Source organism: Streptomyces sp. NPDC101234 (genome assembly GCF_044767525.1).
GTDB lineage: Bacteria > Actinomycetota > Actinomycetes > Streptomycetales > Streptomycetaceae > Streptomyces > Streptomyces sasae.
Genome location: NZ_JBIWOA010000049.1, coordinates 1 through 55761, shown reverse-complemented (window position 1 = coordinate 55761; position 55761 = coordinate 1). Strand labels below are relative to the sequence as shown.

At 71.0% G+C, this 55761-nt stretch carries 48 protein-coding genes, 1 tRNA gene, 6 pseudogenes and 1 riboswitch (1 of these 56 only partly in view); of the genes and pseudogenes, 23 read left to right on the top strand and 32 right to left on the bottom strand.

What is annotated here, in order from left to right; genetic code table 11:
- Positions 1-459, top strand: the 3' portion of a protein-coding gene (locus ACIRR9_RS49585; RefSeq protein WP_403766661.1) for a CHAT domain-containing protein. 2106 nt of this gene lie to the left of the window's left edge; 459 of the gene's 2565 nt are visible here — the last part of the coding sequence; its start codon lies off the left edge, out of view; its stop codon occupies positions 457-459.
- A gap of 10 nt (positions 460-469) precedes the next feature.
- Here ACIRR9_RS49585 and ACIRR9_RS49580 read toward each other — a convergent pair whose 3' ends face one another.
- A complete protein-coding gene (locus ACIRR9_RS49580) occupies positions 470-2197 on the bottom strand; it encodes a LuxR C-terminal-related transcriptional regulator (protein WP_403766639.1) in 1728 nt (575 codons plus the stop codon).
- Positions 2198-2291: 94 nt separating this feature from the next.
- On the opposite strand from ACIRR9_RS49580, the gene ACIRR9_RS49575 reads away from it, so the two are divergent.
- Positions 2292-3371: a M12 family metallopeptidase gene (locus ACIRR9_RS49575; RefSeq protein ID WP_403766636.1), complete on the top strand. Its 1080-nt coding sequence runs from the start codon at positions 2292-2294 to the stop codon at positions 3369-3371.
- 230 nt (positions 3372-3601) lie between these two features.
- Here the strand turns inward: ACIRR9_RS49575 and ACIRR9_RS49570 are convergent, their stop codons facing one another.
- On the bottom strand, positions 3602-4474 hold the full coding sequence (locus tag ACIRR9_RS49570; RefSeq protein WP_403766633.1) for a sulfurtransferase: 873 nt from the start codon (positions 4472-4474) through the stop codon (positions 3602-3604).
- Positions 4475-4896: 422 nt separating this feature from the next.
- Here ACIRR9_RS49570 and ACIRR9_RS49565 point away from each other — a divergent pair, with 422 nt between their 5' ends.
- From ACIRR9_RS49565 to ACIRR9_RS49545, 5 genes are all read left to right on the top strand, one after another.
- Positions 4897-5799 carry an ABC transporter substrate-binding protein gene (locus tag ACIRR9_RS49565; RefSeq protein ID WP_403766631.1) on the top strand — a complete coding sequence of 301 codons (903 nt, stop codon included), beginning with the start codon at positions 4897-4899 and terminating at the stop codon, positions 5797-5799.
- Positions 5800-5908: 109 nt separating this feature from the next.
- Positions 5909-6946, top strand: a complete 1038-nt coding sequence (locus ACIRR9_RS49560) for an ABC transporter substrate-binding protein (RefSeq protein ID WP_403766628.1) — start codon at positions 5909-5911, stop codon at positions 6944-6946.
- Complete coding sequence (locus ACIRR9_RS49555; RefSeq protein WP_403766626.1) at positions 6943-7707, top strand: ABC transporter permease; 765 nt, start codon at positions 6943-6945, stop codon at positions 7705-7707. Before ACIRR9_RS49560 ends, ACIRR9_RS49555 begins: the two co-directional genes overlap by 4 nt.
- Complete coding sequence (locus ACIRR9_RS49550; protein WP_403766623.1) at positions 7704-8459, top strand: ABC transporter ATP-binding protein; 756 nt, start codon at positions 7704-7706, stop codon at positions 8457-8459. The genes ACIRR9_RS49555 and ACIRR9_RS49550 overlap by 4 nt, the downstream gene beginning before the upstream one ends.
- A complete protein-coding gene (locus tag ACIRR9_RS49545; RefSeq protein ID WP_403766620.1) occupies positions 8456-9526 on the top strand; it encodes a phosphotransferase enzyme family protein in 1071 nt (356 codons plus the stop codon). The genes ACIRR9_RS49550 and ACIRR9_RS49545 overlap by 4 nt, the downstream gene beginning before the upstream one ends.
- A gap of 7 nt (positions 9527-9533) precedes the next feature.
- Here the strand turns inward: ACIRR9_RS49545 and ACIRR9_RS49540 are convergent, their stop codons facing one another.
- From ACIRR9_RS49540 to ACIRR9_RS49490, 11 genes and pseudogenes are all read right to left on the bottom strand, one after another.
- Positions 9534-10661, bottom strand: coding sequence for an LLM class flavin-dependent oxidoreductase (locus ACIRR9_RS49540; protein WP_403766617.1), 1128 nt, complete (start codon positions 10659-10661; stop codon positions 9534-9536).
- Positions 10654-11736 (bottom strand): LLM class flavin-dependent oxidoreductase, encoded by a 1083-nt coding sequence (locus ACIRR9_RS49535; RefSeq protein ID WP_403766614.1) that lies wholly within the window; start codon positions 11734-11736, stop codon positions 10654-10656. Before ACIRR9_RS49535 ends, ACIRR9_RS49540 begins: the two co-directional genes overlap by 8 nt.
- Complete coding sequence (locus ACIRR9_RS49530) at positions 11733-13106, bottom strand: NtaA/DmoA family FMN-dependent monooxygenase (RefSeq protein ID WP_403766611.1); 1374 nt, start codon at positions 13104-13106, stop codon at positions 11733-11735. The genes ACIRR9_RS49535 and ACIRR9_RS49530 overlap by 4 nt, the downstream gene beginning before the upstream one ends.
- A gap of 22 nt (positions 13107-13128) precedes the next feature.
- Entirely contained in the window at positions 13129-14343 is a 1215-nt protein-coding gene (locus ACIRR9_RS49525) for an LLM class flavin-dependent oxidoreductase (RefSeq protein WP_403766608.1), read from the bottom strand.
- A gap of 68 nt (positions 14344-14411) precedes the next feature.
- Positions 14412-14498, bottom strand: coding sequence for a putative leader peptide (locus ACIRR9_RS49520; RefSeq protein WP_311737268.1), 87 nt, complete (start codon positions 14496-14498; stop codon positions 14412-14414).
- A 215-nt stretch (positions 14499-14713) separates the two neighbouring features.
- Positions 14714-15442, bottom strand: a pseudogene (locus ACIRR9_RS49515) (GNAT family N-acetyltransferase); the annotation flags it as partial.
- Between the two features lie 91 nt (positions 15443-15533).
- Positions 15534-16559, bottom strand: a complete 1026-nt coding sequence (locus ACIRR9_RS49510; RefSeq protein ID WP_403766605.1) for a transporter substrate-binding domain-containing protein — start codon at positions 16557-16559, stop codon at positions 15534-15536.
- A 114-nt stretch (positions 16560-16673) separates the two neighbouring features.
- Positions 16674-17462, bottom strand: a complete 789-nt coding sequence (locus ACIRR9_RS49505; RefSeq protein ID WP_403766602.1) for an amino acid ABC transporter ATP-binding protein — start codon at positions 17460-17462, stop codon at positions 16674-16676.
- Positions 17459-18439 carry an amino acid ABC transporter permease gene (locus ACIRR9_RS49500; RefSeq protein ID WP_403766599.1) on the bottom strand — a complete coding sequence of 327 codons (981 nt, stop codon included), beginning with the start codon at positions 18437-18439 and terminating at the stop codon, positions 17459-17461. The genes ACIRR9_RS49505 and ACIRR9_RS49500 overlap by 4 nt, the downstream gene beginning before the upstream one ends.
- Before the next feature lie 389 nt (positions 18440-18828).
- A riboswitch (SAM riboswitch) is annotated at positions 18829-18940 on the bottom strand.
- Between the two features lie 76 nt (positions 18941-19016).
- Positions 19017-19880, bottom strand: coding sequence for a glutathione S-transferase C-terminal domain-containing protein (locus tag ACIRR9_RS49495; protein WP_403766596.1), 864 nt, complete (start codon positions 19878-19880; stop codon positions 19017-19019).
- A 92-nt stretch (positions 19881-19972) separates the two neighbouring features.
- On the bottom strand, positions 19973-20104 hold the full coding sequence (locus ACIRR9_RS49490; RefSeq protein WP_365344909.1) for a putative leader peptide: 132 nt from the start codon (positions 20102-20104) through the stop codon (positions 19973-19975).
- A 160-nt stretch (positions 20105-20264) separates the two neighbouring features.
- On the opposite strand from ACIRR9_RS49490, the gene ACIRR9_RS49485 reads away from it, so the two are divergent.
- On the top strand, positions 20265-20522 hold the full coding sequence (locus tag ACIRR9_RS49485) for a hypothetical protein (RefSeq protein ID WP_403766593.1): 258 nt from the start codon (positions 20265-20267) through the stop codon (positions 20520-20522).
- 186 nt (positions 20523-20708) lie between these two features.
- Entirely contained in the window at positions 20709-21518 is an 810-nt protein-coding gene (locus ACIRR9_RS49480; protein ID WP_403766590.1) for a hypothetical protein, read from the top strand.
- A 1-nt stretch (position 21519) separates the two neighbouring features.
- Here the strand turns inward: ACIRR9_RS49480 and ACIRR9_RS49475 are convergent, their stop codons facing one another.
- Positions 21520-21861 (bottom strand): DUF2218 domain-containing protein, encoded by a 342-nt coding sequence (locus tag ACIRR9_RS49475; RefSeq protein WP_403766587.1) that lies wholly within the window; start codon positions 21859-21861, stop codon positions 21520-21522.
- Between the two features lie 150 nt (positions 21862-22011).
- Between ACIRR9_RS49475 and ACIRR9_RS49470 the strand changes: the two are divergent.
- The 5 pseudogenes from ACIRR9_RS49470 to ACIRR9_RS49450 form a co-directional block, all read left to right on the top strand.
- Positions 22012-22098 (top strand): annotated as a pseudogene (locus tag ACIRR9_RS49470) (twin-arginine translocation signal domain-containing protein); the annotation flags it as partial.
- A 62-nt stretch (positions 22099-22160) separates the two neighbouring features.
- Positions 22161-22541: pseudogene (locus ACIRR9_RS49465) on the top strand (aldehyde dehydrogenase family protein); the annotation flags it as partial.
- A gap of 169 nt (positions 22542-22710) precedes the next feature.
- Positions 22711-23171: pseudogene (locus tag ACIRR9_RS49460) on the top strand (iron-containing alcohol dehydrogenase).
- Positions 23114-23431, top strand: a pseudogene (locus tag ACIRR9_RS49455) (iron-containing alcohol dehydrogenase); the annotation flags it as partial. The pseudogenes ACIRR9_RS49460 and ACIRR9_RS49455, both read left to right, overlap by 58 nt.
- A 128-nt stretch (positions 23432-23559) precedes the next feature.
- A pseudogene (locus ACIRR9_RS49450) lies at positions 23560-23868 on the top strand (iron-containing alcohol dehydrogenase); the annotation flags it as partial.
- Here ACIRR9_RS49450 and ACIRR9_RS49445 read toward each other — a convergent pair.
- The 7 genes from ACIRR9_RS49445 to ACIRR9_RS49415 all read right to left on the bottom strand — a co-directional run bounded on the left by ACIRR9_RS49445 (position 23784) and on the right by ACIRR9_RS49415 (position 34036).
- Complete coding sequence (locus ACIRR9_RS49445) at positions 23784-25253, bottom strand: multicopper oxidase family protein (protein WP_403766584.1); 1470 nt, start codon at positions 25251-25253, stop codon at positions 23784-23786. The pseudogene ACIRR9_RS49450 and the gene ACIRR9_RS49445 overlap by 85 nt on opposite strands.
- Before the next feature lie 694 nt (positions 25254-25947).
- Positions 25948-27801: an RICIN domain-containing protein gene (locus tag ACIRR9_RS49440; protein WP_403766581.1), complete on the bottom strand. Its 1854-nt coding sequence runs from the start codon at positions 27799-27801 to the stop codon at positions 25948-25950.
- Between the two features lie 66 nt (positions 27802-27867).
- Positions 27868-29607: an amylo-alpha-1,6-glucosidase gene (locus ACIRR9_RS49435; protein WP_403766578.1), complete on the bottom strand. Its 1740-nt coding sequence runs from the start codon at positions 29605-29607 to the stop codon at positions 27868-27870.
- Positions 29608-29699: 92 nt separating this feature from the next.
- Positions 29700-30524: a carbohydrate ABC transporter permease gene (locus ACIRR9_RS49430; RefSeq protein ID WP_403766575.1), complete on the bottom strand. Its 825-nt coding sequence runs from the start codon at positions 30522-30524 to the stop codon at positions 29700-29702.
- Entirely contained in the window at positions 30521-31483 is a 963-nt protein-coding gene (locus tag ACIRR9_RS49425) for a carbohydrate ABC transporter permease (protein ID WP_403766572.1), read from the bottom strand. Before ACIRR9_RS49425 ends, ACIRR9_RS49430 begins: the two co-directional genes overlap by 4 nt.
- Positions 31484-31503: 20 nt before the next feature.
- Entirely contained in the window at positions 31504-32748 is a 1245-nt protein-coding gene (locus tag ACIRR9_RS49420; protein WP_403766569.1) for an extracellular solute-binding protein, read from the bottom strand.
- 274 nt (positions 32749-33022) lie between these two features.
- Positions 33023-34036, bottom strand: a complete 1014-nt coding sequence (locus ACIRR9_RS49415) for a LacI family DNA-binding transcriptional regulator (protein ID WP_403766566.1) — start codon at positions 34034-34036, stop codon at positions 33023-33025.
- 454 nt (positions 34037-34490) lie between these two features.
- Between ACIRR9_RS49415 and ACIRR9_RS49410 the strand changes: the two genes are divergently transcribed.
- Positions 34491-37187: a cellulosome protein gene (locus tag ACIRR9_RS49410; protein WP_403766563.1), complete on the top strand. Its 2697-nt coding sequence runs from the start codon at positions 34491-34493 to the stop codon at positions 37185-37187.
- 223 nt (positions 37188-37410) lie between these two features.
- Here the strand turns inward: ACIRR9_RS49410 and ACIRR9_RS49405 are convergent.
- Positions 37411-37484 (bottom strand) — tRNA-Pro (locus tag ACIRR9_RS49405).
- A 45-nt stretch (positions 37485-37529) separates the two neighbouring features.
- Positions 37530-38957, bottom strand: coding sequence for an MFS transporter (locus tag ACIRR9_RS49400; protein ID WP_403766561.1), 1428 nt, complete (start codon positions 38955-38957; stop codon positions 37530-37532).
- A 204-nt stretch (positions 38958-39161) separates the two neighbouring features.
- On the opposite strand from ACIRR9_RS49400, the gene ACIRR9_RS49395 reads away from it, so the two are divergent.
- Positions 39162-39740, top strand: a complete 579-nt coding sequence (locus ACIRR9_RS49395; protein ID WP_403766559.1) for a TetR/AcrR family transcriptional regulator — start codon at positions 39162-39164, stop codon at positions 39738-39740.
- Between the two features lie 94 nt (positions 39741-39834).
- Here ACIRR9_RS49395 and ACIRR9_RS49390 read toward each other — a convergent pair whose 3' ends face one another.
- The 3 genes from ACIRR9_RS49390 to ACIRR9_RS49380 all read right to left on the bottom strand — a co-directional run bounded on the left by ACIRR9_RS49390 (position 39835) and on the right by ACIRR9_RS49380 (position 42408).
- Entirely contained in the window at positions 39835-40899 is a 1065-nt protein-coding gene (locus ACIRR9_RS49390; protein WP_403766556.1) for a maleylacetate reductase, read from the bottom strand.
- Positions 40896-41753: a dioxygenase gene (locus ACIRR9_RS49385; RefSeq protein WP_403766553.1), complete on the bottom strand. Its 858-nt coding sequence runs from the start codon at positions 41751-41753 to the stop codon at positions 40896-40898. The genes ACIRR9_RS49390 and ACIRR9_RS49385 overlap by 4 nt, the downstream gene beginning before the upstream one ends.
- A gap of 142 nt (positions 41754-41895) precedes the next feature.
- Complete coding sequence (locus ACIRR9_RS49380) at positions 41896-42408, bottom strand: hypothetical protein (protein WP_403766550.1); 513 nt, start codon at positions 42406-42408, stop codon at positions 41896-41898.
- 130 nt (positions 42409-42538) lie between these two features.
- Here ACIRR9_RS49380 and ACIRR9_RS49375 point away from each other — a divergent pair, with 130 nt between their 5' ends.
- Entirely contained in the window at positions 42539-42886 is a 348-nt protein-coding gene (locus ACIRR9_RS49375) for a cupin domain-containing protein (protein ID WP_123971944.1), read from the top strand.
- Positions 42887-42939: 53 nt separating this feature from the next.
- On the opposite strand, the gene ACIRR9_RS49370 is transcribed toward ACIRR9_RS49375, so the two are convergent.
- Positions 42940-43971, bottom strand: a complete 1032-nt coding sequence (locus tag ACIRR9_RS49370) for a LacI family DNA-binding transcriptional regulator (RefSeq protein ID WP_365344875.1) — start codon at positions 43969-43971, stop codon at positions 42940-42942.
- 158 nt (positions 43972-44129) lie between these two features.
- Between ACIRR9_RS49370 and ACIRR9_RS49365 the strand changes: the two genes are divergently transcribed.
- Positions 44130-45296, top strand: a complete 1167-nt coding sequence (locus ACIRR9_RS49365) for a phytanoyl-CoA dioxygenase family protein (RefSeq protein WP_403766545.1) — start codon at positions 44130-44132, stop codon at positions 45294-45296.
- 137 nt (positions 45297-45433) lie between these two features.
- Entirely contained in the window at positions 45434-46438 is a 1005-nt protein-coding gene (locus tag ACIRR9_RS49360) for a Gfo/Idh/MocA family oxidoreductase (protein ID WP_365344871.1), read from the top strand.
- A gap of 175 nt (positions 46439-46613) precedes the next feature.
- On the opposite strand, the gene ACIRR9_RS49355 is transcribed toward ACIRR9_RS49360, so the two are convergent.
- From ACIRR9_RS49355 to ACIRR9_RS49335, 5 genes are all read right to left on the bottom strand, one after another.
- Complete coding sequence (locus ACIRR9_RS49355) at positions 46614-46787, bottom strand: hypothetical protein (protein ID WP_365344869.1); 174 nt, start codon at positions 46785-46787, stop codon at positions 46614-46616.
- Between the two features lie 132 nt (positions 46788-46919).
- Positions 46920-47822 carry a sugar phosphate isomerase/epimerase gene (locus ACIRR9_RS49350; RefSeq protein WP_365344867.1) on the bottom strand — a complete coding sequence of 301 codons (903 nt, stop codon included), beginning with the start codon at positions 47820-47822 and terminating at the stop codon, positions 46920-46922.
- Positions 47823-47825: 3 nt separating this feature from the next.
- Positions 47826-48737, bottom strand: coding sequence for an ATP-binding cassette domain-containing protein (locus tag ACIRR9_RS49345; protein WP_403766541.1), 912 nt, complete (start codon positions 48735-48737; stop codon positions 47826-47828).
- Positions 48738-48741: 4 nt separating this feature from the next.
- Positions 48742-49812: an ABC transporter permease gene (locus ACIRR9_RS49340; RefSeq protein WP_403766538.1), complete on the bottom strand. Its 1071-nt coding sequence runs from the start codon at positions 49810-49812 to the stop codon at positions 48742-48744.
- Positions 49813-49817: 5 nt separating this feature from the next.
- The gene (locus ACIRR9_RS49335; protein ID WP_403766535.1) at positions 49818-50837 is read right to left on the bottom strand and encodes a sugar ABC transporter substrate-binding protein; all 1020 of its coding nucleotides are present in this window, start codon (positions 50835-50837) and stop codon (positions 49818-49820) included.
- Between the two features lie 250 nt (positions 50838-51087).
- On the opposite strand from ACIRR9_RS49335, the gene iolB reads away from it, so the two are divergent.
- From iolB to ACIRR9_RS49315, 4 genes are all read left to right on the top strand, one after another.
- Positions 51088-52083 carry a 5-deoxy-glucuronate isomerase gene (iolB, locus tag ACIRR9_RS49330; RefSeq protein ID WP_403766532.1) on the top strand — a complete coding sequence of 332 codons (996 nt, stop codon included), beginning with the start codon at positions 51088-51090 and terminating at the stop codon, positions 52081-52083.
- An 8-nt stretch (positions 52084-52091) separates the two neighbouring features.
- On the top strand, positions 52092-53963 hold the full coding sequence (gene iolD / locus ACIRR9_RS49325) for a 3D-(3,5/4)-trihydroxycyclohexane-1,2-dione acylhydrolase (decyclizing) (protein WP_403766529.1): 1872 nt from the start codon (positions 52092-52094) through the stop codon (positions 53961-53963).
- A 38-nt stretch (positions 53964-54001) separates the two neighbouring features.
- Positions 54002-54787 carry a GntR family transcriptional regulator gene (locus ACIRR9_RS49320; protein ID WP_123971953.1) on the top strand — a complete coding sequence of 262 codons (786 nt, stop codon included), beginning with the start codon at positions 54002-54004 and terminating at the stop codon, positions 54785-54787.
- 321 nt (positions 54788-55108) lie between these two features.
- On the top strand, positions 55109-55761 hold a 653-nt coding region (locus ACIRR9_RS49315), incomplete at its 3' end, for an ABC transporter substrate-binding protein (protein WP_403766525.1).

Genomic DNA, 55761 nt, shown 5'->3' with positions numbered 1-55761 from the left:
GAGCACGATGACGCCCAAGTCCCTCGTGTTCTGCGCGAGTTGGACGGGGCAGCGCTCGCCCACATCGCGGCGCACGGCAGCTTCCGCGCGGACAGTCCGCTCTTCTCCTCGCTGCACATGGCCGACGGTCCGCTGATCGTGCACGACTTCGAGCGCCTGGACCGCAGCCCGTACCGGATCATCCTCTCCAGCTGCGACACGGCCCGGCTCGCGTCGGTCGGTGCCGACGAACTCCTCGGCCTGGTCACGGCGTTGCTGCCGCTGGGCACGGCCGGGGTGGTGGCGAGCAGCGCGCCCGTCAACGACGCGGCGGTGGTGCCGTTGATGCTGGCGTTGCACAAGGGGCTGGGCGCCGGGCTGTCGTTGGCGGAGGCGTTGCGGGACGCCCGGGCCGCCCTGCCGGGCGACGCGGTCCACCAGGCGACCGGGTGGGCGTTCGCGGCGTTCGGGGCGGCCTGAGCGTCTCCGCCTATGCCGACTGCGCGTCCGGCTGCTCCACCAGCCATGGCAGCGCGGCCCGGTCGCCTGCTCCGAGGCGGGTGTACGCGCTGTAGAGGTGGTTGCCCACCGTCCGTACGGACAGGGTCAGTTGCTCGGCGATCTGGCGGTTGCTCAGGCCCGCGGCGGCGAGGGTGACGATCTGGCGCTGGCGGGCGGTGAGTTCACCGAGGACCAGGCCGGACAGGGCCGGGGTGCGGGCACCCTGGCAGCGGCGGGCGAGGGCGACCGCGCGGGTGCGGGACATCCGGGCGGCCCGCGGGTCACGGTGGGCGCGGACCGCCTGGGCGTGGGCCTCGGCGGCGAACAGCAGCAGCCCGCGCTCCGCGAGTGCCTCGGCGGCCCGGTCGAGGCCGGGTCCGTCACCGCGGGCGAGGGCCTCCGCGTGCAGTGCGAGCACGCCGGGCGGCCGCCCCGCGGCCCGGGCGGGCTCACCGAGCCGTACGGTGCCGTAGTGCGCAAGACCCCCGTCCTCGCGCACTACGGCACCTTCCCCCGACTCGGCGGCGGCGAGGGCGAGTTCGGTACTGCAGGAGGCGTCGCCCGGCGCCGTCCGCAGTCCCTCCCTCGCCCATGCCGCCGCCTCTCGCAGCTCCCCCCGAAGCCGCGAGTACCGGGCACGCACGGCCGCGTACCCGGCCGGTACGGGCAGGCCTTCCGCAGCCAGCCACTCCCCCACCGGGGCCGGCGCCTCCCGTACGTCCAACTGCTCGATCCGTACTTCCAGTTGCTCCTGTTCGTCCTTCAGGGCCGGCTCGCACTGGTCGGGGGTGCGGGCCAGCCGCCGGGCCCGGAGCCGCCCCGCGCGGGCGCGCAGCGCGGGCCCGTGCAGGGGGTGGGCGAGGCGGACGGCGCCCTGGTCGTCGACGTGGATCAGGCCGTCCGTCTCCAGCCGTTCGAGGATCCCCAGGTCGAGGCCGTCGTCGAGGTGCTGCGGCAGGGGCTCGGCGAAGGCGAGGTGTTCCAGGGTGTCGTACTCACCGGGGGCCGGCCGGTCCAGCAGGGGCGCGATCCGGTCCCGTACGGTCGCGGTGAGCGGCAGCGGGCCGCGCCACGCCCACTCGCCCGTGTCCGGGACCCGGGTCAGCCGACCGGACTCGCGCAGCGTGCCGAGCAGTTCGCGCAGCAGCCGCAGATCGCCCCGGGACACCCGGTGCAGCCGGCGCACGGTGAGCGGGTCCAGGCCGCCGTCGGCGAGGAGCCGGTCCGTCCCGTCGTACGACAGCGGCTCCAGGGCGAGGTGGGTGAGGAGTTCCCCGGTCCACAGCCGGGACACGGCGCCGGGGACGGGAGCCGTGTCGGCGGCGGCCACCACGAGCCGGGTGCGGCCGTGCACGGCGAGCTGGTGGACGAGGGCGGCGGAGGCCTCGTCGAGGAGGTGGGCGTCGTCGACGACGAGGAGCCGTACGCCGGACAGGTGGCGGACCGCGCCGGGCAGCGAGACCCGGTCGGTGAGCAGGTGCGCGAACGCCGCGAACGGGAGGGAGCTGGTCTCGGGGGTGCCGGTCACCCGGGCGCAGTCGGCGCCCCGCACGGCCTCGGTGATCAGCCGGGTCTTGCCGCTGCCCACCGGTCCGGTCACCACGACGCCCTGCCGTCCGGCGACCGACGCCCGCCGCACCAGCTCCAGTTCCTCCTCCCGGCCGGTGAACGGCCAGGGCAGTTCGAGGGTTCTCGCGTCCTGTTCGTAAGTCGTCACGTGAGTATGAGTCGGGTTGCTCAGCTCTGATACAGGGGGACTTGAGTAGCTTCCGACTCAGGCGCCCGGCCGGGTGGAACGGCAGTCTGAACGCATGACCCGACGCTACTGCTCGCTTCCGCGGCAGCCGTCCCCGGCCTTCGCGCCGGGACTGGCCGCCGAGCGGCTGAGTGCGCTGGTCGGCGGGCGGCGGATGTGGGTCAACGGCACGGCACTGCACTACTACTTCTTCGACGCCGACACCGACGCCTCGGTGATCCCGGTCCCAGGGACCGCGGAGACGCGCCTGGTGCCGTGGGCCGGCGCCAAGGAACAGCTGGACGTGGTGCGGGAAAGCTTCCGGGAGTGGCAGGACCTCGGCATCGGGGTGACGTTCACCGAGGTCCTCGACCGCTGCGAGGCCGAGCTGCGGATCGGCTTCCAGCTGGGCGACGGATCCTGGTCGGCGGTGGGCCGGGACGCGCTCTCGGTCGGGCTGGGCGAGCGCACGATGAACCTGGGCTGGGACCTGACGGAGCCCGGCGGCCGCTGGACGGCGCTGCACGAGATCGGGCACGCGCTCGGCATGCGGCACGAGCACCAGAGCCCGTTCGCCGGCCTCCACTGGGACGACGAGGCGGTCTACACCGACCTCTTCGGCCCGCCGAACCACTGGAGCCGGGACAAGACGCACTTCAACATCCTGCGCACGCTCGACCCGTCCGAGGCCAACGGCTCGGTGTGGGACCCGCAGTCCGTGATGCAGTACCCCTTCGGACCGGGGCTGATCCTGGAACCGGAGCAGTACCACAACGGGCTGTACCCGCCGGGCTCGCTGTCCCCGGCGGACAAGGAGTTCGTGCTCCGCTGGTATCCGCCCGCCGGCAGCCCGGCCGCACTGGTGCCGTTCCGCTCGGTGCCGCTGGGCCTCGGCACGGGCGAACAGGCCGACTTCGCCCTGGAGCCGCCGGAGACCCGCGTCTACAGCGTGGGCACCTTCGGGGCGAGCGACTCCGTCGTCGTGGTCTTCGAGGAGCGCGACGGGGAACCGCGGTACCTCGCCGGCCACGACGACGGGGGTACCCCGCACAACGCCAGGCTCAGGGTCAGGCTCGTCAAGGGCCGCCGCTATTTCGTCCGCGTCCGTCTCCATTCGACATGGGGGTCGGGGGAGACTGCGGTCATGTGCTGGTGACACCGGCACGACCGCGGACGCGGGTGGTCGGACCACAGTCCGGCGCCGGGGGAAGCGGTCGAGGCACGTAGCCTTCGGGGGAGGGATACGTGCCTCGACCATGCCGGTGACCAGCCCACGAACGGCAGGGCAGTCGACTCAGGGGCGCGGGGCTGTGCCGATATGCGGCTCCGCCACGTGGGCGCGACCAGCCCCCACGCACCCGCACCCGACGACTCACCGCCTCACCCTCACCCGCCCAACTCCATTGGCCGCGCAGGGTCCTTGGACCACTCCTCCAGTGAACCGTCGTACACCGACACGTCCTCACGGCCCAGCACGGTCAGCGCCAGCGCCGCCCCCGCCGCCGAAATCCCTCCGCCGCAGTAGAGAACGACCGGCGAGGCATCGCTCAACGCCCCTGCCTTCTCGCCGAGTCGGGTACGCGGCAGCACCCGCCCGGTGTCATCCAGCAGCCCCCGCCCGGGAAGGCTGACGCTCCCCGGAATGTGCCCCCGTCTGCTGTAGCGCGTCGGCGCCGAACCGTCGTACCCGCCCGTCGGCAGCGCACACACCAGTACGCCCGGCCGCTCGCCCCGCCCGATCGCCGCCACCTCCTCGATCCCGGACCAGAGTTCGGGTCGCGGCACCGGTGTCACCGGCACGGCGGCGGGCTCCGGCTCGGCATCACCCGCGGCCAGGGGGCGCCCCGCCGTCTCCCAGGCGGCGAGGCCCCCGTCCAGCACCGCGGCCGGTACCGAGATCGCGCGCAGCATCCACCACAGCCGGGCCGCCCAGATACCGCCTCCGGTGTCGTAGACGACGACCTCGCTGTCCTCCCCCACGCCCAGCCGGGCCAGCGCGGCGGTGAGCGCCTCCGGTGCCGGTACGGCGAAGTGATAGGGCGCCTCGGGGTCGGAGAGGTCTCCTGTCAGGTCGGCATGGTGCGCGCCGGGGACATGGCGTTCGGCCCAGCCCGCGCGGCCGCTCGCGGAGCGGTGGTCGCCGTCGTGGCGGGGCGAGGGCAGCAGCGCGGTGGCGTCGAGGACGACCAGCCGCGGGTCGTCCAGGTGGGCCGCGAGCCAGGAGTCGTCGACCAGGGGGCCGGGCAGCAGGGAGGTCATGGCGGCCGATCGTACGCCCGCGACCTGGGCATCTCGGTGGCCGGTCAGCGCCGTCCCACATTCCGGACTCGGCTTGCACAGCATCCGGGAGCTGCGGTTATGGTTTCGGCCATCTACGCGGGAGCCCCTCCCCGACCGGGCTGAGAGGGCGTCTGGGATCCGTTCGCCGCAGCGCGGGCGCGGTCCCCATGGGGACGCCGACCGCACCAGCAGCGCTTTGCGCCCCGCGTAGGAGTTCACGTGTCCACAGCAGTCGAGCCGCAGCCCACGGTGTTCCACCGCGCTGCCCGCTCCTGTTGTTGTCACCTGTGCTGTCGCCGGTCCCGCTGACCGTCACTCCCCTCCCTCTTCGCTCCCCCTTCGCTCGTTCCTCCGCGCCTGTGCGCGCCGCCTTCGGAGTACCCATGTCGCATATACGGGTCATGCTCGACTATTTTCATCCCTGGCCGAACTCCGCCGGGCTCTACGTCGCCCGCGCCCGCCGCTGGTACGCCGAGGCGGGCCTGGACGTCGAGCTGGTGGTGCAGGACCCGGGACGCGGGGACACGCTGGAGTACCTGGCCCGGGGCGAGGTGGAGTTCGGGATCTTCCCGCCGAACCGGCTGCTCGCCCGGCGGGCACTGCACGGCCAGCGGCTGATCGCCGTGGCCGCGGTCAACCACCGGGGGCTGGAGGCGGTGCAGACCACGAGGTCCACCGGCATCACCCGGCCGCGTGATCTGGCCGGCCGCCGGCTCGCCTACAACCCGACCCCGCGCGGGCGGGCCATGGTCCGTCACCTGGTCGCGGCGGACGGCGGCGATCCGGACGCGGTGATCACCGTCGACGCCGGCGCCCGGGAGCTGACCGTGGACGACATCGAGGCGGGCGAGGCGGACGCGACGTTCGGCAACTACTGGTCCTGGGACGCCTTGCGCGGCGAACTGCCGGAGGACCGGCGGGTGACCTGGCCGGTGGACGAGATCGGCGCGCCCCGCTACCACAGCTATCTGCTCGGCACGAGTGAGCGACTGCTCGACGAACACCCCGCCGTGGTGCGGGACTTCCTGACGGCCACCGCCCGCGGCTATGCGTCCGCCGCCCAGGAGCCCGCCGCCGCACTGGAGTTGCTGGAGCGGGTCATCCCCTACTTCCCGAGGCCTCTCATCGCCCGCTCGCTCGCGCTGGTGGCCCCCACCTGGACGGACGCCGAGGGCCGCTGGGGCGTGATCGACGCGGACCGCATGGGCCCCTACGCGCACTGGCTCGCCGAGCACGGCGCCATCGCACACGACACGGGCTGGGACCGCTCCTTCACCAACGGCCTGCTGGACGTGACCGCGTGACCCTGCTGACGCGGCGCCTCGCCGTCGACTTCAAGCGGGTGGACAGCGCGCTGTGTCGGGCCTGACCGCTCCCGCAGCCCGACTCCCCTCCGCACGAAGGACTTTCCGCATGCTCCGCCGCACCGCACTGCCGGCCCTGACCGCCACCGCGCTCCTCGCCGTCACCACCGCCTGCTCGGCCGACACCGACTCCACGGCCGCCGCCAAGGACGGCACCACGACCGTCACCCTGGCCCTGGACTGGACCCCGAACACCAACCACACCGGCATCTACGTCGCCCAGGCCAAGGGCTGGTTCAAGGACGCCGGCATCGACCTGAAGATCGTCCCCTACGGATCGACCGCGCCCGAGACCCTGATCGCCGCCCACAAGGCCGACTTCGGCATCTCCTACCAGGAGGGCGTCACCACCGCCCGCGCGGCCGGCCAGGACATCACCTCGGTCTACGCCGTCACCCAGAAGACGGACGTCACCGTGTCCGTGCGCGCCGACCGCACCGACATCACCTCGCCGAAGGACCTGGACGGCAGGACGTACGCCGGTTTCGGCGCCCCCTACGAGAAGCCGCTGCTCCAGAAGGTCATCGAGAACGCCGGCGGCAAGGGCGACTTCAAGCAGGTCACCCTCAACACCTCCGCCTACGCGGCGCTCTACGCGGGCAAGGCGGACTTCGCGATGCCGATGCCGACCTGGGAGGGCCTGGAGGCGAAGCTCAGCGGCAAGCCGCTCAAGGACTTCCAGCTCTCCGACTACGGCTTCCCGGCGATCTACTCGACGCTGATCGCGTCCTCCGACCAGTTCCTGAAGAAGAACCCGGCGGTGGCGAGGAAGTTCCTCGCGGCCGTCGACAAGGGGTACCGCTACGCGGCCGGCCACCCGGATCAGTCCGCCGATCTCCTCATCGCCGCCAACAAGAGCGTGCTCACCAACACACGCCTGGTGAAGGAGAGTTCACGGCTGCTGGCCAAGGAGTACTACAAGGGCGCCGACGGCACGACCGGCACCCAGAGCGCGGCGCGCTGGAAGGCCTTCGCCGACTTCGAGTACGGCGCCGGGCTGCTCGTCGACGCGAACGGCAAGAAGCTGACGAAGGCGCCGGACACCTCCGCGTTCTTCACCGACGCCTATCTCCCGGACACCAAGTGAGCGCCGTACTGCGGTCGTTGTGGCCGCCCTTGCTGGTGCTTGCCGTGCTGGTCGGCGGCTGGCAGCTGTACGTCACGACGGCCGGCGTCGATCCGACCACGCTCCCCTCCCCCGCCCGGGTACTGGAACAGGGCTGGGCGAACCGCGCCGACCTGTGGGCCCAGACGCTGCCCACACTGCAGGAGACGCTGCTGGGCTTCGCGCTGTCGTTCGCGGCGGCCTGGCTGGTGGCGGTGGTGCTGGACTTCTCGTCCGCCGCCCGCCGGGGCCTGTATCCCCTGCTGGTCGCCTCGCAGACGATCCCGGTCGTCGCCGTGGCGCCGCTGCTGATCATCTGGTTCGGCTTCGGGCTGCTGCCGAAGATGCTGGTGGTGACGCTGACGACGTTCTTCCCGCTGACCGCCAACCTGGCCGCCGGGTTCGCGGCGACCGACCGGGAGGCGATGCGGCTGCTGCGGTCGCTGGGGGCGGGACGGTGGCGGACGTTCCGGCTGGTGCGGGTGCCGGGCGCGATGCCGTACTTCTTCACCGGACTGCGGGTGAGCATCACCTACGCGGTGGTCGGCGCGGTGTTCGCGGAGTACGCGGGCGCCGAGTCGGGGCTCGGGATCTATATGCAGGCGCAGAAGAGCGCGTTCCGGACGGATCTGGTGTTCGCGGCGGTGGCGGTGACGGCCGCGCTGAGCGTCGCGCTGTTCGGTGCGACGTATCTGGTGCAGCGGCTGGTGCTGCCCTGGGAGCGGAAGGAGCGGCGGTCGTGAGCGGGCTGCGGGTGCGGGGCGTGGGCAAGTCCTTCGGGACGCTCGACGTCCTGCGGGATCTGGAACTCGCCGTGGAACCCGGTGAGTTCGCGGCCGTCATCGGGCCGAGCGGCAGCGGCAAGAGCACGCTGTTCAACCTGGTGTCGGGGCTGGACGCGCCCACCTCCGGGCAGGTGCTGGTGGAGGGCGAACCGGCCGGGGTGGCCTCCGGCAAGGTCGCCTACATGCCGCAGAAGGACCTGCTGTTCGCGTGGCGGACCGTGCTGGACAACACGGCGCTGGGCCTGGAGGCACAGGGAGTGCGGAAGAAGGAGGCACGGGCGCGGGCCGGGGCGCTCTTCGCCGACTTCGGGCTCGACGGCTTCCAGCGGGCGTATCCGTCCGAGCTCAGCGGAGGTATGCGGCAACGGGCCGCGCTGCTGCGCACGGTGGTCCTGGAGCGGCCGGTGCTGCTGCTCGACGAGCCGTTCGGCGCGCTGGACTCGCTGACCCGCACGGAGCTGCAACTGTGGCTGGCCGGGATGTGGCAGCGCCACCGCTGGACGGTCGTCCTGGTCACCCATGACATCCGGGAGGCGGTGCTGCTCGCCGACACCGTCCACGTGCTGTCGCCGCGCCCGGCCACGGTGGTCGACCGGGTGGAGGTCCCGTTGCCGCACGGTGAACGGGACTTCACCGCACCGGAGTTCGCGGCCGTGGAACGCCGGGTCCTGGACGCCCTGCGCGGCACGACGGCGGTGACGGCACCGTGAGTACGCATCTCGCCCACGGAATGGGCACCGACCTGGTCGAGCCGGACTGGCCGGCGCTGACCGAGGTCGAGGTCACGGACGTGGTGGGTCCGGCGCGGGTGCTGTGGCGCAGCCCGCGCCCGCTGTCGGCGGCGGCCGTCGTGGAGCGGGACGGGCGGCGCCTGTTCGTGAAGCGGCACCATGTCTCCGTACGCACCCTGGCAGGCTTGGCCGAGGAGCACGCCTTCCTGCGCCATCTGCGGGAGCACGGGGTGCCGGTGGTGGAGGTGCTGGACGCGGTGGGACGCGGCGAGTGGACGTACGAGGTGCACTCGGCCGGTACCGGCACCGACCTGTACGGGGACGCCCTGTCCTGGTCGCCCTTCGCCGGACCGGCCCACGCCCGGGCGGCGGGCGAGGCGCTGGCCCGGCTGCACCTGGCGGCGGAGGGCTTCACCGCGCCGCGCCGCGCGCCGCGCCCGCTGGTGGCCTCCTTCACGGTGTTCGCCGCCCCGGACCCCTGGTCGGCGCTGGACGGGTACGTCTCCGAACGGCCGCACCTGGAAGGGGCCTTGGCGGACCTTCCCTGGCGCGAGGACACCGCACGCGTCCTCCTTCCGCTGCACGAGCGGCTGGCTCCCCACCTGTCCGGTCTAACGCCCCTGTGGACCCACAACGACTGGCACGCGTCCAATCTCCTGTGGGGCGAGGACGGTGCGGTGTCCACGGTCCTGGACTTCGGCATGAGCGACCGCACGACCGCCGTGCACGACCTGGCCACCGCGCTGGAACGCAACACGGTGCAGTGGCTGGCCCCCGACCGCCCGGTGCGGGAGCGGGACGCGGTGGCGCTGCTGCACGGCTACCAGTCGGTCCGCCCCCTCTCACCGGCCGAGTCGGCGGCACTGCCCGCCCTGCTCCCGCTGGTCCACGCCGAGTTCGCGCTCTCCGAACTGGACTACTTCCACGGGGTGACCCGCTCGGCCGAGAACACCCGGCTGGCGTACGAGTACTACGTCGGGCATGCCGAGTGGTTCTCGGGGCGGGCGGGGCGCGGGCTGCTGGAGCTGGTCGCGGCGGAGGTCTGACCGGAGGTCAGCGCCGCGCCCACTCCTCGGCGAGGAGTTCGTACGAACGGACGCGGTCGCGTCGGCCGTGGGTGATCGTCGTGATGAGCAGCTCGTCGGCGCCGGTGGCCTCCTGGAGCTGTTCCAGCCGGTCGGCGACCTGCTGCGGGCTGCCGACGAACTGGGTGTCCAGGCGGTCCTGGACGAGTTCGCGGTCCTCGTCCGTCCAGACGTGGGCCCGGGCCTCCTCGGGGGTGGGGAAGGGGATGGCGCCCTCGGCCGTACGGATACTGCGGACCCAGGGGCCGTAGCCGGTGGCGAGTTCGCGGGCGGTGGCCTCGTCCTCGGCGACCACGACATCGGCGGAGACGCTGACGTACGGCTTGTCGAGGTGGTCGGAGGGCTGGAAGAAGGACCGGTAGCCGTCCACCGCCTCCAGGACGGTGGCCGGGCTGACGTGGTAGTTGGCGGCGAAGCGCAGGCCCCGGGCGCCCGCGGCCTCGGCGCTCTCGCCGCCGCTGCTGCCCAGGATCCACAGCTCGACGTCGGCCCCCTCCCCGGGCACGACATGGGCCTCGACGCCGTCCTCGGTGCGGTAGGTGCCGGCGAGCAGCGCGAGGATGTCGTCGATCTGCTCGGCGTACTCCTGGGACTCTGCGTTCGGGAGCAGGAGCAGGCTGCGCTGGAGCGCGATGCGCGGTGAGCCGAGGAGGCGGGCGAAGGAGAAGCGGGGCGGGATCAGCAGGCCGTTCGGTGCCCGGCCGTCGACCACGGGGGTCGCGGTCGCCGCCGGGGCCGCCTTCGCCGCCGGCGGACGGCCGCCGGAGCGGCCCAGGCCCAGATCGAGGCGGCCCGGATGCAGGGCGTCGACCAGGCCGAACTCCTCGACCGTGGACAGCGCGGTGCGATGGCCGAGTTGTACGGCGCCGGAGCCCAGCCGGATGGTGGAGGTCGCGGCCGCGGTCAGCGCGAGGACGACCGCGGGGGACGTGCCGGCGACGCCCGGGTTGAGGTGGTGCTCGGCGAACCAGTACCGGGCGTAGCCGAACTCCTCGGCCCGCTGGGCGAGTTCGATGGAGTTGCGCAGGGCGTCGGCGGCGGAGGCGCCGCTCGGTATCGGCACCAGGTCGAGGACGCCGAGGGGGATGTCAGACATGCGCGGGCTCCTCGGCGGCCGGCAGCACGGGGGCCCAGGCGAACGGCGGGTCCGGGATCTCCGCACGGAGCACGGGCGCGACCGCGGACTGGAACAGCTCAAGGGAGTCACGGTGCTGGGCGTCCGTCAGCCCGCCCGCGTCCGCGTGCAGATGCAGCACGGTGTGCCCGAACTGCCCGTGGTAGCGGCGGACCTTGTCGATGATCTGCTGCGGGCTGCCGATCAGGGCCGAGCTGCGCTCGACGAAGTCCTCGGCCGTCTCGAAGACCACCGGCAGACCGGCCTTCTTCTGGAACGCGAGGTTGCTCTCGAAGACCGGCCGGTACACCTCCAGCGCCTCCTGCGAGGTCGGCGCCACGTAGAGGCCCGCCGTGCCCGCGCCGACGGCGATGTCCGCCGGGTCGTGGCCGTAGTGCTCCCAGCGTTCGCGGTAGTACCGGATCAGCTCGGCGTACGGCTCTATGGGGTTGGTGACGTTGGCGGAGAACAGCGGGTCGCCGTAGCGGGCGGCGAGGTCCACGGACTCCTTGCTGGTCGCGCTGCCGTGCCAGACCCGGACCGGCCGCTGGTAGGGGCGCGGCCAGACCTCGGCGTCCGTCAGTTCCGGCCGGAACCGGGTCCGTGCCGTCACCCTGTCCTCGCGCCAGAGCCGCCGGAACACCTCGTAGCTCTCGGCGTTGCGGTCCCACTGGTCCTCGGGGGTGACGTGGAACAGCTCGCGCTGGGCGGTGCCGTTGCCCTTGCCGATGATCAGGTCCAGCCGGCCCTCGGAGAGGTGGTCGAGGGTCGCGTAGTCCTCGTAGGCACGGACCGGGTCGAGCAGACTGAGCGTGGTGACGGCGGTGATGAGGCGGATGCGCCGGGTGAGGGCGGCGACATGGCTGAGGACGACGGTCGGGGAGGAGGAGATGAACGGCCGCTCGTGCCGCTCCCCCACCCCGAAGCCGTCGAAGCCCAGCTCCTCGGCGAGCACGGCGTTGTCGAGCACTTCGCGGAACCGGTCGTGGGTCGGCTTCCGGACGCCGGTGAGCGGATCCGGGCGGTGCACGATCAGGGTGATCGCCAGGAACTTCATGACGCGGCCCGCTCGCTGCGCTTCTCGTCGGGGTGCGCGAGGCCCAGGTGGTCGCGGAGGGTGGTGCCCTCGTACTCGGTGCGGAACACACCCTGCTCCTGGAGCAGCGGTACGACCGTGTCGGCGAAGCCGTCGAGGCCGCCGGGGGTGATGTGCGGGACCAGGATGAAGCCGTCGGCGACGTCCGCCTGAACGAAGTCGTTGATCGTCCTGGCCACCGTGGCCGGGGAGCCGACGAAGGTCTGCCGGTTGCCGGTGTTGATCACCAGGTCGCGGATGGACCACTTGTTGGCCTCGGCCAGCTCCCGCCACTCACGGGCGATGGCGATCGGGTCGCGGTACATCCTGACCTGGGCCCGGCCCCGGGAGATGTGCTCCTCGGCCACCAGCGGATCGACGTCCGGCAGCGGGCCTTCCGGGTCGTAGGCCGACAGGTCCCGGTTCCAGACGAACTCCAGGTGCTTGAGGGCGGTGGCGCCACTCACCTGCTGCCTGCGCACCTGGTGGGCGATCTCCTCCGCCTCCTCGTCGGTGTCGCCGAGGACGAAGCTGGCGGCGGGCAGGATGAGCAGGTCGCCGGGGGCCCGGCCGTACTTGGCGAGGCGGGACTTCACGTCCGTGTAGAAGGCCTGGCCGGCGTCGAGGGTGGCGTACCGGCTGAAGATCGCGTCGGCACTGGAGGCGGCGAACTCGCGGCCCTCGTCGGACTCGCCGGCCTGGAAGATCACCGGGCGGCCCTGCGGGGAGCGCGGGACGTTGAACTGGCCGTGGATGTCGAACTGGGCGCCCTTGTGCACGAAGGAGCCGGCCCCGGCGTCCCGCAGGAAGGTGCCGGTGGCCTGGTCGGCGAGGATCTCGTCGCCGTGCCAGGAGTCGAAGAGCTCGTTCGCGGTGGTGAGGAACTCCTTGGCGCGGGAGTAGCGCTCATCCTGCGGCAGGAAGCCGCCGCGCCGGAAGTTCTCACCGGTGAAGGCGTCCCAGGAGGTGACCACGTTCCAGGCGGCCCGGCCGGCGGAGAGGTGGTCGAGGCTGGCGAACTGGCGGGCCACCTCGTAGGGCTCGTTGAAGGTGGAGTTGATGGTGCCGGTCAGGCCGAGACGGTCGGTGACGGCGGCCAGTGCGGCGAGGATCGTGAAGGTGTCGGGGCGACCGACCACATCCAAGTCGTATATTTTCCCACCCTGTTCGCGCAGCCGCAGGCCCTCGGCGAGGAACAGGAAGTCGAACTTGGCGCGTTCGGCGGTCCTCGCGAAGTGCGCGAAGGAGCTGAACTCGATGTGGCTGCCGGCGGCCGGATCGCTCCACACGGTGGTGTTGTTGACACCCGGGAAGTGCGCGGCCAGGTGGATCTGCTTCAGCGGCTTGCTCATGACGGTGTGCGGTCCTTCCGGCTCAGGCGAGGGCGGCGGCATAGCGGTTGGCGGGGCGGGAGAGCCCGAGGAGTCCGCGCAGGGTGTCGGCCTCGTAGGCGGTCCGGAAGCGGCCGCGGCGCTGGAGTTCGGGGACCAGGTCCTGTGTGATGCGCGGCAGGTCGTGGCCGAGGACGGCGGGCCGCAGCCGGAAGCCGGACAGCCCCTCCGCCGCGAACTCCTCCAGGAGGTCGGCGAGTTGGGCAGCCGTGCCGGTGAAGATCCGGGCGTCGCTGGTCAGCGCGCCGCCGTCCAGGGTGTCGAGGCGCTCCTTGCGGGCGGTGGCCGTGGCCGGGTCGTCGTCCAGGAAGACCACCAGGTCGCCGAAGACGTGCACGGTGTCGCCGGCCCGTCCGGCGGCCTCCTGTTCGGCGCGGATCTCGGCGACGATCGCGCGGGCGTCGGCGGTGTCGTGCGGGGTGACGTAGCCGACGTCGGCCTGACGGGCGATCAGGCGGTAGGGGACGGTCTGGTGGCCGAGGGCGGTGACGAGGGGCTGCCCCTGCGGCGGGCGCGGGGTGATGGAGGGGCCCTTGACGCTGAACTTGCCGCCCTCGAAGTCGATGTAGTGCAGCTTGTCGCGGTCGATGAAGCGCCCGGTCGCCGCGTCCCGGATCTCGGCGTCGTCCTCCCAGCTGTCCCAGAGACGGCGCACGGCCTCGATGTGGTCGGCGGCCTCGTCGAAGTGCTCGGCGAGCCGCTCCTGCCCGGCCGGGGTGCGCAGTTCCGTCAGGGAGATCGGCGGGAACGTGCGCCGGCCGAAGTGGTCCGCCTCGTGCGGGCGGGCGGAGACCTGCACCCGGACCCCGGCGCGGCCGGTGCTGACGTAGTCGAGCGTGGCGATCGCCTTGGAGATGTGGAACGGCTCCGTGTGGGTGGCGATCACCGTCGGCACCAGGCCGATGTGGCTGGACAGGGGTGCGATACGGGAGGCGATCAGGACGGCGTCCAGGCGGCCGCGGACCTGGTCGGTACGGCCGTCCAGCTCGCCGTAGTGCGAGGACTGCAGGCCGAGGCCGTCCTCGATGGTGACGAAGTCGAGTAGCCCCCGCTCGGCCTCGGCGACCAGGTCGGCCCAGTATCCGGCGGTGAACAGCTCACGGGGGCGGGCGACCGGCTCGCGCCAGGAGGCGGGGTGCCAGCCGGTGCCGTCGAGGGCGACGGCGAGATGCAGGGGAGAAAGGGGTGCTGAGGACACAAAGGTGCCTTCCTGAAGATCCGTACGAGGGCACGCCGACCGGGGAGGGCGCAGCTGGGGGTACCGGGTCAGGCACTACAGAGCGCGCCGGCCACGCGCTGGAGGTCGATATGGGGCCGGGAGTGGAGGCGGGCGGAGCGGAGTACACGTGTCATGTGCCGTGCCTCCGCCCGGTCGTCTTCCGCCGTCGACGGGTTCAACGGCACGGCTGTTCCGTTTCTTCCTGGCCGACGGCCGGTGTGGGCTGTTGCCGGCCGGCGGCCGGTGTGGGCTTTCGCCGGCCGGCGGCCGCGGTGGGCTCTTGCCGGTGCCGGACGGCGGTTGCGGCGGGTTCTTGCCGGACGGCGGTTGCGCCGGGCTCTCGCCGGACGGTGGTTCCGGTGTGCCGTACGAGCGCGAAGACCGTGCGGCGGCGCAGGGTGAAGCCGATCGACTCGTACAGCCGGATCGCGTCGGCGTTGTCGGCCCGGGCGTGCAGGAAGGGCTGCTCGCCGCGCTCCCTGATGCCGGCCGCGACCGCGCGGACGAGGCGGGTGGCCAGCCCCCGGCCGCGGTGACCTGGGTCGGTGCACACGGCGCTGATCTCGGTCCAGCCGGGCGGGTGCAGCCGTTCCCCGGCGAGGGCGATCAACCTGCCGCGGTGCCGGATGCCCAGGTAGGTACCCATGTCGATGGTGCGCGGCAGATAGGGGCCGGGCTCGGTGCGGGCGACCAGGTCCAGGATCTCGGGCACGTCCTCCGGGCCGAGTCGTACGGCTTCGGGGGCGGGCTCGGCGCGCAGGCCGGTGTCGACGAGCTGGACGCCGTTGCCGATGCGGAGGATCTCCCAGCCGTCGGGTGCCTCGGTCACACCCCGCACCGCGGCGGTGCCGCCGGGGCCGACGAGGGATGCCAGGTCGGCCCAGGCCCGGGGGTCGCCGGCGTCGGCGACGGCGTGGAAGCCGGCCACGTCGGCGGGGTAGCGGGCGGCCCTGCCGACCCGTTCGGCCAAGTGGGCGTGCGGGCCGGTGAGGGCGGCCCAGGCGGGGTTGTCGAGGACGTGGGAGGGAGGGAGGGCTTCGGGGTGCGAGGAGGGGGCTTCGATGCGAGTGGCGGACATCGGTGACGGTCTCCGGGGTGCGACGCTGCGGTGTACCGCGCTCGGGGACCCTGCCGCGGGGCGGCGGCCGGGTCCCCCTGCGTGCGGTGGGTCAGGAGTTGTCCAGCGGCAGCCCGGGCGGGTTGACCTCGGACTTGGCGACAGCCTCGTTGGAGAGGTTGTACGCCTTGAGCCACTCGGCGTACTGACCGTTCTTGATCAGATAGTTGATGGCGTCCGCAAGGGGCTTGGCGAGGCCGCTGTCCTTCTTCGCGGTGGCCGCGATCAGGCCCTGGAGGCTGGCGCCCGCGCCGGAGTAGGTGCCCGCGGTGCGGGTGGCGTTGGGCGTGTTCGCGGTCTGTCGGTTGTGGTAGGCGAAGCCGGGGTTGGGGCCGAAGGAGGCGTCGACCTTGCCGCTGGACACGGCAAGGTAGGTGCTGTTGCTGTCCTGGAAGTACTTGACGTTGAGCTTCTTGCCCTCCTTGGCGAGCTTCGCCTTCCACTCCAGGAGGATCTTCTCCTGGTTGGTGCCGGAGCCGACGGCGATCGTCTTGCCGGCGAGGTTCTCGTAGTTGCCGTCGAAGTTCCAGGTGCTCTTCTTCGGTACGAGGAAGGCGAGGTTGTCCTGCCGGTAGGACGCGAACTCGTACTTCTTCTTGCGCTCCTCGGTGTCGGTGACGTTGGAGAAGGCCACGTCGACCTTGCCGCTGTCGATGCCGACGAACAGGTTCTCCCAGGTGGAGTTCTGGACTTCGGGCTCGAGTCCGAGGACCGCGGCGACCAGGCGGCCGAGGTCGGGCTCGGAGCCGGTCAGGGTCTTCTGGTCGCTGCCGGTGAAGGCCAGCGGCGGGAAGCCGGCGGGCAGGGCGCCGATGCCGATCTCCAGCTTGCCGCTCTTCTTGACGGCGGCGGGCAGTTCGGCGCTGATGGACTTGACCTCGGAGACCTTGATGGTGGTCTGGGTGGCGGCGCCGTTGGACACCTGGCCGACGACGACCTCGCCGGACTTGGCGGTGCCGGTGGTGGTGGCCGCGTCGCTGTTGCCACCGCAGGCGGCGAGCCCGGTGGCGAGGGAGGCGACGGCGGTGGCCGCGGTGATGCCTCTGATCAGGCTGCGTCGGGTGAAGTGGGTAGACATGGCCGTTCCTTGTCGGTGCCGGTGATGAGGGTGAGGGCGTGAGGGGAAGTCGAGGGGTGCGGCCGGAGGCCGGAGCGCCTTGCGTCAGAGCGCCTTGCGGCGGAGGACCTTGATTCAGAGGACCTTGCTGAGGAAGTCCCTGGTCCGCTCGTGCTGTGGCTTGTCGAGGACCTCGGAGGGCGGGCCCTGTTCGACGATCCTGCCGCCGTCGATGAAGACGACCCGGTCGGCGATCTCGCGGGCGAAGCCGATCTCGTGGGTGACGATGACGAGCGTGGTGCCGCTGGTGGCCAGGTCCTTGATGACGTAGAGGACCTCGCCGACGAGCTCGGGGTCCAGGGCGGAGGTGGGCTCGTCGAAGAGGATGACGCCGGGGCGCAGGGCGAGGGCGCGGGCGATGGCGACACGCTGCTGCTGGCCGCCGGACAGCTGCCGGGGGTAGGCGCCCACGCGTTCGCCGAGGCCGACGCGTTCGAGGAGTTCCTTGGCCAGCGCCTGGGCTTCGGGCTTGGTCAGCTTTCCGGTGGCGACGGGGGCGGCGGCCACGTTGTCCAGCGCGGTCAGGTGCGGGAAGAGGTTGAAGTTCTGGAAGACGAAGCCGATCCGGCCGCGCTGGGCCAGGATGGCGCGCTCGCTCAGCTCCTTGAGCCTCTCGCCCTGCCGCTTCACCCCGATCAGCTCGTCGTTGATGCTGACGTAGCCGATCTCGGGCTTCTCCAGGTGGTTGACCACCCTGAGGAGAGTGGACTTGCCGGAACCGGACGGGCCGATGACGACGGTGACCTCGCCGGGGCGGATGGTCAGGTCGACGCCGTCGAGGACGCGGTGGGCGCCGTACCACTTGTGGACGTCGTGGATCTCCAGGGCGGCGGGGGCCGTCCCCAGGGTGTCGACGGTGCTCATACGGCGGCCTCCCGGCGGATGCGGGCGCGCAGGTCGGTGAGGCCGGCCCGCAGTTTCTGCAGGGGCGTCGGCGGCAGGGAGCGGGTGGCGCCCCGGGCGTAGTACCGCTCGACGTAGAACTGGATCACCGAGACGACGCTGGTGAGGATCAGGTACCAGGCGGTGACCACCAGCAGCAGCGGCACGATGTCGCCGGGGTAGGTGGAGCCCATGCTCTGCGCGGTGCCGAAGAGGTCGAGCAGCGAGACGTAGAAGACCAGCGAGGTGCTCTTGATCAGGCCGATGAGCTGGTTGACGTAGTTCGGGATGATCGACCTGAGCGCCTGCGGGAAGACTATCTTCCGGAACTGGTAGCCCTTGGGCAGACCGAGCGCGGCGGCCGCCTCGTGCTGGCCCTGGTCCACGGAGAGGATACCGCCGCGGACCACCTCGGCCGCGTAGGCCGCCTCGTTGAGGCTGAGGCCGATGACGGCGATGACCATGTCGGTGGCGAGCTTCGACTCGTCGAAGGAGAAGAAGGCCGGACCGAACGGGACACCGACGCTCAACGTCCTGTACAGGGCGCTGAAGTTGTAGAGGAAGAGCAGCACCACGATGAGCGGGATGGAGCGCAGCGCCCAGACGTACGTCCAGCTGACCGCGCGCAGCACCGGGCTCTTCGAGAGCCTGGCCAGGGCCAGCAGGACGCCGCCGAGAAGGCCCAGCACCGCGCTGTAGGCGGTGACTTCGAGGGTGATGACCAGCCCGTCGAGGATGGTCGGCCGCAGGAACCAGTAGCCCCAACGGTCCCACTGGTAGAAGGGGTTGGTCACCAGTCCGTGAACGAACTGGGCGGCCAGCACCAGGACGACGGCGGTGGCGATCCACCGTCCCGGTCTGCGCAGCGGGGTGACCCGCTGCGCTGCGAGGGGTTTTGACGGTTTGTCAGTGGGCGGTGCCTCGGGGGCGGCGATGGTGGCGCCTGGGGGTTCACTCATGGTGGGCTCCGGCGGAGTCGGACACCCCGGATCCCACGGCCGGGGACGCGGCACAGGACCGTGTTCGGGCACGGCTCGATGCTGCGGGGGCGCGCGGGACACGGGGGCTGGGCGGACGGCGTCACACCGGACGGCCGGTGCTTGGGTCAGGAACGCTGAGACGCGAAGCTGCGGGTACTGGGCGAAAAGGCCTGGTCAGACCCGACAGCGGGCACAGCCCGGTGCGGTACACGCGCTACACAGGGCACTGTTGACGCGGAGCAGGTCGACGGCACGGTCGGCGACCAGCGGGTTCGGGTACGGCTGTACGCAGCCCTGGGGGCGGCGCCGGGCCGTCCTGGGAGCTGCGTACATGTCCGCCACCTGTCACTGTCGGGATGGCCCGAAGGGCCTCGCGCTTACCGAACGTCGTCATCCGGTCGGGTCGTCACCTGGGGCACCCCACCGCGAAGCGAGGGTTGCCGGTCAGCAAGCCAGGGCTTGATGCTGACGCTCTTGACCGTTCTGGCCGTAAGTAAGTCATCCGCCCGAACGAATGTCAACGGCTGTCCGGTTGGTGGAACGGTCCGGGCCGCTCTCACCTGCGGGAAGTGTCCGCCGCATGCCCCGTCCAGTCCAGGATCTGGACGGCCGCACCGGCGGCTTCCAGGCCCTGGCAACGGCCCTGGTGGCGGCGGGAGATGCCGTCGAGGTCGAGGTGGACGCCGAAGGCGGGGTGCCCGGCCAGCCGCCGGGCGTAGGCCCACAGCGCGGGATGGTCGGCGATGCGGTGCACGGCGGAGGCGTCCAGGTGGTTGCGGTGCACGGTGTCGAGCTGCACCAGCGCGACCCACAACTCCACGTCGGCTGCCGTGAGTTGACCGCCCACCAGGAACTCCACGCCGGTCAGCCGGCGCTCCAGTTCGCCGAGCGCGGTGAGCAGGACGTCGAGCGCCGCCGGGTCGCCGCCCTCGCGGCCGGCGCGCTGCGCCGCCTGCTCGATGCCCTGCGAGCACAGCCGCTCGACGGCCTCGATCTCCGCTTCGGCGCCGCACGGATAGAGCCGGGTGACGCCGTCGCCGAAGTGACGGTCCAGGTCGCGCAGGATGTCGCGGCCGTGGTTGCTGACGATCCGCCCGGACCAGTCGTCGCTGAGCACGGGCGCGAGGGCCGGACCGGAGTAGTGGTGGGCGCTCGCCTCGTACAGCGGGCGCAGGGCCGCGTGACTGCCGTCGGGACAGTCGGGGACGGCGGGCAGGAAGGTGACCGGACAACAGTCGTCCAGGGCCAGGAGGCTGTGGCCGACGGCGATACGGAGGCCGTCGGGACAGGCGGTGGCGAGGTGGAGCCGGTAGCGGCGCGGCACTGCGTAGTGGCCGCTGCGCGCGTCCTGGCCGATGCGTCCCCGGAAGGCGGGGGCGGTACGGACGGACGGGATGGCGGCGAGCGGAGTGATGGACATGCGTCTCCCCGGGTGCGGGCGCGCGGACGTACGCGCGGCGGAAGCGTTCGTCGATGGGTGGGCGCTCGGCTCGTACGGCTGAGGGCGGGCGCTCAGCCTCTGCGGCTGATGGCGCTGCAGACACGGAGCAGATCGATGTGCAGGCGGGAGGTGAGCAGGGGGGCCGGGCAGGGCGTACGGCTCTCACGGCGCTGTCTGCCGGTGACCGTCCGCAGGCGACCCATCTTTCCCTACCTTTTCACTAGGATTCCCATCTGGAGTGTCGATCGGCCTCCGCCCGGCGTCAAGAGGGCGTCCACGCCTGGGACACCCGGCGCCGACTTGCCGTCGGCCGGGCGGGGCTGTCCGCTGGAGAAGCAGGCCGAGCGACAGGAGCCGGATCCGATGACCGAGCCCCCGGGTCCCGGGCCGGTGCCCGGTGCCGTGCCCGAGACCTTCGTGTTCACCTGCGGGAGCTGCGGCAAGGTCTGGGAGGCCGTCTTCCAGGCGGTCTTCTTCACCGACCCGACAGCCGACCCGGGCCTGCAGAGCACCCTGGAGTACGTCGACGAGGCGGGCCGGGCCGTACGGTCGCCGCTCGCCGACGCGGTGTGCCCGCGCTGCGGCAGCCGCAGGGTACGGATCACGGCTCCGGGTTCATGACACTCACGGGTCCAGATCACCGGTCACCGCCTCACCGGCCCACGACGCTCACCCGAATGACACGTGCGGGTGGTCGGCAGTCGTGCCGGATGGTGGCGTGGAGGCACGTACCGACGTTCTCTCGTGGCGGGACGCGCCAGCGCCTTCCCCGGAGTGACGTACCGCGTTCCCGAGGAGGCAGTCGCGATGACCCGTCCGTCCCGACCCGCGCGTGTTCTCGCCTCGGCCCTGGCGGCGGGGACCCTGCTCGCCACGGCGGCCTGTGCGGACGGGAGCGGCACCCCCGAAGCCTCGACCGTCTCACCGGCCGCCGAGCGCTCCCCCGCCCCGTCCGCGACCCCCGCCCTCACGGGGGCGGGCGCACAGGCCGCGCTGATCACGCCGGCCGACATCGAGGATGACTGGCAGCTGGCCAACGACGCCGCCACCTGGCGCAACACGATGCTGGTCGGCAAGGTCGACGTGGCGCAGTTCCTCACCGCCAAGGCCGATGCCGCCGACTGCCAGCGGCTGCTCGACGGCCTGTACTCCGACAGCCTCCTCGGCCGCACCACCGGGGCCTCGGGACTGCGCGGGTTCACCTCGCAGGACTCCCGGCTGCTCTACCAGGTCGGCGACTACGGCTCGGCCAACCTGAACGCCACACTGGACTGGCTGAAGTCCCTGCCGGAGAAGTGCAACCAGTTCACCGCGACCGCCGCCGACGGCAGCCCGCGCACCGTGCAGGTCGTCGAGTACAAGGAGCCGCCGAAGGCGGGCGACGCGCTGGCGGCGCTCACGGTCACCGTCCAGGGCACCCCGAACGGGCAGCCCGCCAAGACCACCCTGGACGTCGCGGTGTTCCGCGTCGGCGCCTCCGGGGCCGCGGTCACCAACGGCGGCCTTTCCGGCGTCGACCACGACAGCACCATGCTGGCCCTGCAGAACGGCGCACAGCGCCTCAAGGACGTCCTGTCCGGCAAGACCCCGGCACCACTGCCGAGCCAGTTCGACTAGTTCAGTGAGGCATCGGGTCCTCGGCGTTGCGTTGGGTGGTGCCCGGGTCGCCGTTGTCGCGGTGCCATTCGACGAGGAGTTCGTCGCGGGCGCCGAAGCGCACCAGGTGCCGGCCGACGACGGCCTCCAGGAGGTCGAGGTGCTCGGCGTCCGCCTCCACCGCGAGCAGCAGCGCGCCCTCGCCGGCAAAGAGGGTGCCGGTGCCGCCGTTCTCGAAGGCGATCGTGCCCAGGCCGCTCTCCTCGTCCCAGTCGGTCTGCGCACGGCGGCCGAGGTGTGAGGCGAGCTGCTTGGCATAGCGGGCGGGGCGGTCGGTGGTGACGCGGGCTTCGGAGCGGGCCATCCTGGACTCCCGGTGTGCGGGCGTACGTTGACGGACTCACGCTACGTCCAGTCCTGCGGCTCGCCTTGACGCCCCACTGGTTTCACCACTCACCTCACGTGTTGAACCAGGCCCGCCCGACTCCATTTCCCCCACGTACGGGGTTCCCGCATGCCCAACTCCCACCGCACCTGCCCCTGGACGCGCCGCAGGGTGCTCGGTATGACCGCCGGCGGCACCGCGGCCGCCGCTCTCGGTGCGTTCAACCCGACCGGCGGCGAGGGCTCGACGCGGGACGACATGGCGACGGTCAGGCCCTCGGCCGCCATCCCGAGGTCGGCAGGATCGCCTTCACCGGCTCGGCGGAGGTGGCCCGGCTCCTCCAGGTGTACGCGGGCGAGTCGAACGGCAAGCAGGTCGCCGCGGAGGCGGGCGGCAGGTCGCCCCAACTGGTCCTGGCCGACGCCGACATCGAGTCCGCCGCGTCCGCCGTGGCGTGGGGGATCTTCCACAACGCGGGACAGACCTGCAACGCCGGTTCCCGGGTCGTCGTCCACGCCTCGGTGAAGGACCGGCTCCTCGACGCCGTACGGCGGATCACCGACGAGACCTTCCGCGTCGGCGCTCGATCCCGGTCCGCTTCTACGAGGTCCTGGCCGGACGGGAGTTCCGGCTGCCGCGCCCGGAGGAGGCCCTGCTGAGCGCCCCCGCCTGAGCCGAACCGTCCTCCTCCCCCCTTCCCCGCGTCACCAGGAGCCGTACGCCACGGGCGAGTCCCTCAGCAGTCAGCTGACCGTCGACCCCACCTGCCGTATCGAGTTCGGCCCCGGCCGCCTCGCCCATCTCCCGGACCTGGTCTCGTCCCTCGGTATGAGCCGCGCCTTCGTGGTGACCGATCGCGGGCTGCGGGCCGCCGGGGTCGTCGGCCAGGTGGTCAAGGTGCTGGGCGCGGCGGGCGTCGAGCACGGTGAGTACGACGGGGTGGGCGCCAACCCGTCCACCGGCAGCGTCGACAAGGCGCCTCTCAGGCACCGGAGTTCGGCCCGGCGGTCGTCGTGGCCCTCGGCGGGGGCTCGGTCCTGGACGCGGCCAGGGGCATCTCGTTGCTCGTCGGGAACGCGGACGCGTCGGCGGCGGACGCGGACGCACTGCGGGAGGCGCTCGACGGGCTGCCGCTGATCGCGGTTCCGACCGCCTCGGGAACGGGTGCGGAGACCAACGGCTTCGGGGTCATCGAGGACACCGCAGCCCGCAGCCCGCAGCCCGCAGCAAGGTGTACCTCGGTCATCCGTCGGTCAAGCCGCGGATCGCGCTGCTGGACCCGGAGCTGACGCTCGGCCTGCCCGCCCGGATCACCGCCGCCACCGGCATCGACGCCCTGGTGCACGGCATCGAGTCACTGGCCTCGCGGGGTGCGAACCCGGTGTCGGTGGCGTACGCGACCCAGGCGGTGGCGATGGTCGGCCACTGGCTGCCGATCGCCCATCGCGACGGCTCGGACCTGGAGGCCCGCGCCGGGTTGATGCTCGGCGCGCACCTGGCGGGTCAGGCGCTGTCCGTCTCGGGACTGGGCCTCGTCCACGGGATCGGCCACGCGCTCACCGCCCACACCGGCACCCCGCACGGCGTCGCACTCGCCGCCGTACTGGAGGAGTCCCGGAGTTCGGCGCACCGGCCGCCCAGGACGCGTACGGGCAGACCGCCCGCGCGTTCCGTCTCACCCCGCCCGCCGACGGCGACTGGGCCCGCGCGGCGATCGACGCGGTCCGCGAGATCTCCGGCGCGCTCGGCATCCATCGGCCCCTGCACGACCTCGGCGTCACAACGGACCTGCTGCGCCCCATCGCCGCGGGCGCCCTCGCCGACGCGGTGACCCGCAACGCGCCGCGGCAGCCGGCGGAGGAGCAGATCCTCGGGATCCTCTCGGCGGCGTTCCAGGCCGGCTATCTGTCGATCTGCAGCACGGACATCATGCCCAGGTCCTCGTGGTTGAGGACGTGGCAGTGGAGCACGGTCCTGCCCGGGTAGTCCAGGAAACGGGTCCGGATCACCATGTTCCCCCGCTGGGGGATGTCCACGGTGTCCTGGAAGCCGTAGTTCCGCTGCGGCTTCCCGTCGATGCTCATCACCTGGAAGTCATTGGTGTGCACATGGAAGGAGTGCACCTCGTCGGTGTTGTTGCGGATGGTCCATTCCTCGACGGTGTTCAGCTTGACCCGGAAGTCGACGCGACGGTGGTCGAACTGCTTGCCGTTGACATAGAACCTGGTGCCCGCCTTGTTCTCGGTGTAGATGATCGTCTTGCGGGCGACGACACGAGCTCTGCCCAGGTCGTCGGCCGGAGCGAACGTGGTCGGCAGGGGCTGGGCGGTCATCGGCTCGCCGGCGGTCCGCACGGTGGCGAGCGCGGCCCGCGGGAACTGGTTGCCGGCCTTCCCCGTGTTGTACGGCAGTGTCTCCAGCAGCCGTGTCCCCCGCGATCCGCCCTGCACGAGTACGTCGTAGCGGGCGCCGGCCGGAATGACGATCGAGTCGGCCGAGTAGACCGTGTTGACCGGGTAGCCGTCCTGCGCGACGACATGGAACTTCTGCCCTTTCAGGGCCACCTTGTAGAAGATGTTCGAGCTGATGTTCGCCAGCCGCCACAGTTGGGTCTCGCCGGGCCGGATGGTGATGAGCGGGTTGAGCTGACCGTTGACGGTGCGGGTGGTCGGCGCCCCCATCTTCAGGTTCTGTGTCTTGATCTCGTCGCGGACGATCTGGAAGTCCTTGAGAGCGATCACGTGTTCGGTGATGTGGCGCAGCTCGGGCGGCAGGTACTTGTCCAGTCCGTCCACGACGATGATGCCGGACATCCCGCCGCCGGTCTGGGCCGCGGAGAGCGTGTGGGCGTGCGGGTGGTACCAGTAGGTACCGGGTTCGAGGGTCTTGGGGAACTGGTAGGCATAGTGGTACGTCCGGCCCGGGGCGATGCTCAGGAAGATGTTGTCCGAACTCCCCGACGGCGAGACATGCATTCCGTGCACATGGAGGTTCGTCTGCTTGTCCAGCCGGTTCTCGAATGCGATCTCCATTCGGTCTCCGGGCTTGATGCGCAGGGTGGGCGGCATGAACCGACCGTTGTAGGTCAGGGCCCAAAGCCGCCGGCCCGCGAGTTCGACCTTTTTCCGCTCGACGACGACACGCGTCTTCAGCAGTCCGTTCTCGCTCACCAGTTGCTCCGGGTCCCGCAGTGCGGCCGTGGCCGGTCCGGTGAGGGCCGGTGACGGGGAGACCGCGTCCGACCTGGACGACGCCGGCGACGCGTGGACGTGCACATCGTCCTGCGCACTGGCGCCGCAGCCCGACGTCAGGACGAGCGCGGCGAGGGAGGATCCGGTCGCGGACCACCCCCGTGCGAAGCGCGAATGCATCCCGGTCTCCCTTGCGCAGGCGTTCCGTGTTCGCCGGACATTCCGGATCTTCGGTCGCCATCATGCACCGGTGTCGGCCGCACCGGATTCAGCGACCCACGGGAGAGACAAGAAACGGGCGCCCTCCCGCGATATCCGAGGGGCTACGTCGAATTCGGGGAGTGCTCACGGAGAACCGGTGCACAAGTCGGGACGACACGATCCGAACCTGCGCCCCTTTGACGCCCAGTTACAGCGGCCGGTCAGAGGAGTCCGTGAGTCGGGTACGGGAGACGCACCTGCCGGTTGTGCGACGTCAGTGCAGCAGCGGGGTGATGAACCGAGCCGCGTCGGTGACACCTTCGACGGCGTCCTGGACCCCTGTCCCTGCCGCTCAGCGGCTCCCCCTCGTCTTCCACACCAGGACGATGTCCACTGGATTGCGACAAGCCACGTGCAACGAGACAAGAGCCACCTCAAAGCGGGACACCGTCTCACTCAAACCTGTCTCGGCCCCCGCACCGCAAGGCCGACACACAGATCAATGCGCCAAGCCACAGCTCGATGCGACGGGACACTCGTGGAAAGGGCCACTGACAGAACGGACGATGGAAACGGCCAAGATCCTACGTCGATGGAGATTTGACAACAGGATTTCGGGCGGTCGCCGCCGATGTCACGGAATCAGCGTGCGGCGACCGCCCGGTGAGAGGTGTCAGGCCTTTCCGAGAAGGCGCCAGATCTGGTTCTTCTTCGTGGTCAGGACGCTCGCGGCGTCGCAGGTCCACTGGTGGACCAGGGCGCGGGGCGCGGTGGAGACGTCGGAGACGTCCACGCACTTGCCGCTGTGCACGGCGACCAGCTGGTAGTCGTGGCTGTTGCCGAGCGCGGTGACGGGGCTCAGGGTGAACTGCTGGTTGGTGGCGCCGTTGCAGGTGTACTGGATGACGGCGGCGCCGTCGGCGGTGGACGCGCCGGAGACGTCGAGGCACTTGCCGCTGAGCTCGTCGACCACCGTGTAGGTGTTGGTGGTGCCGCTCACCGGCTTGAGGTCGAGCATCTGCTGGTAGCCGCCCTCGCAGTAGTACTGCTGGTACTGGGTGCCGTCGGCGGTGCTGAGGCCGGTGTCGTCCAGGCACTGGCTGCTGTTCTGGCTCACGGCCACGGTGGAGACGGTGGTGTTCGACGGCGGGAGCAGGGTGACGGTGTAGCCGTCCTGGGCGGTCGTCCAAGGGATGGACAGGGACGCCGCGTTGCCGCTGACGGTCAGGGTGGTGTCGGCGACGGTCTCCGGACCGGTCACCGCGGCGCCGCTGTTGTACGGGACGCGCTGGACGACCGCGCGGACCTTGCCGCTCTCCACCACCGACGTCGTGTTCAGACCGGTGAGGTTGACGGTGACGGTCCCGGTGTTGCCGTTGCTGCCGAGCAGGATCTTCGCGTTCTTCGCGGTGTTGTCCTTGGTGGCCAGGCCGTCGGTGTTGGTGCCGGGGACGAGGTTGACGATGTTGCCGCTCTGGGAGCCGTAGTAGCGGTACATGAACCACTCGCCCAGGGGCAGGTACTGACCCGCGCTGTTCTTGGTGAGCAGGTTGGCCTCGTCGTCGTGCAGCCCGGTGCCGGAGGCCCAGTTGCCGCGCAGGCCGTCCGCACCGGCCCGCTCCAGTCGGCCGATGAACCAGGCGCCGCCGCCCGGGGACTGCATGGACAGGGTGGCGTACTCGTTGATCTGGTAGGCACGGGTGTTGGTCAGGCCGGCCGCGGCGAGCGTCGAGTCGGCGCGGCCGACGTCGGTGACCGGGTCGCCGGGCTCGTCGTGCCAGCTGTAGATGTCGGGCGCGACGTTGTTGGCCTTGACGTACGACAGGTACGTGGTCCACCAGGTGTTGGAGGAGTTGGGCTGGCCGGCGGTGCTGGGACCGACGATGAGCTGGCTCGGGAACGCGGCCCGGACCTTGGCGTAGAAGCGCGACCACATCTGCAGGTACTGCGTCTGCGACGCGCCCCAGAAGCCGCTGCCGTCCGGCTCGTTCCACAGGTCCCACTCGACGGTCATGCCGTTGGCTTTCACGTCGCTGATCAGCTGGGTGACGAAGGCGTCGAACTGCGTCCAGTCGCCGTTGTCGCCGGGCCAGCCCTGGCTCGTGGTGCCGTCGGCACCCCACAGGTCGTGCGGCAGCAGGACGAAGGTGCCGCCCAGGGCGACGGTCCGCCTGTACTGGGCGAGGGTGGAGGCCCAGCGGGTCTGGTAGTCGGCGAGGCTGGTGGCGTAGCCGCCGCTGTTGAGCTGGGCGCCGCCGGCCCGCATGAAGTGCCACTTGATGTCGGTGAAGAAGTGGTCCTGCGGGAGTGAGCCGTCCGGCGTCATACCGTAGATCATTCCGGAGGCGTGGTAGGTGGGGGCGCCTCCGGCGGTGGCGAAGTCGACGGTGACGCTGGTGTTGGCGGCCCGCGAGGGGGTGGCGGGCAGCAGGGTGGCGGCGAGGGCGGTCAGGAGGACGGCGACGGAGGCGGTTGCCCGGCGCCGCAGGCGGGTGGTGGGTCTGGGGAGAATGGCGGGCGAGGTCATCGTGCGGCTCCTCGGGGGGATGAACCGGGGCCCGGTCGGCCCCGGAGCGGGGCGGGAGACGGCCGCTCAGCGGCGGCCCTCTCGGTGTGCGTGGGCCTCGGCCAGCAGCAGGTAGCCGGCGGCGGTCCAGGTGTAGGCGCGGTCACGCAGACCCGTGCCGGTGACGGCGTCGAAGTTCTCGGCGAAGCCATGGGTCTCGCACAGGGCGCGGAAGCGGGCACTGATCTCGTCCGCCAGCCGGTGGTGACCGGCCCGGCGCAGGCCGTCCTCGACCAGGACGGTCGCGGGCGCCCAGATCGGGCCGCGCCAGTAGCCGTCGGCGAGATAGTGCGGTGAGGCGGGCAGTTCGGTGGCCAGGCCGTACGGCGTCAGGTGGGCCTTGATCCGGTCGGCCAGCGCGCTGCTGACCTCGCCGGGCAGGTGCTCGCCCAGCACCACGGGCATCAGGTCGAGCAGGCTCGCGCTGCTCCAGGTGTCCCCGGTGGCGACCGACCGGGTGACGAAACGGTCTCCGGTCCACAGCTCCGTGAGGAGCGCCGTCCGGATCTCCGCGGCGGTCCGCTGCCAGTGCCTGCTCTCGTCAGGCCGCCGCAACTCCCCTGCCAATTGGGAGAGTTCGTGGAGCTGGAGGACGAGAAAGGCGGCCAGGTCGGCGGTCTCGACGACCCGCTCGGGGTCGAAGACGGTGGCGTTGTCCCAGCCGCTGTCGTTGCCGTGCTGGTAGTGGGCCAGTTCGGATCCGGGGGCGCGCCGTGCGGTGAGCCAGAAGGTGGTCCAGCGCGCCAACTGTTCGTACGTGCTGGTGAGTTCGGTCTCGTCCAGCGGTGTCGGCAGTCGGCGGCGCAGCAGGCCGAAGGCCCAGCCGTGGATGGGCGGTTTGACGAAGTTGTGGAGTACCTCGGAGTGGGTGACCGAGTCGGGCAGGGCGCCGCTCGCGTCCTGGTGGTCGAAGGGCAGGGCGAACTGGTCCATGGCCAGTTCGGAGCAACCGGGCGCCAGGGTAAGGGCGTTGAAGCAGTGGTCCCAGCTCCAGACCTTGTCCATCCAGTGCTTGGACATCAGTACGGCGGGCCGGGTGACCAGTCCCGTGGGGCGTACGGTCGCCGACCACAGGACGTAGGCGGCGAGTTCGGCGGCCGGAGTGGCGGACGAGCGCCATGGGGCGACCCGGTCGACGAAGTCCGCGAAGGCGCCCCGCGCGGCCTCGACCACCTCGTCGAAGCTCGCCGAGGCCGTGAACGGCGGGCGGGCGGTGTCGAGTTCCTCGATCGCGATCTCCCAGACCCCGCCCGGCGCCGCGGTCAGGACCAGACTCCGGTCGGCGCGACCGAGGGCCTGGGCGCCCGTCGTCTCGGCGAGGGTGCCGGACACCACGGTGACGCGGTAGCGGCGGCCGGTCTCGTACGACGTGAACACGTGGGCGTCCGTCGCCGGATCGCGGAAGAAGTACGTGCCGCTGAACGGCGTCAGGGCGGGAGCGGCCGCGGCGACCCTGACGCCCAGGCCGCTCCCCCGCAGCCGCACGGTGTCCGGCGCCCCGTAGGCCAGGTCGATACGGCCGCTCGTGCCGGCCCAGCCGAGCAGGGCCGGGGTCGCCTCGACACGGGTCTCCGCCCGGTCCCCCGTGGCCGGGTCCAGGGGGGTCAGGCGCAGGACGGCGTGCATGCCGTTCTGGTGCGAGACGAGGTGGAGATCGTCGGCGTACGTCTTCTCGGCCACCACGGGGGATATGCCGAACCATGATCCGTACGTGCTGAACGGGATGTCGTGGACGGAGAAGGCCGGACCGGGTCGGACGGCGGTCATGAAGGGCGACTCGATTCTGCAGCAGGGGGCAGTGACCGGCCGACCGGGGTGCGGACGGCTCGGCGGCGCTGGGGCGTCGAGAGGGAAGCGGCTCAGTCCTTGACCGCACCGGCGGTCACGCCGGCGGCGACGTAGCGCTGGGCGAGGACGAGGATGACCGCGGCGGGCAGCGAGGCCACGACAGCGGTCGCCATGATGGCGTTCCACTCCTGGTTGTTGTTGCCGATGTAGTGGTAGATGCCGAGTGTGATCGGCTCGTGGGCGCCGCCGTTGACCAGCGTGGAGGCGAAGACGAAGTCGGACCACGACCACAGGAACGCGAACAGGGACACGGTGACGACGGCGTTGCGGCTGATCGGCAGCACGATCGACCAGAAGGTGCGCAGCGGCCCGGCCCCGTCCGTCCGCGCCGCCTGGAGCAGTTCGCCGGGGATGCCGGACATGAACGCGGTGAAGACGAGCACGGCGAACGGGACGGCCAGGGTGGAGTCGGCGACGATCAGGCCGGGCACGGACTGGAGCAGGCCCAGCTGAAGGTAGACGGCGTAGAAGCCCATCGCCATGATGATCCCGGGGATCATCTGGGCGGCCAGCAGGAGGAAGCTCAGGACCCCGCCGCCGCGCGGGCGCAGCTTGGCGAGGGCGTAGCCGGCGGGAGCGGACAGCGCGACGGTCAGGACGACGGTGCCCAGGCCGATGACGAGACTGGTGCCGAGGTAGGGCAACTGCTCGGCGAGGACGGCGCGGTAGCCGGCCAGGGTGCCGTGCAGCGGCAGGAGGTCGGGCGGGCTCTTGCGCATGTCCTGTTCGCGGGTGAAGGAGACGTTCAGCATCCAGTAGACGGGGAAGAGCATGATCCCGGTCAGCAGGAGGCCGACGGCGGTCTTCCCCCAGGTCCTTCGACTGTGCCGGTTCACGACGCCTCCTGTCTGCGCTGGACCCGGAGGTAGACCAGGCCGAAGACCAGGGCGGCGGCGACGAGCAGGTTGCCGACGGCCGCGCCCGGGCCGAAGGCGGGCAGCAGGTTGCCGAAGCCGAGCTGGTAGGACCAGGTGGCGAAGGTCGTGGACGATTCCGCCGGGCCGCCCTTGGTCATGATCCAGATGATGTCGAAGACCTTGAGCGTGTAGACCAGCCCCAGCAGCAGGGTGATGGCGGACACCGGACGCAGCAGCGGGAGGGTGATGCTCCAGAAGCGCCGCCAGGCGCCCGCGCCGTCGAGGGCGGCGGCCTCGTACAGTCCGGCCGGGATGGACTGCAGGCCGCTGTGGAGCACGACCAGGTTGAACGGGACGCCGATCCAGATGTTCGCGATGATCACCGAGGCCAGTGACCAGGACGGCGAGGTCAGCCAGTTCACCGGGCCGATGCCCACGGTGTGCAGGGCGGAGTTGACGACACCCGAGTCGCTGTTGAGCATCCACGACCAGGTGGAGGCGGACACGATCAGGGGCAGCAGCCAGGGCACCAGGAACAGGGCGCGCAGGGTGGCCGAGAGCCGGAAGTGCTGGTGGAAGAAGACCGCGAGGGCCAGGCCGATGGCGTACTGGAAGGCGAGGCACACGACGGTGAACACCACGGTGTGCAGCAGGGCCGGGGCGAAGGTCGGGTCGTCGAGGACGGTCCGGTAGTTGCGCAGTCCGGTGAAGGGCGCGTCCCCCTGGACGAAGGACCTGACGGTGTAGTCGCGCAGGCTGAGGTCGAGATTGCGGTAGAGCGGATAGGCGTAGAAGAGGGCGAGGTAGAGAGTGACCGGGGTGAGGAAGGCCCAGGCGGCCCACTGCGGGGAGGGGGCACGGCGCCCGGCCCGAGGGAGGACGGTGCCGCTGGGTGCGGGCACCGGCCGACGGCGCCCCACTTGCGTCGTGTGACTCATCAACAGGCTCCGGAATGCGGCTACTTGACGGCGGACTGGGCGGCGTCCAGCGCGTCCTTCGGTGACTTCGAGCCGCTGAGTGCGGACTGCACGGCCTTCCACAACTGCTCGGAGATCTTCGGGTACTTGGTGCCCAGGTCGTCGCTGGTGCGCCCCTTGGCGGCCTTGACCGCCTCGACCCAGGGCTTCAGCCCGGCGTCGGCCGCCACCTGCTTCTGCTGGACCTCGGCGGTGGGGGCGACGTAGGAGAGGGTGGTGTCGGTGTCGTACAGGTTCTGGGTGCTGGTCAGACAGGTCGCGAGCTTGCGCGCGGTGGCGTAGCGGCCGGTGTCGCCCTGGACCGGGATGGTGACGAACTCGCCGCCGGTCGGGGCGGGGGCGGTGCCCGAGGCGGCGCCGGGGATCGGCAGGACGCCGTAGTCGAGTCCGGCCTTCTTCGCGTTGGCGAGTTGCCAGGTGCCGTTCTCGCTGAACGCGTAGTCGCCGGTCGCGAACTCCTGCCAGCTGGTGGTCTGGGTGTTGTTGAGCACTGAGTTGGGTGCGTAGCCCTTGTCCAGCCAGCCCTTCCACAGCGACAGCGCGGAGACGGCCTGGGTGGAGTCGAGTGCGGTGAGGTTCGCGCCCGCGCCCCAGAACCACGGCAGGAACTGGAAGCTGCCCTCCTCGGTGCCGATCGCGGAGAACGTGATGCCCTTCTTGCCGGCCTTCTTCACCTTCTCCAGCGCCGCCGTCAGCGACGGCCAGTCCTTGACCGAGGCGATGTCCACCCCGGCCGCCTTCAGGACCTTCTTGTTGTAGTACAGGGCAAGGGTGTTGGCGCCGATCGGGGTGCCGTAGGTCTTGCCGCCCGACTGGCCGGCCGCGAGCAGGTTGGGGTCCACGGCGGAGGTGTCGAGCTTGTTGTCGGCGGTGGTGGTGAGCACGCCCGCCTCGGCCAGGGTCGACACCACGGGGTTGTCGACGACGAGGACGTCCGGGGAGTTGGCCTGCTGCGCGGCGAGCAGTGCCTTGTTCGGCAGGTCGCTGGTGTCGAAGCCGGTCCGCTTGATCTTCACCCCGGCCTTGGTGCCACAGGCGTCGAGCAGCTTCACCCAGGCGGAGCCCTTGGCGAACTGCGGATAGGGGTCCCAGACGGTGTACGTGCCGCTGTCCGCCGCCTTCGTCCCGCCGCTTCCCGAGCCGGAGCCGCAGGCGGTGGCGGTGCCGACGACGGCCAGGGCGGTCAGGGTCGCGACGGTCAGGCGTCTTGTGGAGGTGCTGTTCATCGAGGGTTCCTCTGTTCTGGAGGCGCGGGTGCCCGACGTTCCGGGCATGCGGGTGCCGACGATCCGGGCATGCGGGCGCCGCCGGCCGTGACGGTGAGGTCAGTGAGGTGAGTGCGGGCACGCCGAACGGCCCTGGCGGGCAGGCGGAGCGTCCCGTGAGGTGAGGCGAGGTGACGAGAACCGACGTGAAGTGACGAGAGGTGACGAGAGGTGACGAGAGGTGACGAGAGGTGACGAGAGGTGACGAGAGGTGACGAGAAGGGCGGGGCAGCGGTCAGGCAGTCGTGCAGGGCCCGGTGCTGGCCCGCAGCGAGACGGGCGGTACGAGGAGGTGGTGCCGGGGCGGTGCCGCGGGGTTGTCGAGCCGCTCCACCAGCAGATCCACGGCGCGCCGGCCCATCTCCTCGGCCGGTACGTCCGCCGCGGTGAGCGGCGGGGTAACCGTCTCCGCCCAGCGGCCGGCCACGACCCCGGTGACGGAGAAGTCGCGCGGCACATGGCGGCCGGCCTGGGCAAGGCCCCGGTAGAGGCCGCCCAGCGCGGCCTCGTTCATCGTGACGAGGGCCGTGGTACCCGGGTCGTCGTGCAGGATCTGTTGCAGACAGGTCTCGCCGGCGGCCGGCTCGTCCCCGCAGCAGTACGTACGGGCCGTCAGCCCGCGCTCGGCCGCGGCCTTCGTGAAGCCGTCCAGGCCCCGGTGGGCGGACTCGTAGCCGCTGCGCAGCAGTTGCCCGGGACGGTTGACGAAGGCGACCCGGCGGTGGCCGAGGTCCGCCAGGTGGTGGACGCACGCCTCCACCAGCGCGGTGTGGTCGAGACCCACCCACCAGCCGCCGTCCGGCCGGGCGGTCCGGCCGATGGCGACGAAGGGGAAGTCCAGGGCGGTCAGATGGTCCACCCGGTCGTCCTCCAGCCGGATCTCCATCAGGATCGCTCCGTCGACCCGCCGCTCCCCCAGCAGCCGCTGGAAGGACCGGTCGCTGTCCACGCCGCTGGGCGACAGCAGCACGTCGTAGTCGTAGGCCGCGGCGGCCTCCACCACGCTGCCGATGAAATCCAGCTGCATCCCCGTGTAGTGGTTCCCGGCCGGCGGGAAGACCAGGCCGATGGTGCTGGTCCGCCCGTTGGCCAGGGCGCGGGCGCTGGCGCTGGGCCGGTAGCCCAGTTCGTCGACGACCTGCTGGATCCTGCGGCGGGTGTCGTCCGAGACCGGGCGCTTGCCGCTCAGCGCGTAGGAGACGGTGCTGCGCGAGACACCGGCCCGCCGGGCGATCTCACCGATGTTCACGGCGACTCCTGGTTCGAACCGGTTCGACACCTCACCGGGAGGGTCCGTGCCGGTTGTGCGGGTGGAAGGGAAGGCGAGGAGAGGCGGCCCGGCGTTCGAACCGGTTCGCGTTAAGTGACGGTAGGAACAGCCCGTACCGCTGTCAACACCTCGGACCGCGGTTCCCGGACCGCCGTGACAAGTGCCGGTTCCTCGTGCCGGAGGGATTGCCGACCGGATGACCCGGTGCTAGCTTCGCCGAACCGGTTCGACGATGCCGTACACACAGAGAACGGGGACCGGCCGCGCAGACCACGGACGAAACGACCATCCCCGCACCCGCCGCCGGACCGCCGCACCACGCGTGACCGAACCGGTTCGACAGTCGGACCGGCGGGGAGAACCCAGGTCACGGCGCGACGAGCCCTTGCTCACGGATTGAAGAGCCCTTACTCACGGATTGAGGACGCGATCTATGCCCTCCGTTGCCCAGGCACCCCCCACCGCGGTCCGCGACGGCCGGCTCACCGTCGACCTCGGCTCGGACACCGGCGCCTTCCACGGCGGCGCCTCCGGCACCCTCTACGGCCTGTACGGACCGGGCGTCCCCACCGACAGGCTCATCGAGGGCATGGGCCTGCGCACCGTCTCCACCAAGGCCCAGGACGGTCCGCAGCACCCCGGCGCCGACGCGCTGGAGGTGGTCGGGCCGCTGGCCGACGCGACCGACGGCGACGTGTACATCTACCTGACCGACATCCACCGCGGCTTCCCGTACCAGTGGCCCGGTGACACCCCCGAGGAGAAGCTCGGGCTCTACAAGGAGAAGATCGCCGAGCAGGTGGACCAGGTCCTGCGGCTGCCGGAGCGGTACCAGGACAACATCGTCTTCGTGCCGTTCAACGAGCCCGAGGGCAACATGTTCGGCACCGGCGAGTGGAGTTACGACAGGGTCGGCTGGCTCGACGATCCGGCCGGCTACTTCGCCGCCTGGGACGACGTCCACCGGCTCGTCAAGGGCAGGATGCCCGGCGCCCGCATCGCCGGACCCAACACCAGCGTCCTGTACGACCAGGTGCGGGGCTTCCTCATCCACGCCCTGGCCGCCGGGACCCTCCCCGACGTCGTCACCTGGCACGAGCTGAGCCACCCGGAGGCGGTGCGCGAGAGCGTCGCCAGGTACCGGGCGTGGGAGAAGGAGCTGTTCCGGGACACCGACCGCGAGGGCACCCGGCTCCCCGTCAACATCAACGAGTACGCCTTCAACTACCACACCTCGGTCCCCGGCCAGATGATCCAGTGGGTGTCCGCCATAGAGGAGTCCAAGGTGGACGCCGACATCGCGTACTGGAACATCGACGGCAACCTCTCCGACTCCGCGGTGCAGTCGAACCGCGGCAACGGCCAGTGGTGGCTGCTGCACTCCTACGCCTCGATGAGCGGGCACACGGTGCGGGTGAACCCGCCGTTCCCCGGCGAGAACTACACCATGCAGGGCGTGGCCACACTGGACGAGCGGAAGCGGCAGGCCCGGCTGCTCTTCGGCGGTTCCGCCGGAGCGGGCCACATCACCTTCGCGGGCGTACCGGGGAGAGTCCTCGGGGACCGTGTGCACGCCTGGGTGCGGGAGATCGAGTGGAGCGGACAGCTGGGCGACTCCGCCGGTCCCAGGCTGCTCACGGAGACGAACCTGAAGGTCGGTGCGGACGGCACGGTGGCCTTCGGCTTCGGGGACGGCGGAGTGCTGCCGGGGCTGAAGGAGTCCTCCGCGTACGAGATCGTCCTCAGCCCGGCGGGCGAGGCGAAGGGCACGCAGTCACCGCCCGTGCGCTGGCAGGCGTCGTACGAGGCGGAGGACGCCGCCCACACCGGGTCGGGGTACTCCAGAAACGGCCCGGAGGGCTCGCCGCACGACGTGTCGAAGTTCTACACCTCCGGCGGCTACAGCGTGGGCGGCCTGCGCACCGGCTCGGACGTCGTACTCGATTTCACCGTGGACGTACCGGAGGACGGCGGCTACGACCTCAGCGTCTTCGCCAACTCCCTCAACACGCACGACACGGTGCGGGAGCAGGGCCCCACCAACGTCTTCCTGCGCGTGGACGGTGCGGCGGACAGCGAACAGGAGCTGTATCTGCCGCTCGGCCACAAGTGGGTGGTCTGGGACCACACCGACACCGAGGTCCGCCTCGCGGAGGGCCGGCACACGCTGACGCTCGCCGCACGGAGCCTGGACGGCAGGCGCGCCACCAAGGGTGACGCCATCGTCGACCGCCTCGTCCTCTCCCTGCCGGAGACTTCGGCGGCCACCCAGGTGTACGAGGGTGAGCTGGCCTGGCTGGGCGGCGGGGCGCGGCCCGTCTACGGCCTGCCGGAGCGAGCCGGCGCAGTCCCCGCCACCGGCTCGGGCGCGGCGCGGCTCGCGAAGGACCAGACGGCCACGTTCTGGGTCCACTCGCCCGCCGACCGCGAGGCCACCGTGCGGGTCGACACCCTCGGCGGCTCGAAGGCCCGGCTCTCCGTCAACGGGCACGACGTCCTGCACCTGGGCAAGGGCGGCGGCGCGGTCGCGGTCTCCCTCTCCGGCGGCATCAACAAGGTGTCGCTGACCGGAGGTTCGTCCACCACCCTCGTCGACCGCGTCACGGTCACGCCCTCGCAGGGCACGCTCCCGGCCCGTACGTACGAGGCGCGGGCCGCCGAGCTCGCCGGCTCGGCCACGCTCACGTCCCTCTCCCTGGCCACCGGCGGCACCGCGATCACCGGCATCGGAGGGGAACCCGGCAACGGCAACACGGCGACCTTCACCGTCGCCGCGGACCGGAGAGGCCTGCACGCGCTGCGCGTCCGCTACTCGAACCCCGAGCAGGCCGAAGCCACCCACTACAACCCGGACCCACTGGCCCGCCACGCCGACATCACCGTCAACAACGCCGGGGCGCTACGTGTCGGCTTCCCGCACAGCTTCCACCAGAACAACTTCTGGGAACTGACCGTCGCGGTCCCGCTGGAGCAGGGACACAACACGATCACCTTCCGCTCCGAGGAACTGCCGAACTTCGACGGAGCCGGCCATGCGTCGGACACCTTCCCCGGCGTGCCGCTCCGCTCCGGCTACGCACCGCTGATCGACAGCATCACCGTCGCTCCGTACGCGCAGCGGGTGCGATGAGGCGATGACCGCCAGTGCGCGATGTCTCGCCTCCGGCGCGGGCCGCACAGCGCGGCACGCCCCTGGAAGACACCGAAGGACTCACCTACGCAGCAAGGCGCAACCGGAGTCGCACCGCAGATCAGTGCCCCAGGTGGACATCTTCGTGCCGATCTGTTCCGCACACTTCAAGGGCCGGTTTCGGATACCGCCGAAACCGGCCCTGATCTACGACTGTCTCCAGTCGGGACGACAGGATTTGAACCTGCGACCCCTTGACCCCCAGTCAAGTGCGCTACCAAGCTGCGCCACGTCCCGCTGCGGAGTCACGCGGTAGGTTCCGCGTGATCACGCAGGTCAACACTACCGTACGCGTACGGGTGCTGCTGCCGACCCTTCCGCGACCGGGCCGGTGACCCGGCTCGCACGGCGGACCGGGACGAGGAGCGCGGCACCGGCGGCGGTCAGGCAGAACAGGGTGAGCAGGGCCCAGGCGTGGGTGTAGCCGGAGGCGTACGGCAGTCCGGAGGGCTGGAGCCGGCCGGTGACCAGGACGCTGGTGAGCGCGGCGCCGATGGAGCCGCCGATGGTGCGGATGTTGGCGTTCATACCGGTCGCCGCGCCGGTCTGCTCGGGCGGGACGCTGCCGACGATGAGGTTGGCCATCGAGGCGAAGGCCAGGCCGATACCGAGGCCGAACAGGCCCGCGACGACGCCGATCTGCCACCGCTCGTCGTGCCAGAGGGTGAGGAAGCCGCAGGCCAGCGCGCCGAGTGCGGCGCCTGCGGTGAGCTGCGCCTTGGCGCCGACGCGGGGTTCGAGGCGGCCGCCGAGGATGCCCGAGCCGAACATGGCGAGGAGCATCGGCAGCATGAGCAGGCCGGACTCGGTGACGGTGGCGCCGAAGCCGTAGCCGGCCGAGCCGGGGGTCTGGACGAAGCCGGGGAGGAAGGACCAGATCGCGTACATGCCGGCACCGAAGAGCAGGGCGGCCGCGTTGGTGGTCCAGACGGACGGCAGCCGCATCACGCGCAGGTCGATCAGCGGGGTGGCGGAGCGGGACTCGGTCAGCAGCCAGACGGCGAACAGGACGAGGGCGGTGGCGAACAGGCCGAGCACCTTGGCCGAGCCCCAGCCCCATCGTCCGGCCTGGCTCAGCGGCAGCAGCAGTGCGACCAGCCAGGCGGAGAGCAGCGCGGCACCGAGCCAACTGACGCTGCCCTCGGCCCTCTTGGGCGACTCGGGGACGTAGCGGGCGGCGATGACGACGGTCGCGGCGACCACGGCGACCGGGATCCAGAACAGCCAGCGGTAGTCGAGCGCCGAGACGATCGGGCCGGCGGCCACGATACCGACACCGCCGCCGGCCGCGATCACCGCGGAGAGGTTGCTGATGCTGCCGCTGACCTCGGCCGGGGCGAACTCGTCCCGGATGATGCCGAAGGAGAGCGGGAACAGGGCGCCGCCGACGCCCTGGACCACCCGGGCGACGATCAGGACGCCGATGTTCGGCGCGAGCGCGGCGAGGAGACAGCCGGCCAGGACGGTCACCAGGACGGCGACGAGGGTGCGTTTCTTGCCGATCAGGTCGCCGGCGCGGCCGAGTATCGGGGTGAAGACCGAGGCGGACAGCAGATAGGCCGTCATCACCCAGGTCGCGGTGGACTGCGAGGTGTGCAGGGCGTGCTGGACGGTCGGCAGGGCCGGTGCGACCAGCGACTGGAGCATGGAGAACACGCCCGCACCGGTCGCGAGGACCGCGAAGGTGAGGCGGGTGGACTTCCGGGGCATGAAGGAGCCTCTCCGGCATCGGAACGGAGGGAGATGAGAGATGTCCGGGTGCGGGAGGGCCGGCACCGGGCCGCGTCCGGCCATGGCGTTGCCGCTCCGCACTGCTAAAGTGGAGGTACTCCTCCACTCTACTGGAGGCAACCCTCCGCTTCAACCGAAGTCGAGGAATCCCTCCGGTTCATCTCTGTCACACGGGAGGCAGCAATGACGGACAGCACGTTCCCCGTCAGTGAGATCGTCGCGTCCCGGCGGCCGCACCGTAAGGACGCTGCCCGCAACTACGACGCGCTGATCGCGGCCGCCCGCGAGGCGTTCGCCGAGCACGGCGCGGACGCCTCCCTGGAGGACGTCGCCCGCCGCGCGGGGGTCGGGATCGGCACCCTGTACCGGAACTTCCCCACCCGCCGCGATCTCTTCGAGAGCGTCTACGCGGACGAGGTCAACGCGCTGTGCCAGGCCGCCGTGGAACTGGCCGGGCTGGAGCCGTGGGAGGCGCTGACGTCCTGGCTGGACCGTTTCACCGGCTACATGGTCACCAAGCGGGCGGTGCGGGAGGCGCTCAACGACGAGTCGGAGATCTTCTCGGCCTGCCGGGACTCGATGTACGCGGCCGGCGGCCCGCTTCTGGAGAGAGCCCAGAAGGCGGGCGTGGTCCGTACCGACATGGAGATCGGCGACCTGCTGCGGATGGTCTCCGGAATCACGGCGACGGCCTTCGAGGACGACGCCCAGCGCGACCGGGTCATGTCCATCGCCCTGGACGGCGTACGAACGGTGCGCTGAGCGCCCCCACAGGGGCGCGGGGCTGGTCTCGACATGCGGCTCCGCCGCGTGGGCGCGACAAGCCCCCACCGGCCCGCAGATCACCACTCACCGTTCAAACAGCCCTCCCTTCGTACGCCGCCCGAAGCACCCCCAACGCATCCCCGGTCGTCACCGGCCTCGGATTCGCATACGCCTGCCCCGCGACCTGCCCCGCGGCCACCGCCAAGTCGGCCTCCTTCAGGCCGAGTTCGGCCAGCGACCGGGGTGCGCCGAGACGGCCCGCCAGCTCCTGCAGGGCGCCGGGCCCGTCGTCCGCCCCCAGTGCACGCGCTACCACCGCCGCCGCCTCCGGAACGGCCACCGCGTTGAAAGCAAGCACGTACGGCAGCACGACCGTGTGGGTCTCGGCGTGCGGAAGCCCGAACGTGCCGCCGAGGACATGGCACAGCTTGTGGTGCAGGCCCATGGTGGTGGCGCCGAGGCAGGCCCCGCACAGCCAGGCGCCGTACAGGGCGCGGGAGCGGGCCGGTACCGAGTCCGGGGCGGCGGCGACCTCGGGGAGTGCCCCGGCCATCGCGCGTACGCCCTCCTCGGCCATCAGCGCGACCAGCGGCGAGCCGTCGGGGGCGTACAGCGCCTCGACCGCGTGGGCGAGGGCGTTGATCCCGCTGGTCACCGAGAGCGGGACAGGCAGGGAGAGGGTGAGCTCGGGGTCGTAGACGACACTGCGCGGCAGGACGACGGGGTCGCGGCCGGTGCGTTTGGCGCCGTGCTCGGTCAGGCCCCAGACCGGGGTCATCTCGGAGCCGGCGTAGGTCGAGGGCACGGCGATCAGCGGGAGGCCGGTGCGCAGGGCGATCGCCTTGCCGAGGCCGATGGCCGAGCCGCCGCCGACGGCCACACAGCCGTCGGCGCCCGCCGCCCGCGCCGCCTCCACGCCCCGGTCGGCGACCTCCACGGGGACGTGCATCCGGGCCCCGGTGTGCAGGCCCGCGCAGGCCGGGCCGAGCGAGTCGGCGACCGCCCGGGCGGTGTCCGCGCCCCGCGCGCCGCTGAGCACCAGCAGCCGCCGCAGACCCAGGTGCCGGGCCTCCTCGGCGGTCGCGGTGAGCGCGGCGCCGGGCCGGAAGACGACCCGGGCGGGCCTCGTCTCGTAAACGAAGTCGAAGGGGTTCACGACCGCTCCAGTACGAGGTCGAAGCGGGCGTGCCGGAACGGGTTCGGCACGCCGAACTCCCGGGCCAGGGACGGATCGTCGGTCGGGGTGAAGTCCTTCACCAGGCTGTCCTTCACCGCGAACACCGCGTCGGAGTCCAGGTATTCGCCGTCGGCGACGAAGATGTGCGTGGTGACCGGCGTGTGTCCCTCGGCCGAGACGATGAAGTGGATGTGGGCCGGGCGGTAGGGATGCCGTCCGGTGGCCTTCAGCAGGGCGCCCACCGGACCGTCGGTGGGGATCGGGTAGGCACTGGGCACGCAGGTGCCGAACCGGAAGCGGCCTTCGTCGTCGGCCGTGAACAGGCCGCGGCCGTTGCCGGGAGGCTGCACATCGGGCTGCTGGACGTCGTAGAAGCCGTGCGGGTCGGCCTGCCAGACGTCGAGGACCGCGCCGGGCAGCGGGGAGCCGTCGGCGGAGCGGACGACACCGGTGACCACACAGGGCTCGCCGTCGCCGACCAGGTCGATGGTGTCGCCGAGGGCACGGACCGGGGACTCGGTCATATGGAAGGGGCCGAGGACCGTCGACTCCGTACGGTCCGGCTCGCTCTGCCCGTTGACCGTCTCGACCAGCATCGACAGGCCCAGCACGTCGGAGAGCAGGATGAACTCCTGCCGGGTGTCGGTGCAGGTCTGCCCGGTCGCGGTGAGGAACGCGATCGCCGCCTCCCACTCGCGCTGCGTCAGCCGGGTCTCGCTCGCGAAGGCGTGCAGATGGCGGATCAGCACGGTGAGCAGTTCGCGCAGCCGGGGGTCGTCGGTGCCGCGGAGGCTGTCGACGGCCTGCGCGGTGACCGCGTCTTCGGTTGTCATGCCGGCTCCTTGCCCGGAGGAACAGTGACCTTGAGTGATCGTAAACCCGTTTACCGTTCAATGAACCGGATCCGGACCCGGGACTGAAACCGTGTCCGGAACCGGATCCGACGCGGGTCTGAAAGCGTCACCGGCCCCAGGCCTACTTGATGAGCGCGTTGGCCACCACCACGATCACCCCGAGCATCGCGTCCACCATGCCGATCAGGACGGTGGCGAGCCAACTCCGCGCCGCCCAGCGGGCGGTGACGATGCCGAGGCCGAACAGGATCACGATGTTCAGGACGAACGCCGGGTACTCGACGCCCTTCGGCGGCCACCAGCCCCAGCCGGCGCCCGCCAGCAGGAACACCGTGGGCAGGACGGCCACGACCAGCGGCCACTCGTCGGCCAGGGTGCGCAGCACGTCCCAGCGCCGGTGCGGGGCGCGCTCGGCGATGTAGTGGGCGTAGCCGTGGGCCAGGGCGGACGCGCACGCGGTGACCACGAGCCAGACGGCGTCGTAGCGGCGGCTGGCGGCGGAGGTGTGGCCGTACTGGGTGAGCGCGGCGACCATCGAGCAGGCCAGCACGGCGCCGTAGACCCCGCCGAACAGGACGGCCTCGCGGGTGTCGTGCGCGCGCGGCTGGGCGACGGTCGCCGTGGAGTCGGCCATGCCCTCCACGATCGCCCGGACCCGGTCCGCCCGCTACTTGGCGCGGCCCGACGAAGTGTCCTCCCACCAGGCCCGATGCCCCACACCCTGTACACATCCCGGCGGCCGTCGGGCTCGCTAGGGTCGCCGTATGACGACGCACAGCTTCGCTCTCCACATCCCCGACGCCGAGCTCGAACCCGACCCGCTCGACCCGGCGCAGATCGTCTCCGGAACGCCCGAGGTCACCGGCAAGGTGGTCTGGGAGTCGGCCGACGGGAAGCAGATCCGCGGGATCTGGCAGATCACGCCGGGGGTGGTCACCGACACCGAGGCGGACGAGCTGTTCGTGGTGGTCAGCGGCTCGGCGACGATCGAGGTCGAGGGCGGGGCGACGTTCGGTGTGGGCCCCGGGGACATGGCCGTGCTGCGCGCGGGCGACCGTACGACGTGGACGGTGCACGAGACGCTGCGCAAGGCGTACTCGATCAATCTGTGAGAACCGGTCCCTGAGCGCAATCCGTGAGAACCGGTCCCTGAGCGGGGCCCGGCTCAGCGCCCCGTCGAGGTGGGCATGTTGTACGGCGTGACCACCTGGATCGCCGACGGCAGGCTCGGCCCCGCCGGGGGCAGCGCACCCTGGGCGCGCATCACCAGGTGGCAGGCCTCGCGCATGTCCTGGCGCAGGTCGTGGTGGAGGACGGCGGACAGGCGGTGCTCGCGCAGCAGGCGGGTGTTGTCGTGGTCGAGGTCGTGGGCGATGAAGACCGCGCACTCCCGGCCCAGTTCGGCGAAGGCGCGCAGGGTCGCGATGTTGCCGCCGCCGATCGAGTAGACGGCGCGGATCTCGGGATCGCGTTCGAGGGCGGCGCGGACCAGGTCGTACTGGGTGGCGTCCAGGCCCTGCCCTTCCGTGATCTCGACCAGGGTGCGCTCGGGATGGGTGGCCCGCATGACGCTGCGGAAACCCATCTCGCGCTCCTCCTCGTTGCGGAAGAAGCCGCTGCTCAGACTGGTGAGGACATTGCCGGGCCGGTCCCCGAGCCACTGCCCCATCAGATAGGCGGCGGTGGCGCCGGTGGCACGGTTGTCGCTGCCGACATAGGCGAGCCGGCCGCTCGCGGGCAGGTCGGTGACCAGGGTGACGACCGGGATCTCCGCCGAGCGCAGGCGCCCGACCGCGGCGGTGACCTCGGGCACGTCCGGCGCCTTGAGGATCACCCCTTGCGAGCCCCGGCGGGCGATCCGGTCCAGCGTTCGCACCAGTTCCTCCGCCGGCCCGGTCTCCCGGAAGTGGAACCGGGAGCGCACCACCGCCGGATGCAGCGACGGCAGCTCGGCCTCCAGCGCGCCGCGCACGGCCGTGGTGAACCGCTCCGGCGCCTGCATCACGATGTCGACCATGAAGGTGCGGCCCACCAGCCGGACCTGGGTGCGCTGCCGGTCCAGATCGGCGATCGCCTGCCGTACCTCCCGCTCGGTGCTCTCCCGCACCCCGCCCCGGCCGTTCAGCACGCGGTCCACGGTGGCCTCGCTCAGACCTGCCTGACGTGCGATTTCACGGATCGGGAAGGGATGGCCCACAGCCTGGCTCCTTGAGGGGTTTTTGATGGACTGCTGCTGGTTGTTCGAGGGGTTTGTACTGACAAGAATGACAGAGCCGTGCCGCACCCGTGACGGCGACCGTGCCCCCGACCGCGACCGCGACGGGGATCGCGACCGCGACCGAAAGAAGGACGCCGATGTCCCTCGCAGCCGAACAGGGCCGCCCCTGGCTGTCGCCGCAGGACTGCGACCTCGACACCTTCCGTGCGCTGGTCGAGCGGACCACCGACCCGGGCGCCTATCCGTACGCCTCGGCGGTCGAGGGCAACGTCCTCGTCTACGACAGTGAGCGGCTGCGCATCACCGACGCGCCCCACGAGGTGCGGACCGAACTCGTCCGTGCCCTGACCGACGGCCCCGGTGTGGTCGTCTTCAGGGGCGCGTTCCCCGACCCGAAGGTGGTCGACCGGGCCACGGCGGTGTTCGAGGCGCTGATCTCGGAGCAGAACGAGTCGGGCGCCGCGGCGGGCGACCACTTCGCGAAGCCGGGTGCCAACGAACGGGTGTGGAACGCCCTGGAGAAGGCCGCGCTCTACGACCCCGAGGCGTTCGCCGACTACTACGCCAACGACATCGTGGCCCTGGCCTCCCATGCCTGGCTGGGCCCCGGCTACCAGATCACCTCGCAGATCAACGTGGTCAACCCGGGCGGCGCCGCCCAGCTCCCGCACCGCGACTACCACCTCGGCTTCCTCTCCGACGAGACGGCCGCGGCCTACCCGGCGCATGTGCACCGCCTCTCCCCCGTGCTCACCCTGCAGGGCGCGGTCGCCCACTGCGACATGCCGGTGGAGTCGGGGCCGACCATGTACCTGCCGTACTCGCAGACCTACGAGCCGGGCTATCTGGCCTGGCGGCGCCCGGAGTTCCGGGACTACTTCAAGGCGAACCACGTGCAGTTGCCGCTCGCGAAGGGCGACGCGGCGTTCTTCAACCCCGCGGTGTTCCACGCGGCCGGCACCAACCGGACCCTCGACGTGCGCCGGATGGCCAACCTGCTCCAGGTGTCCTCGGCCTTCGGGCGGGCCATGGAGAGCGTGGACCGGGAAGCGGTGGCCAACGCCGTCTACCCGGTGCTGCGGCGGCGCCGCTCGGAGGGGGCGTCCGAGGCGTGGCTGGAGCATGTCATCGCCGCGAGTGCGGAGGGCTACCCGTTCCCGACCAATCTCGACAGCGATCCGCCGGTCGACGGCATGGCCCCGCCCTCGCAGGCGGACCTCGTACGGCGGGCGCTGCGCGAGGGCCTGTTGCCGCGGGTGCTGCGGGACGAGCTGCGGGCCGCCGCCGCCCGGCGCGAGAGCTGAGAAAAGACATCGGGGTGCCGTTCTTCGCGATGCGTACGGCGGTCGCCGACGTGGTCGCGCCCAAGCGGCCGTAGCCGCATATCGACACAGCCCCGCGCTCCTGACGGGGTGCATTCACATCAAGGAGTAACACGCCCATGCGTATTGGAATCCTCGGTCTCGGCCGCATCGGTGCCTTCCACGCCGAGACCCTCTCCGGGCTCGACACCGTCGACTCGCTGGTCTTCACCGACCCGTTCGCGGACGCCGCCAAGGCCGCCGCCGAGAAGTTCGGCGCCGAGGTCGTGGACTCGCCGGAGGCGCTGCTCGCCGCCGGTGTGGACGGCATCGTCGTGGCGGCCGCGACGGACGCCCACCCCGCCCTGATCCTGGCCGGTGTCGAGGCCGGGATCCCCGTCTTCTGCGAGAAGCCCGTCGCCAAGCACATGAGTGACGGTGTCGAGGTCCTCAAGGCCGTCCAGGGCAAGGGTGTGCCGATCCAGATCGGCTACAACCGCCGCTTCGACGCGGGCTTCGTGGCCGCCCGGGCCGCGGTGCGGAGCGGCGAACTGGGCAAGCTGCACACCGTGCGCTCCACCACCCTCGACCCGGCCCCGCCGCCGGCCGCCTACGTCGCCGTGTCCGGTGGCATCTTCCGGGACTGTTCCGTGCACGACTTCGACATCATCCGCTGGGTGACGGGCCGCGAGGTCACCGAGGTGTACGCGGTCGGCGGCAACCGGGGCGCCGACTACATCAAGGAGGCGGGCGACGCGGACACCACCGGCGCGATCCTCACCCTGGACGACGGCACCATCGCGGTGGTCTCCAACTCCCGCCACAACGCCAGGGGTTACGACGTCCGCATGGAGATCCACGGCTTCCAGGACTCCATCGCCGTCGGCCTGGAGGACAAGCTCCCGCTGCGCTCGGTCGAGCCCGGTGTGACCTTCCCGGCGGGCACCCCGCACGACTTCTTCATGGACCGCTTCACCGCCGCCTACCGCGCCGAACTCACCGCGTTCACCGAGGTCGTCGCCGGTGACCGGCCCTCCCCCTGCACTGTCGAGGACGCCCTGGAGGCCGGCTGGATCGCCGAGGCCTGCACCCTGTCTCTGCACGAGCACCGTCCGGTGACGATCGCAGAGGTGCGCGGAGCCTGACACCGCGCACGGCGGCGGGGCGGGGCACCGGGACCGAGCACGCGGTCCGGGTGCACCGCCCCGTCGCTTTTTTCCTCGTGGTTCAAGGGGTGGGGCACGGACCCGCGGGCTCGGCCGTGCCCCGGAGGCTCAAAGGGTGTGGCACGGACCGCGAGCTCGCCCGGGTCCAGGTGTCTCAGAGGCCGTAGCGGACCGCGAACTCGTCCGGGTCATAGGCGTCCCGGTCCGGGTCGTGCTGGACCGCCGGCCTGGTCTCGACCATGTCCTCCGGGCGTATCCGCTCGGGCAGCGCGCCGAAACGCTCCTTGCGCTGTACCGCCTCGGCCGCCGGCTCCTCGTGAGTGGTCATCTTCGCCTCCCCGTCGCAACGGACGTGATCGCTGACACCCAAAGAACGCGCGCGCCCTGGCGGGTGTTCCCGAACCCGCCAGGGCGCGCGGGACCGCGCGGATCTCTCCGCGCGGTCCCCGGGATGCGGCAGTCAGGCGCCGCAGGACCGCAGGAACTTCCGGGTGCGCACCGCGATGGGCAGCGGCTTGTCCGGCTCGCAGGGGTACATGTCCTGCTCGACGATCGCGAACAGGTCGACGCCCAGGTTCTGCGCCGCCTCCAGCACCGGTCCCAGCTCCGGTACGCCGGCGGGCGGCTCGCACATCACGCCCTGGGCCACGGCGGGCCCGAACGGGGTGCCCTTGGCCTGGACGTCGGCCAGGATCGCCGGGTCCACCTGCTTGAGGTGGAGGTAGCCGATCCGCTCGCCGTAGGTCTCGATCAGCTTGACGCTGTCGCCGCCGCAGTAGGCGTAGTGGCCGGTGTCCAGGCAGAGGTTGACCAGGTCCGAGTCGGTCGAGTCGAGGAAGTGCTCGACGTGCTCCTCGGTGTCGATGTGGGTGTCGGCGTGCGGGTGGACGACGATGTCCAGGCCGTACGTCTCCTTCACCTCGTGGCCGAGCCGCTCCATGCCCTTGGTGAGGTGGGCCCACTGTTCGCCGGTCAGCTCCGGCGACTCCAGGATCTCGGCGGTCTTGTCGTCCCGCCAGAAGGAGGGGATGACCACCAGGTGCTCGGCGCCCATCGCCTGGGTGAGCGCGGCGACCTGGCTGACGTGCTCCCAGGTGGACTCCCAGACGGCGGGGCCGCGGTGCAGGCCGGTGAAGACCGTGCCGGCCGAGACCTTGAGGTCGCGCTTGGCGATCTCGTCGGTCAGACGGGCCGGGTCACTCGGGAGGTAGCCGTAGGGGCCGAGTTCGATCCAGGAGTAGCCGGCCTCGGCGACCTCGTCGAGGAAGCGTTCCCAGGGGACCTGCTGGGGGTCGTCGGGGAACCAGACGCCCCAGGAGTCGGGGGCCGAGCCGACCCGGATGCGGTCGAGCGGGTTCGCCATCGGTCAGGACTTCCCTTCCGGAGCGGTCGCGACGGGTGCGGTGAGGTCTTCCTCCTCGGGAAGCTCCTCGGTGTCGACACCACGGACCTGGGAGAGTTCGTGCTTGAGCGCAGCGAGTTCGGCGCCGCCCGCCATGTGGTTGGTGAGTTCTTCGAGGGTGATGTCGGCGCGCTCGGCGGAGAGTTCGAGGGTGCCGAGGCGCAGCACGCTGAAGTGGTCGCCGACCATGTAGGCGTGGTGCGGGTTGTGGGTGATGAAGATGACGCCGAGGCCGCGTTCGCGGGCGGCGGCGATGTACTTCAGGACCACACCGGACTGCTTGACGCCGAGGGCGGCGGTGGGCTCGTCCAGGATCAGGACGCGGGCGCCGAAGTAGACGGCGCGGGCGATGGCCACGCACTGGCGCTGACCGCCGGAGAGCGTGCCGATGGGCTGCTCCAGGTCGTCCAGGACGATGCCCATGTTGCGCAGCTCGCGGTCGGCGGTCTCCTTCATCTTCGCGATGTCGAGACGGCGGACGGGCCAGGGGCCCTTGGTCATCTCGGAGCCGAGGAAGAAGTTGCGCCACACCGGCATCAGCGGGACGGTGGCGAGGTCCTGGTAGACGGTGGCGATGCCCTTGTCGAGGGCGTCGCGGGGGCTGGAGAAGCGGACCGGGTCGCCGTCGACGAGGAGGTCGCCCTCGGTGTGCTGGTGCAGCCCCGAGATGATCTTGATCAGGGTGGACTTGCCGGCGCCGTTGTCGCCGAGCACACAGGTCACCTGGCTGGGGAAGACCTTCAGGTCGACGCCGTGCAGGGCACGGATGTTGCCGTACGACTTGCCCGTACCGCGCAGTTCGACGATCGGGCCGCCGTCGGTGGGCGCCTCGTCCTGGAGGATGGCACCGTGTGTCGTGTTCGTGTTGTCGGTCATCGGGTCACCTCCTGGTCGCAGTGCGCTGGACCCACAGATTGATCATGACGGCGCCGAGCAGCATGACGCCGAGGAAGGCCTTGAACCAGTCGGGGTTCCAGCCCGCGTACACGATGCCCTGCTGCACCATGCCGAACATGAAGGCGCCGAAGACCGGGCCGATCGCCGAACCGGCACCACCGGTGAGCAGACAGCCGCCGATGACCGCGGCGGAGATGTAGATCAGCTCCTGTCCGACGCCCTCGCCGGACTGCACGGTGTTGAAGGAGAACAGCTGGTGCATGCCGATGAACCAGGCGCCGAAGCCGACCAGCATGAACAGCGAGATCTTGGTGAAGTTCACCGGGACACCGACCGCGCGGGCGCTGTCCTTGTTGCCGCCCACCGCGAAGATCCAGTTGCCGTACCTGGTGCGCAGCAGCACCCAGGTCGCCAGCGCGGCGAAGACCAGCCACCAGATGATGGTGATCTTCACATCGACGCCGCCGATGGTGAAGGTCGAGGCGAAGATGTCCTTGACCTGGTTGAAGCCGTCCATGTTGCTGATGTCGTCGGTGGCGACGTTGCCGGTCACGAGCTTGGTGACGGCGAGGTTCACGCCCTGGAGGATCAGGAAGCTGCCCAGGGTGATCAGGAAGGAGGGCAGTCCGGTGCGGACCACCAGCCAGCCGTTGAGGAAGCCGATGGCGAGCGACACGACGAGCGCGGCGATCACGCCCACCCACACGTTCATGGACAGCTGGTAGGCAAGCATGCTCGCGGTCAGCGCCGAGGTGATCACCGCGACACCGGCCGAGAGGTCGAACTCGCCGCCGATCATCAGCAGGGCGACCGGGATGGCCATGATGCCGATGGTCGACGACTGGTACAGGATGTTCGCCATCGAGCTGGCCTCGCGCACCGGCGGTGCGGCGACCAGGAAGAAGACGTACACCGCGACGGCACCGAGGAAGACGCCCACCTCGGGGCGGGCCAGCAGCCGCAGTGCGAGGGGCCGTTGTGCGGTACGGCCGTCCCTCTCCTTCGGGCCGGAAGCCGGCGGTGTCGCCACCGCCGACTGTGCCTGCTGACTCATGTCGATCACCGAGTGCCCTTCGCGGCGAACTGGGCGACCTTGTCGACGTTGGACTTGTCGACGAACGCCGGGCCGGTCAGGACGGGCTGCTCGCCGCCGCCGCTGTAGTTGCCGTTGTTCTTGTAGAGCCACAGCGAGTCGACCGCCAGGTAGCCCTGGAGGTAGGGCTGCTGGTCCACGGCGAACTCGATGGTGCCCTTGCTGATGGCGCCGGTCAGGTCCTTGTTCAGGTCGAAGGTCGCGATCTTCGCCTTGCTGCCCGCGTCCGACACCGACTGGACCGCGATCAGCGCGATGGGGGCGCCGAGCGTGACCACGTGATCGATGGCGCTGTCCTGCTTGAGCTTGGCGGTGATCGTGGACTTGACCGAGGTCGGGGAGGTGCCGTCGACGTACAGGGTCTCCGTGGTGCCCGAGAACGTCTTCTTCACGCCGTCGCAGCGCTGGGTGAGGCCGACATTGCCCTGCTCCTGGATGACACAGACGGCCTTCTTGGCGCCCTCCGTGTTCAGCCTGTTGCCGAGCGCCTCGCCCGCCACCGTCTCGTCCTGGCCGAAGAACTCCATCAGGCCGAGCTTCTTCCAGTCGCTCAGACCGGAGTTGAGCCCCACGACGGGGATGCTCGCCGAGGTCGCCTTGCTGATGACGTCCTTCATGGCGTCGGGCTTGGCGAGGGTGACCGCGATCCCGTCGACCTTCTGGTCGATCGCGTTCTGCACCAGGTTCGCCTGGTTGCCCGCGTTCGGGTCGGCCGAGTAGATCAGCTTGATGTTGTCCTTGGCCGCGGCCGCCTCCGCGCCCTTGCGGACGATGTCCCAGAACGTGTCACCGGGCGCCTGGTGCGTGACCAGCGCGACCGTCATACGGGGAGTGCTCGCCTTGCCCGCGGAGGCGGCCGCGCCGCCCTCCTCGGACTTCTTTCCTCCGGAGCTGCTGGAGCAGCCGGCGAGGGTCAGGGCGGCCGCCGCGGCCACGGCCACGAAGGGGGCCAGTTTCCGCGAACGGTTAAGGGATGAGCGGTCCATCGTTCCTGCACCTCACTGTGCGAGCGGGAGAAGAGAGGGATCACAAGGATCCGCGAACACGGGCCGGAAAGTGACGGTCCGGGTCGTTGCTGTGCGTTGGGACGGGATACAAGTCCCTGCGCGGCCCGCTGTCAATACTTTGTTAAGACATCATTTCACATTCAGGTCCGAATGTAAGTACAAACCATTGACAGCGCGACCTGCCCCGATCTACACCTGAGGGGCATCAGCCCACCTCGAGGAGGCTCGCATGACCGAGTCGGAAGCACCCGCCTTCGACGTCGTCGCGACGGGCCGTACCGCAGGCGTTTCCTACCCGCTCCCGCCGGGCGTACCCCTGGCGCGCGCGAAGGGCTCCGGCGCGCTCCACCGTCCGGCCGGCACGGCGCGCCGCGGCCCCTACGCCGTGGACGTCACGCCCGAGAACGCGGGCTGGGGCTTTGCGGGCCTGCGGATCCTCGAACTGGCGCCCGGCGGCTCGCACACCTTCGCCACCGACGAGAGCGAGTGGATCGTCCTGCCGCTGGCCGGCGGCTGCACGGTGACCAGTTCCGACGAGTTCGGCCGCGACACCTTCCGACTGCACGGCAGGGACGACGTCTTCGCCGCGGTCAGCGACTTCGCATACGTTCCGCGCGACGCCCGTACGACCATCACCTCGCCCGACGGCGGCCGCTTCGCGCTCTGCGGAGCCCGCTGCGCCCGCCGGCTGCCCGCCCGCTACGGGCCGGCCTCCGCGGTGCCGGTGGAGCTGCACGGGGCGGGCCGCTGCTCGCGTCAGGTCAACGGCTTCGGCGCGGCGGACGTTTTCGGCTGCGACCGGCTGATCTCGGTGGAGGTGCTGACGCCGGGCGGCAACTGGTCGTCGTTCCCGCCGCACAAGCACGACGAGTACCGTCCCGGGGCGGAGTCGGCCCTGGAGGAGATCTACTATTTCGAGTTCACGGGCCCCGAGGGCGGCCCGGGCCTGGGATACCACAGGGTCTCGCCGTCCGGCCGGGGCAGGAACACCGACGTGCTCGCCGAGGTCCGCGACGGCGACGTGGTCCTGGTCCCGGACGGCTGGCACGGCCCGTCGATCGCGGCCCCGGGCCGCCACATGTACTACCTGAACGTCATGGCGGGACCGGGCCCCGAACGGGTCTGGCGGACCAGCGACCACCCGGACCACGCCCGGATCCGCGCGACCTGGCCCGACCAGCCGGTCGACCCGCGCCTGCCCCTCTACACCACCCCGTCCGAATGAGGTCCCGCATGAGCCAGCCGACCACCCGCCTGACCGTCGCCCAGGCACTGGTGCGGTTCCTGTCCGCCCAGTACACCGAGCGCGACGGCGTCCGGCACCGGCTGATCGCCGGCACCTGGGGCATCTTCGGCCACGGCAACGTCGCCGGGATCGGTCAGGCGCTCCTGGAGTACGGCGACGTCATGCCGTACCACCAGGGCCGCAACGAGCAGTCGATGGTGCACGCGGCGGTCGGCCACGCCCGCCAGCTGGACCGGCTCTCGGCGCAGGCGGTGACCACCTCCATCGGCCCGGGCGCCACCAACCTGGTGACCGGCGCGGCCCTCGCCACCATCAACCGGCTGCCGGTCCTCCTGCTGCCCGGCGACTACTTCGCGAGCCACGCGCCCGACCCGCTGCTGCAGCAGCTGGAGCACCCGACCGAGTTCGACGTGTCCGTCAACGACACGCTGCGCCCGGTCTCCCGCTACTTCGACCGGATCACCCGCCCCGAGGCACTGATCCCGTCCGCGCTGAACGCCATGCGGGTCCTCGCGGACCCGGCCGAGACCGGCGCGGTCACCCTGGCCCTCCCCCAGGACGTCCAGGCGGAGGCGTACGACTGGCCGGAGGAGTTCTTCGCCGAGCGCGTCTGGCGGGTACGGCGGCCCGCCCCCGACCCGGTGGAGCTGGCGGACGCCGTACGCGCCGTGAAGGCCGCTCAGCGGCCGTTGATCGTCGCGGGCGGCGGAGTCCACCACAGCCGCGCGGAAGGCGCCCTGAGGGCCCTTGTGGAGGCCACGGGCATCCCCGTCGCCTCGACCCAGGCGGGCAAGGGCTCGCTGCGCCACGACCACCCGGCCGACCTGGGCGGGATCGGCCACACCGGGACCGCCGTAGCCGACGACGTGGCCCGCGGCGCCGACCTCGTCATCGGCGTCGGTACCCGCTACACCGACTTCACCACGGCCTCCGGTACCCTCTTCCAGAACCCGGACGTCCGCTTCCTCAACGTGAACATCACCGGCTTCGACGCCCACAAGCAGGCCGCGAGGACGGTGGTGGCGGATGCCCGGGCGGCCCTGGAGGCGCTCGCGGAGGCGCTCGCCGGGCACCGGGTGGCCGCGGTCTACGAGGCCGAGTACCGGGCCGGCAAGGAGCGCTGGGAGGCCGTCGTCGAGGCCGCCTACCGCGCGGACGACGAGGACGCCGTACCGACCCAGACACAGGTGCTCGGCGCCCTGGACGCGGTGGTCGGCGATGACGACGTTGTCATCAACGCGGCCGGCTCGCTCCCGGGCGACCTGCACAAGCTCTGGCGGGCCCGCTCGCCGCGCCAGTACCACCTGGAGTACGGCTACTCCTGCATGGGCTACGAGATCCCGGCCGGCATCGGCGTCCAGCAGGCGGCCCCGGACGTGGCGGTCTGGTCGCTGGTCGGCGACGGCACCTATCTGATGATGCCGACCGAGATCGTCACGGCCGTCCAGGAGGGCCTGCCCGTCAACCTTGTCCTCATCCAGAACCACGGCTACGCCTCCATCGGCGGCCTCTCCGAGACGGTCGGCGGCGAGCGGTTCGGCACCGCCTACCGCTACCGCTCCGCCGACGGCACCTTCAGCGGGGCGCCGCTGCCGGTCGACCTGGCCGCCAACGCGGCGAGCCTCGGCATGGAGGTGCTGCGCGCCAAGACCGTGCGCGAGCTGCGCGAGGCCCTCACCACGGCCCGCGCGAGCGACCGGCCGACCTGTGTGTACGTCGAGACCGACCCGGCGCCCACCGCTCCCCCGGCCGAGGCCTGGTGGGACGTACCGGTCGCCGAGACCGCCTCCCGCGAGGCCGCCGTACGCGCCCGCGAGGACTACGACCGGCAGCTCGCCGAGCGCCGGCGCCCTCTGTGAACCCCAGAACCCCCCGAACCCCGGAAGGAGGTGTCCCGGTGGCCCGAACCGGTGATTCCGCCCGCGCCGCGACCGTCTCGGCGCTCGACACCCTGGACTTCGCCCTGGACCGCGGCAGTCCGGTACCGCTCTATTACCAGCTCGCCCAGCAGCTGGAGGAGGCCATAGAGCACGGTGTGCTCGCCCCCGGGAACCTCCTGGGCAACGAGATCGACCTGTCGGTGCGGCTCGGCCTGTCCCGGCCCACGGTCCGCCAGGCCATCCAGTCCCTCGTCGACAAGGGGCTCTTGGTGCGCCGCCGGGGCGTGGGCACCCAGGTGGTGCACAGCCAGGTCAAACGGCCGCTGGAGCTGAGCAGCCTCTACGACGACCTGGAGTCGGCAGGACAGGGGCCGACGACCGAGGTGCTGCGCAACGAACGGATCCCGGCGAGCGCCGAGGTGGCCGCCGCCCTCGGCATCGCGGAGGGCGCGGAGGTGGTCGTCCTGGAGCGGCTGCGCTCCACCCACGGCCAGCCGGTGGCATTCCTCTGCAACTACCTGCCCGCCGCCCTGCTGGAGCTCGACACGGAACGCCTGGAGTCGACCGGTCTGTACCGGATGATGCGCACGGCCGGCATCACCCTGCACAGCGCCCGGCAGACCGTGGGCGCCCGCAGCGCCACCGCCGCGGAGGCCGGGCGGCTGGACGAGAAGGAGGGCGCTGCCCTGCTCACCATGCAGCGCACGGCCTACGACGACACCGGGCGGCCGGTGGAGTACGGCAGCCACGTCTACCGGGCGTCGCGGTACGCCTTCGACTTCCAGCTGCTGGTCCGGGGGTAGCGAACGGCCCGTGCCGGTGCGGTCGCTGCGGGTTTAGCCGCTGGTCCCGACCACGAAACCAACACGCCCGCACACGAGCCCCCACGGAGTTTGTCCCGTGGGGGCCCCGTCGTACCGCTTTGTTCAACAAACCGGCAGGCGACCATGTCGATTACGTTTCGGGCAAGAGACGGGCGAGAGAGCCGCAGGCTATTGACGCATGAGCGGACAAGCGGCTGTTATTGCGCCCACGATGTTCGGCCGAGTTGGTTTCTGATCGGTTTCGGGACCTTTCGAAGATCAACTCTTCCCCTTGCCGAACCCTGTTACTCAGGAGCCGCCATGCGCATCTCCCCGTCCGGTCTTCACGTGCCGGGTCCGAGCCGCCGTAACGTCCTGCGCGGGGCCGGTTCGGCCGCCCTCCTCGCCGGCGCCGGCATACCCCTGCTGTCCGCCTGCGGCAGCAGCGGTTCCTCCTCCGACCCGAAGACCGTCAGCCTCGGCTCCAACTCGTCCGACGCCGTGCCGAAGAAGGCCTTCGCGCAGATCTACGCGGCCTTCACCAAGCAGTCCGGCATCAAGGTCGGCGTGAACACGAAGGACCACAACACCTTCCAGGAGCAGATCAACTCGTATCTGCAGGGCACGCCGGACGACGTGTTCACCTGGTTCGCCGGGTACCGCATGCAGTTCTTCGCGGCCAAGAACCTCGCCTCCCCGATCGACGACGTGTGGGCGAAGATCGGGGACAACTTCCCCGACGCGATGAAGCAGCTCAGCAAGGGCGAGGACGGAAAGTACTACTTCGTCCCGCTGTACACGTACCCGTGGGCGATCTTCTACCGCAAGAGCGTCTTCCAGCAGCACGGCTACACCGTCCCCACCACCTGGGACGCGTTCGTCGCCCTGTGCAAGCAGATGAAGAAGGACGGCCTGGTCCCGATCGCGTTCGGCGACAAGGACGCCTGGCCGGCGATGGGCACCTTCGACCAGAT

What these genes read in the sequence shown, in the direction of transcription:
- ACIRR9_RS49575 (WP_403766636.1), top strand. Translation starts at nt 2,292, where the DNA reads ATGACCCGACGCTACTGCTCGCTTCCGCGGCAGCCGTCCCCGGCCTTC.
- ACIRR9_RS49570 (WP_403766633.1), bottom strand. Translation starts at nt 4,474, where the DNA reads ATGACCTCCCTGCTGCCCGGCCCCCTGGTCGACGACTCCTGGCTCGCG.
- ACIRR9_RS49565 (WP_403766631.1), top strand. Translation starts at nt 4,897, where the DNA reads ATGCTCGACTATTTTCATCCCTGGCCGAACTCCGCCGGGCTCTACGTC.
- ACIRR9_RS49560 (WP_403766628.1), top strand. Translation starts at nt 5,909, where the DNA reads ATGCTCCGCCGCACCGCACTGCCGGCCCTGACCGCCACCGCGCTCCTC.
- ACIRR9_RS49540 (WP_403766617.1), bottom strand. Translation starts at nt 10,661, where the DNA reads ATGTCTGACATCCCCCTCGGCGTCCTCGACCTGGTGCCGATACCGAGC.
- ACIRR9_RS49535 (WP_403766614.1), bottom strand. Translation starts at nt 11,736, where the DNA reads ATGAAGTTCCTGGCGATCACCCTGATCGTGCACCGCCCGGATCCGCTC.
- ACIRR9_RS49530 (WP_403766611.1), bottom strand. Translation starts at nt 13,106, where the DNA reads ATGAGCAAGCCGCTGAAGCAGATCCACCTGGCCGCGCACTTCCCGGGT.
- ACIRR9_RS49520 (WP_311737268.1), bottom strand. Translation starts at nt 14,498, where the DNA reads ATGACACGTGTACTCCGCTCCGCCCGCCTCCACTCCCGGCCCCATATC.
- ACIRR9_RS49510 (WP_403766605.1), bottom strand. Translation starts at nt 16,559, where the DNA reads ATGTCTACCCACTTCACCCGACGCAGCCTGATCAGAGGCATCACCGCG.
- ACIRR9_RS49505 (WP_403766602.1), bottom strand. Translation starts at nt 17,462, where the DNA reads ATGAGCACCGTCGACACCCTGGGGACGGCCCCCGCCGCCCTGGAGATC.
- ACIRR9_RS49500 (WP_403766599.1), bottom strand. Translation starts at nt 18,439, where the DNA reads ATGAGTGAACCCCCAGGCGCCACCATCGCCGCCCCCGAGGCACCGCCC.
- ACIRR9_RS49495 (WP_403766596.1), bottom strand. Translation starts at nt 19,880, where the DNA reads ATGTCCATCACTCCGCTCGCCGCCATCCCGTCCGTCCGTACCGCCCCC.
- ACIRR9_RS49490 (WP_365344909.1), bottom strand. Translation starts at nt 20,104, where the DNA reads ATGGGTCGCCTGCGGACGGTCACCGGCAGACAGCGCCGTGAGAGCCGT.
- ACIRR9_RS49485 (WP_403766593.1), top strand. Translation starts at nt 20,265, where the DNA reads ATGACCGAGCCCCCGGGTCCCGGGCCGGTGCCCGGTGCCGTGCCCGAG.
- ACIRR9_RS49480 (WP_403766590.1), top strand. Translation starts at nt 20,709, where the DNA reads ATGACCCGTCCGTCCCGACCCGCGCGTGTTCTCGCCTCGGCCCTGGCG.
- ACIRR9_RS49475 (WP_403766587.1), bottom strand. Translation starts at nt 21,861, where the DNA reads ATGGCCCGCTCCGAAGCCCGCGTCACCACCGACCGCCCCGCCCGCTAT.
- ACIRR9_RS49445 (WP_403766584.1), bottom strand. Translation starts at nt 25,253, where the DNA reads ATGCATTCGCGCTTCGCACGGGGGTGGTCCGCGACCGGATCCTCCCTC.
- ACIRR9_RS49440 (WP_403766581.1), bottom strand. Translation starts at nt 27,801, where the DNA reads ATGACCTCGCCCGCCATTCTCCCCAGACCCACCACCCGCCTGCGGCGC.
- ACIRR9_RS49435 (WP_403766578.1), bottom strand. Translation starts at nt 29,607, where the DNA reads ATGACCGCCGTCCGACCCGGTCCGGCCTTCTCCGTCCACGACATCCCG.
- ACIRR9_RS49425 (WP_403766572.1), bottom strand. Translation starts at nt 31,483, where the DNA reads ATGAGTCACACGACGCAAGTGGGGCGCCGTCGGCCGGTGCCCGCACCC.
- ACIRR9_RS49420 (WP_403766569.1), bottom strand. Translation starts at nt 32,748, where the DNA reads ATGAACAGCACCTCCACAAGACGCCTGACCGTCGCGACCCTGACCGCC.
- ACIRR9_RS49410 (WP_403766563.1), top strand. Translation starts at nt 34,491, where the DNA reads ATGCCCTCCGTTGCCCAGGCACCCCCCACCGCGGTCCGCGACGGCCGG.
- ACIRR9_RS49400 (WP_403766561.1), bottom strand. Translation starts at nt 38,957, where the DNA reads ATGCCCCGGAAGTCCACCCGCCTCACCTTCGCGGTCCTCGCGACCGGT.
- ACIRR9_RS49395 (WP_403766559.1), top strand. Translation starts at nt 39,162, where the DNA reads ATGACGGACAGCACGTTCCCCGTCAGTGAGATCGTCGCGTCCCGGCGG.
- ACIRR9_RS49385 (WP_403766553.1), bottom strand. Translation starts at nt 41,753, where the DNA reads ATGACAACCGAAGACGCGGTCACCGCGCAGGCCGTCGACAGCCTCCGC.
- ACIRR9_RS49380 (WP_403766550.1), bottom strand. Translation starts at nt 42,408, where the DNA reads ATGGCCGACTCCACGGCGACCGTCGCCCAGCCGCGCGCGCACGACACC.
- ACIRR9_RS49375 (WP_123971944.1), top strand. Translation starts at nt 42,539, where the DNA reads ATGACGACGCACAGCTTCGCTCTCCACATCCCCGACGCCGAGCTCGAA.
- ACIRR9_RS49365 (WP_403766545.1), top strand. Translation starts at nt 44,130, where the DNA reads ATGTCCCTCGCAGCCGAACAGGGCCGCCCCTGGCTGTCGCCGCAGGAC.
- ACIRR9_RS49360 (WP_365344871.1), top strand. Translation starts at nt 45,434, where the DNA reads ATGCGTATTGGAATCCTCGGTCTCGGCCGCATCGGTGCCTTCCACGCC.
- ACIRR9_RS49355 (WP_365344869.1), bottom strand. Translation starts at nt 46,787, where the DNA reads ATGACCACTCACGAGGAGCCGGCGGCCGAGGCGGTACAGCGCAAGGAG.
- ACIRR9_RS49350 (WP_365344867.1), bottom strand. Translation starts at nt 47,822, where the DNA reads ATGGCGAACCCGCTCGACCGCATCCGGGTCGGCTCGGCCCCCGACTCC.
- ACIRR9_RS49345 (WP_403766541.1), bottom strand. Translation starts at nt 48,737, where the DNA reads ATGACCGACAACACGAACACGACACACGGTGCCATCCTCCAGGACGAG.
- ACIRR9_RS49340 (WP_403766538.1), bottom strand. Translation starts at nt 49,812, where the DNA reads ATGAGTCAGCAGGCACAGTCGGCGGTGGCGACACCGCCGGCTTCCGGC.
- ACIRR9_RS49335 (WP_403766535.1), bottom strand. Translation starts at nt 50,837, where the DNA reads ATGGACCGCTCATCCCTTAACCGTTCGCGGAAACTGGCCCCCTTCGTG.
- iolB (WP_403766532.1), top strand. Translation starts at nt 51,088, where the DNA reads ATGACCGAGTCGGAAGCACCCGCCTTCGACGTCGTCGCGACGGGCCGT.
- iolD (WP_403766529.1), top strand. Translation starts at nt 52,092, where the DNA reads ATGAGCCAGCCGACCACCCGCCTGACCGTCGCCCAGGCACTGGTGCGG.